The organism is Citrobacter sp. XY323, assembly GCF_025106035.1.
GTDB classification, from domain to species: Bacteria; Pseudomonadota; Gammaproteobacteria; order Enterobacterales; family Enterobacteriaceae; genus Citrobacter; species Citrobacter braakii.
This window is the reverse complement of sequence record NZ_JANYUK010000002.1, coordinates 399568-457238: the sequence shown is the minus strand read 5'-3', so window position 1 is coordinate 457238 and position 57671 is coordinate 399568. Positions and strand designations below refer to the sequence as shown.

56 protein-coding genes and 2 pseudogenes (2 of these 58 only partly in view) are annotated in these 57671 nt (G+C 52.3%); 24 read left to right on the top strand and 34 right to left on the bottom strand.

The window, feature by feature from the left end:
* Both N0B36_RS05800 and N0B36_RS05795 read right to left on the bottom strand, forming a co-directional pair.
* Positions 1–6, bottom strand: part of the annotated coding region (locus N0B36_RS05800) for a hypothetical protein (protein ID WP_259686179.1) (this coding region is incomplete at its 3' end). 254 nt of the annotated region lie to the left of the window's left edge; 6 of its 260 annotated nt are in view.
* Between the two features lie 10 nt (positions 7–16).
* A pseudogene (locus N0B36_RS05795) lies at positions 17–850 on the bottom strand (major capsid protein); the annotation flags it as partial.
* Positions 851–1403: 553 nt separating this feature from the next.
* Here N0B36_RS05795 and N0B36_RS05790 point away from each other — a divergent pair.
* Complete coding sequence (locus tag N0B36_RS05790) at positions 1404–1640, top strand: helix-turn-helix domain-containing protein (protein WP_200009690.1); 237 nt, start codon at positions 1404–1406, stop codon at positions 1638–1640.
* Here N0B36_RS05790 and N0B36_RS05785 read toward each other — a convergent pair.
* Positions 1598–2806, bottom strand: coding sequence for a site-specific integrase (locus tag N0B36_RS05785; protein ID WP_259686178.1), 1209 nt, complete (start codon positions 2804–2806; stop codon positions 1598–1600). The two genes, N0B36_RS05790 and N0B36_RS05785, sit on opposite strands and share 43 nt — an antisense overlap.
* 456 nt (positions 2807–3262) lie before the next feature.
* Between N0B36_RS05785 and yniD the strand changes: the two genes are divergently transcribed.
* Complete coding sequence (yniD, locus tag N0B36_RS05780; RefSeq protein ID WP_003030590.1) at positions 3263–3370, top strand: small membrane protein YniD; 108 nt, start codon at positions 3263–3265, stop codon at positions 3368–3370.
* 167 nt (positions 3371–3537) lie between these two features.
* Here the strand turns inward: yniD and N0B36_RS05775 are convergent, their stop codons facing one another.
* Entirely contained in the window at positions 3538–4296 is a 759-nt protein-coding gene (locus tag N0B36_RS05775; RefSeq protein WP_016152863.1) for a YdiY family protein, read from the bottom strand.
* A gap of 287 nt (positions 4297–4583) precedes the next feature.
* Between N0B36_RS05775 and pfkB the strand changes: the two genes are divergently transcribed.
* Positions 4584–5513: a 6-phosphofructokinase II gene (pfkB, locus tag N0B36_RS05770; RefSeq protein WP_016156336.1), complete on the top strand. Its 930-nt coding sequence runs from the start codon at positions 4584–4586 to the stop codon at positions 5511–5513.
* Between the two features lie 269 nt (positions 5514–5782).
* Positions 5783–6643, top strand: a complete 861-nt coding sequence (locus N0B36_RS05765; protein ID WP_016152861.1) for a fructosamine kinase family protein — start codon at positions 5783–5785, stop codon at positions 6641–6643.
* Between the two features lie 64 nt (positions 6644–6707).
* Here the strand turns inward: N0B36_RS05765 and N0B36_RS05760 are convergent, their stop codons facing one another.
* Positions 6708–7244 (bottom strand): YniB family protein, encoded by a 537-nt coding sequence (locus N0B36_RS05760; RefSeq protein ID WP_019076635.1) that lies wholly within the window; start codon positions 7242–7244, stop codon positions 6708–6710.
* A 168-nt stretch (positions 7245–7412) separates the two neighbouring features.
* Here N0B36_RS05760 and hxpB point away from each other — a divergent pair, with 168 nt between their 5' ends.
* From hxpB to tcyP, 4 genes and pseudogenes are all read left to right on the top strand, one after another.
* Positions 7413–8081 (top strand): hexitol phosphatase HxpB, encoded by a 669-nt coding sequence (gene hxpB / locus N0B36_RS05755; protein WP_016156335.1) that lies wholly within the window; start codon positions 7413–7415, stop codon positions 8079–8081.
* A gap of 33 nt (positions 8082–8114) precedes the next feature.
* Positions 8115–8234: pseudogene (locus tag N0B36_RS05750) on the top strand (SDR family oxidoreductase); the annotation flags it as partial.
* Between the two features lie 83 nt (positions 8235–8317).
* Positions 8318–8917 carry a metal-dependent hydrolase gene (locus N0B36_RS05745; protein WP_087121839.1) on the top strand — a complete coding sequence of 200 codons (600 nt, stop codon included), beginning with the start codon at positions 8318–8320 and terminating at the stop codon, positions 8915–8917.
* 135 nt (positions 8918–9052) lie between these two features.
* Entirely contained in the window at positions 9053–10444 is a 1392-nt protein-coding gene (gene tcyP, locus N0B36_RS05740; RefSeq protein ID WP_019078417.1) for a cystine/sulfocysteine:cation symporter, read from the top strand.
* A 65-nt stretch (positions 10445–10509) separates the two neighbouring features.
* Here the strand turns inward: tcyP and cedA are convergent, their stop codons facing one another.
* Positions 10510–10755, bottom strand: coding sequence for a cell division activator CedA (cedA, locus tag N0B36_RS05735; protein WP_369707928.1), 246 nt, complete (start codon positions 10753–10755; stop codon positions 10510–10512).
* A 209-nt stretch (positions 10756–10964) separates the two neighbouring features.
* Here cedA and katE point away from each other — a divergent pair, with 209 nt between their 5' ends.
* On the top strand, positions 10965–13223 hold the full coding sequence (gene katE / locus N0B36_RS05730; RefSeq protein ID WP_103766220.1) for a catalase HPII: 2259 nt from the start codon (positions 10965–10967) through the stop codon (positions 13221–13223).
* Between the two features lie 36 nt (positions 13224–13259).
* Here the strand turns inward: katE and chbG are convergent, their stop codons facing one another.
* The 7 genes from chbG to osmE all read right to left on the bottom strand — a co-directional run bounded on the left by chbG (position 13260) and on the right by osmE (position 19171).
* Entirely contained in the window at positions 13260–14018 is a 759-nt protein-coding gene (chbG, locus tag N0B36_RS05725; protein ID WP_019076632.1) for a chitin disaccharide deacetylase, read from the bottom strand.
* A 12-nt stretch (positions 14019–14030) separates the two neighbouring features.
* Positions 14031–15386 carry a 6-phospho-beta-glucosidase gene (locus N0B36_RS05720; RefSeq protein WP_016152854.1) on the bottom strand — a complete coding sequence of 452 codons (1356 nt, stop codon included), beginning with the start codon at positions 15384–15386 and terminating at the stop codon, positions 14031–14033.
* A 124-nt stretch (positions 15387–15510) separates the two neighbouring features.
* Complete coding sequence (gene chbR, locus N0B36_RS05715) at positions 15511–16353, bottom strand: transcriptional regulator ChbR (protein ID WP_085951046.1); 843 nt, start codon at positions 16351–16353, stop codon at positions 15511–15513.
* A gap of 10 nt (positions 16354–16363) precedes the next feature.
* Positions 16364–16711: a PTS N,N'-diacetylchitobiose transporter subunit IIA gene (gene chbA / locus N0B36_RS05710; RefSeq protein WP_003030618.1), complete on the bottom strand. Its 348-nt coding sequence runs from the start codon at positions 16709–16711 to the stop codon at positions 16364–16366.
* 54 nt (positions 16712–16765) lie between these two features.
* On the bottom strand, positions 16766–18124 hold the full coding sequence (gene chbC / locus N0B36_RS05705) for a PTS N,N'-diacetylchitobiose transporter subunit IIC (RefSeq protein ID WP_003030619.1): 1359 nt from the start codon (positions 18122–18124) through the stop codon (positions 16766–16768).
* An 87-nt stretch (positions 18125–18211) separates the two neighbouring features.
* Positions 18212–18532, bottom strand: a complete 321-nt coding sequence (gene chbB, locus N0B36_RS05700) for a PTS N,N'-diacetylchitobiose transporter subunit IIB (RefSeq protein WP_259686177.1) — start codon at positions 18530–18532, stop codon at positions 18212–18214.
* 297 nt (positions 18533–18829) lie between these two features.
* Positions 18830–19171: an osmotically-inducible lipoprotein OsmE gene (gene osmE / locus N0B36_RS05695; protein WP_003030621.1), complete on the bottom strand. Its 342-nt coding sequence runs from the start codon at positions 19169–19171 to the stop codon at positions 18830–18832.
* A 210-nt stretch (positions 19172–19381) separates the two neighbouring features.
* Here osmE and nadE point away from each other — a divergent pair, with 210 nt between their 5' ends.
* Entirely contained in the window at positions 19382–20212 is an 831-nt protein-coding gene (gene nadE / locus N0B36_RS05690; protein ID WP_047498859.1) for an ammonia-dependent NAD(+) synthetase, read from the top strand.
* 133 nt (positions 20213–20345) lie between these two features.
* A complete protein-coding gene (gene cho, locus N0B36_RS05685; protein ID WP_196093927.1) occupies positions 20346–21233 on the top strand; it encodes an excinuclease Cho in 888 nt (295 codons plus the stop codon).
* Here the strand turns inward: cho and ves are convergent.
* The 7 genes from ves to N0B36_RS05650 form a co-directional block, all read right to left on the bottom strand.
* On the bottom strand, positions 21193–21768 hold the full coding sequence (ves, locus tag N0B36_RS05680) for an environmental stress-induced protein Ves (RefSeq protein ID WP_016152850.1): 576 nt from the start codon (positions 21766–21768) through the stop codon (positions 21193–21195). The genes cho and ves overlap by 41 nt on opposite strands.
* 351 nt (positions 21769–22119) lie before the next feature.
* Positions 22120–22605: an ATP-independent periplasmic protein-refolding chaperone Spy gene (spy, locus tag N0B36_RS05675; RefSeq protein ID WP_259686176.1), complete on the bottom strand. Its 486-nt coding sequence runs from the start codon at positions 22603–22605 to the stop codon at positions 22120–22122.
* A 349-nt stretch (positions 22606–22954) separates the two neighbouring features.
* Positions 22955–23920: a succinylglutamate desuccinylase gene (astE, locus tag N0B36_RS05670; protein WP_259686175.1), complete on the bottom strand. Its 966-nt coding sequence runs from the start codon at positions 23918–23920 to the stop codon at positions 22955–22957.
* Positions 23913–25256, bottom strand: coding sequence for an N-succinylarginine dihydrolase (gene astB, locus N0B36_RS05665; protein WP_200107665.1), 1344 nt, complete (start codon positions 25254–25256; stop codon positions 23913–23915). The genes astE and astB overlap by 8 nt, the downstream gene beginning before the upstream one ends.
* Positions 25253–26731: a succinylglutamate-semialdehyde dehydrogenase gene (gene astD / locus N0B36_RS05660; protein WP_047498865.1), complete on the bottom strand. Its 1479-nt coding sequence runs from the start codon at positions 26729–26731 to the stop codon at positions 25253–25255. The genes astB and astD overlap by 4 nt, the downstream gene beginning before the upstream one ends.
* Entirely contained in the window at positions 26728–27762 is a 1035-nt protein-coding gene (gene astA, locus N0B36_RS05655; RefSeq protein WP_016152846.1) for an arginine N-succinyltransferase, read from the bottom strand. Before astA ends, astD begins: the two co-directional genes overlap by 4 nt.
* Positions 27759–28979: an aspartate aminotransferase family protein gene (locus N0B36_RS05650; RefSeq protein WP_259686174.1), complete on the bottom strand. Its 1221-nt coding sequence runs from the start codon at positions 28977–28979 to the stop codon at positions 27759–27761. The genes astA and N0B36_RS05650 overlap by 4 nt, the downstream gene beginning before the upstream one ends.
* Positions 28980–29423: 444 nt before the next feature.
* Here N0B36_RS05650 and xthA point away from each other — a divergent pair, with 444 nt between their 5' ends.
* The 7 genes from xthA to N0B36_RS05615 all read left to right on the top strand — a co-directional run bounded on the left by xthA (position 29424) and on the right by N0B36_RS05615 (position 36553).
* A complete protein-coding gene (xthA, locus tag N0B36_RS05645) occupies positions 29424–30230 on the top strand; it encodes an exodeoxyribonuclease III (protein ID WP_016156323.1) in 807 nt (268 codons plus the stop codon).
* 223 nt (positions 30231–30453) lie between these two features.
* Complete coding sequence (locus N0B36_RS05640) at positions 30454–31110, top strand: TVP38/TMEM64 family protein (protein WP_259686173.1); 657 nt, start codon at positions 30454–30456, stop codon at positions 31108–31110.
* Positions 31107–31817 (top strand): TVP38/TMEM64 family protein, encoded by a 711-nt coding sequence (locus tag N0B36_RS05635; protein WP_259686172.1) that lies wholly within the window; start codon positions 31107–31109, stop codon positions 31815–31817. The genes N0B36_RS05640 and N0B36_RS05635 overlap by 4 nt, the downstream gene beginning before the upstream one ends.
* Positions 31818–31849: 32 nt before the next feature.
* On the top strand, positions 31850–33019 hold the full coding sequence (locus N0B36_RS05630) for an ABC transporter substrate-binding protein (RefSeq protein ID WP_259686171.1): 1170 nt from the start codon (positions 31850–31852) through the stop codon (positions 33017–33019).
* Entirely contained in the window at positions 32992–34527 is a 1536-nt protein-coding gene (locus N0B36_RS05625) for a thiamine ABC transporter permease (protein WP_259686170.1), read from the top strand. The genes N0B36_RS05630 and N0B36_RS05625 overlap by 28 nt, the downstream gene beginning before the upstream one ends.
* Positions 34527–35159, top strand: a complete 633-nt coding sequence (locus tag N0B36_RS05620) for an ATP-binding cassette domain-containing protein (RefSeq protein WP_047417900.1) — start codon at positions 34527–34529, stop codon at positions 35157–35159. The genes N0B36_RS05625 and N0B36_RS05620 overlap by 1 nt, the downstream gene beginning before the upstream one ends.
* Positions 35160–35245: 86 nt before the next feature.
* Positions 35246–36553, top strand: coding sequence for a sulfurtransferase (locus N0B36_RS05615; RefSeq protein ID WP_049040435.1), 1308 nt, complete (start codon positions 35246–35248; stop codon positions 36551–36553).
* 100 nt (positions 36554–36653) lie between these two features.
* Here the strand turns inward: N0B36_RS05615 and N0B36_RS05610 are convergent, their stop codons facing one another.
* Both N0B36_RS05610 and N0B36_RS05605 read right to left on the bottom strand, forming a co-directional pair.
* Positions 36654–37277 (bottom strand): CDP-alcohol phosphatidyltransferase family protein, encoded by a 624-nt coding sequence (locus tag N0B36_RS05610; RefSeq protein WP_259686169.1) that lies wholly within the window; start codon positions 37275–37277, stop codon positions 36654–36656.
* On the bottom strand, positions 37270–37839 hold the full coding sequence (locus N0B36_RS05605; RefSeq protein ID WP_016156315.1) for a carboxymuconolactone decarboxylase family protein: 570 nt from the start codon (positions 37837–37839) through the stop codon (positions 37270–37272). The genes N0B36_RS05610 and N0B36_RS05605 overlap by 8 nt, the downstream gene beginning before the upstream one ends.
* A 79-nt stretch (positions 37840–37918) precedes the next feature.
* Between N0B36_RS05605 and N0B36_RS05600 the strand changes: the two genes are divergently transcribed.
* Positions 37919–38332 (top strand): pyrimidine (deoxy)nucleoside triphosphate diphosphatase, encoded by a 414-nt coding sequence (locus tag N0B36_RS05600; RefSeq protein WP_259686168.1) that lies wholly within the window; start codon positions 37919–37921, stop codon positions 38330–38332.
* On the opposite strand, the gene N0B36_RS05595 is transcribed toward N0B36_RS05600, so the two are convergent.
* Positions 38292–38567 carry a YnjH family protein gene (locus N0B36_RS05595; RefSeq protein ID WP_016152834.1) on the bottom strand — a complete coding sequence of 92 codons (276 nt, stop codon included), beginning with the start codon at positions 38565–38567 and terminating at the stop codon, positions 38292–38294. The genes N0B36_RS05600 and N0B36_RS05595 overlap by 41 nt on opposite strands.
* Positions 38568–38804: 237 nt before the next feature.
* On the opposite strand from N0B36_RS05595, the gene gdhA reads away from it, so the two are divergent.
* Complete coding sequence (gdhA, locus tag N0B36_RS05590; protein ID WP_047498892.1) at positions 38805–40148, top strand: NADP-specific glutamate dehydrogenase; 1344 nt, start codon at positions 38805–38807, stop codon at positions 40146–40148.
* A 63-nt stretch (positions 40149–40211) separates the two neighbouring features.
* On the opposite strand, the gene topB is transcribed toward gdhA, so the two are convergent.
* The 3 genes from topB to N0B36_RS05575 form a co-directional block, all read right to left on the bottom strand.
* A complete protein-coding gene (topB, locus tag N0B36_RS05585) occupies positions 40212–42158 on the bottom strand; it encodes a DNA topoisomerase III (RefSeq protein WP_259686180.1) in 1947 nt (648 codons plus the stop codon).
* A 4-nt stretch (positions 42159–42162) separates the two neighbouring features.
* A complete protein-coding gene (gene selD, locus N0B36_RS05580; RefSeq protein ID WP_103766207.1) occupies positions 42163–43206 on the bottom strand; it encodes a selenide, water dikinase SelD in 1044 nt (347 codons plus the stop codon).
* Positions 43207–43322: 116 nt separating this feature from the next.
* Positions 43323–43874, bottom strand: coding sequence for an NAD(P)H nitroreductase (locus tag N0B36_RS05575; protein ID WP_016152830.1), 552 nt, complete (start codon positions 43872–43874; stop codon positions 43323–43325).
* Between the two features lie 175 nt (positions 43875–44049).
* Here N0B36_RS05575 and sppA point away from each other — a divergent pair, with 175 nt between their 5' ends.
* The 3 genes from sppA to pncA are packed head-to-tail and all read left to right on the top strand — an operon-like array spanning position 44050 to position 47631.
* Entirely contained in the window at positions 44050–45906 is a 1857-nt protein-coding gene (gene sppA / locus N0B36_RS05570) for a signal peptide peptidase SppA (protein WP_016156312.1), read from the top strand.
* Between the two features lie 55 nt (positions 45907–45961).
* Positions 45962–46978 (top strand): asparaginase, encoded by a 1017-nt coding sequence (gene ansA, locus N0B36_RS05565; protein WP_016156311.1) that lies wholly within the window; start codon positions 45962–45964, stop codon positions 46976–46978.
* Positions 46979–46992: 14 nt separating this feature from the next.
* Positions 46993–47631 carry a bifunctional nicotinamidase/pyrazinamidase gene (gene pncA / locus N0B36_RS05560; protein ID WP_409065452.1) on the top strand — a complete coding sequence of 213 codons (639 nt, stop codon included), beginning with the start codon at positions 46993–46995 and terminating at the stop codon, positions 47629–47631.
* Positions 47632–47668: 37 nt separating this feature from the next.
* Here pncA and N0B36_RS05555 read toward each other — a convergent pair whose 3' ends face one another.
* The 8 genes from N0B36_RS05555 to N0B36_RS05520 all read right to left on the bottom strand — a co-directional run bounded on the left by N0B36_RS05555 (position 47669) and on the right by N0B36_RS05520 (position 56413).
* Positions 47669–49027, bottom strand: a complete 1359-nt coding sequence (locus N0B36_RS05555) for an MFS transporter (protein WP_047498903.1) — start codon at positions 49025–49027, stop codon at positions 47669–47671.
* 140 nt (positions 49028–49167) lie between these two features.
* Positions 49168–49926 (bottom strand): DeoR/GlpR family DNA-binding transcription regulator, encoded by a 759-nt coding sequence (locus N0B36_RS05550; protein ID WP_016152825.1) that lies wholly within the window; start codon positions 49924–49926, stop codon positions 49168–49170.
* A 136-nt stretch (positions 49927–50062) separates the two neighbouring features.
* A complete protein-coding gene (locus tag N0B36_RS05545) occupies positions 50063–51046 on the bottom strand; it encodes an aldo/keto reductase (RefSeq protein WP_016152824.1) in 984 nt (327 codons plus the stop codon).
* 9 nt (positions 51047–51055) lie between these two features.
* On the bottom strand, positions 51056–52003 hold the full coding sequence (locus N0B36_RS05540) for a carbohydrate kinase family protein (protein ID WP_047358601.1): 948 nt from the start codon (positions 52001–52003) through the stop codon (positions 51056–51058).
* A 4-nt stretch (positions 52004–52007) separates the two neighbouring features.
* Entirely contained in the window at positions 52008–52844 is an 837-nt protein-coding gene (locus tag N0B36_RS05535; protein ID WP_016152822.1) for a ketose-bisphosphate aldolase, read from the bottom strand.
* A gap of 24 nt (positions 52845–52868) precedes the next feature.
* Complete coding sequence (locus N0B36_RS05530; RefSeq protein ID WP_259686166.1) at positions 52869–53912, bottom strand: NAD(P)-dependent alcohol dehydrogenase; 1044 nt, start codon at positions 53910–53912, stop codon at positions 52869–52871.
* A gap of 17 nt (positions 53913–53929) precedes the next feature.
* The gene (locus tag N0B36_RS05525) at positions 53930–55309 is read right to left on the bottom strand and encodes an MFS transporter (protein WP_047498907.1); all 1380 of its coding nucleotides are present in this window, start codon (positions 55307–55309) and stop codon (positions 53930–53932) included.
* Between the two features lie 27 nt (positions 55310–55336).
* Positions 55337–56413 (bottom strand): zinc-binding dehydrogenase, encoded by a 1077-nt coding sequence (locus tag N0B36_RS05520; RefSeq protein WP_049041622.1) that lies wholly within the window; start codon positions 56411–56413, stop codon positions 55337–55339.
* Positions 56414–56707: 294 nt separating this feature from the next.
* Between N0B36_RS05520 and N0B36_RS05515 the strand changes: the two genes are divergently transcribed.
* On the top strand, positions 56708–57671 hold the 5' portion of the coding sequence (locus N0B36_RS05515) for a glycoside hydrolase family 18 protein (protein WP_259686165.1). 290 nt of this gene lie beyond the right edge of the window; 964 of the gene's 1254 nt are visible here — the first part of the coding sequence; its start codon is at positions 56708–56710; its stop codon lies beyond the right edge, outside the window.

The following is a 57671-nucleotide window of genomic DNA, read 5'->3' as shown; positions in this document are numbered from 1 at the left end:
TGCCATGTCTTACCCCTTAGCTGTGCGCGTAGATGACGGACTTCTTGCTGTTGATGTCGGTCTTAACCATCAGGCCAGCGGCACCCCAGGTGCGCCAGATGTAATCGCTGTTGTAGTACGGACGCGGATCGGCAACGGTACCGAACGCCTGGCCTACAATCGGAGCAATCACGCCAGCAGTCAGCGGAACAATCAGGATCTGGTTGCCGGTCAGCTGAGCATCTTCTTTAATCGCGGAAATGCCGGACAGTTTCAGAAGCTCCTGCAGAATGGTGTCAGACTGGTAGTTGTCGCTGAAGTAGCGCTCCAGGTTGGAGATGATGGCGCTCGACACATACCAGGTCTGCTCTGCGTACTGATTGTTGGTCAGCTTGAGAGTGTCGCGCAGCTTAATCCCCGCATTACGGATCTGCTCTGCCGTGGCGGATGCGCTGGTAAAGTCGATATTCAGACCAGATGCACCCAGATCAACCAGAGCCACACGCTCGTCGTTCTTCAGGCCTTTCCAGGTCTTATCATCAAACTTGATGTAGTTGCCTTCTGCGTCACGATAGCCGTTGTAGATGTAATCCACATACTGGCGACGGACTTCGTTGGTGGACTCGAACTGAGCATCAGAGATGATGTCGAACGCATCCGGGTTGTTCAGGCGAGGCTCACGCCAGTGGAACTTGAAGCCGGTATCGTGCACAGGAACCATAGTACCGTCGTACTGGTACTGCACTGCATCCAGCGCCGCGCCGATCTGGCCTGACATGGAGGTGTGAGCCCACATACGGCCGCCAGATTTAGCGTATTCATACACGGTCTGGTTGATGCGCACCGAACGAGACAGCGGCATCAGGTCGTCCATCGGTATCTCAATGAGAGATATGGAGAGAAGTATCTCACGGAGCGAGGAGTTGACACGTGGCTTGGAATCAGTATCGAAGAGGCTCATAGGCGAGCAAAGTTCCCTCCAGGAAAATGGCAGCGCCGGTATCCGCTGATCGAGATGATGATGACAAAGCAGATGGCTATCCAGTGTGTCGAGGATTATGGACTGCCTACTCCTCCAGCCTCTCTCTGCTGGATGTGCCCAAACCGAGATGACGACCTATGGCTATTCATGAAGAACCACGTTCCTGAAGACTTCGCAAAAGCATGTGCTCATGAGAAAGAGATTCAGAAACTGTGGCCGCACCTGTGGCTGACTAAGTACGGCGTACCGTTAGCTGAGGCACCGCTTAAACCTAGTGGAGGGAAGAATACTCAGATGGACCTGATTCAATTCTGCGACAGCGGTCAATGCTTTGTTTAACGCAACTGATAGCCAGTTATGAGCTGGCTATTGGGTGCGAAAGCACTGCCACGTTATCCCTTTTGCCCGGTTCCGCCGGGCTTCTTTTTGCCTGGAGAAAAGCATGCAAACAACAATCAGCATTCAACCGGTTCTGGTTAACCGTGAGCGCGTTCAGGAGATGCTTGGTGGTATCTCCAGAACCACGTTTTATCGTAAGCGCAAACAGTGGGAAGAATCCGGCACACCATTCCCGCAGGAAGTGGAAGAAATCCACCCACCTAAAGGCGGCGCTCTCTTCCGCTATGTAGAAGTTATTCAGTTCTGCAAAGATAAAGGACTATTGGCTGCACACGACTGAATCTTCTCAGCCCACAATTCTGCCGCTGCCTGCTGCTCGGGGATGTAATCATACTGGTCATAAACAGCCAGCATCCCCGTTAGCTTATGCCCGAGTATCTTCTCTGATACGTGAGGCGCAACACCAAGCTCAGCCATCTTTGTTTTGCACGTTCTGCGCAGATCGTGCAGAGACCAGTGCTCCCCACCCATTACCTCTTCCACCTGCCCCGCGATGGAAATCAACGTACTGGCTGACATAGGCCTGTCCACCTGCAGCTTAGCCGGTGGAAACACGATTGACTGATCGGGGTACACATCAAAAACCTTTTGCAGATAATCGGCCGCCAGCTGAGAAATCCCACGCACAAAGCGCTTACGCGTTTTCGAGTTCTCTTTCGGTATTACCCACTCCCTCGCCTTCAGGTCAAAATCACCCTTCCTTGCCAGCCTCAGTTCAACACCGCGGCATCCAGTAAGCGCCACAAGGCGGATCAGCATTTTGTTTTGCCATGACATCTTGGTTTTATCGATGGCATTCCAGAACGCGCCTATCTCTTCGTCATTCATGAATCTTTCCACGTCATCAGGACGGCTACCGATATCGTTAATCTCAAGCAACATTAGAGAATTTGAAGTAATACGTTTCCGACGCAGCGCATAGCGGATCACCTGCTTCATCTTCACCAGCACGTTACCGGCCTGAACCGGAGATCCACCTTTCGTTATACGCAGGAATATCTGCTCCCACTCAACGGGGCTCATCTCATCTGCTATCAGTCGGCCGTAATTGTCGGTAACGTGAAGCTTCAGCATCCGCTTCCAGTATTCGTACTTCACCATCTCTTTCACTGATGGTGTTTCAAGCCACTCATCAACGAGGGTGCTTATGCTTGGTGAGCTGGATACTATGTCCCTGACTTTCTTCCGCTGCATTGCCGGATCGCGTCCCTCTTCCAGCCAGCCCTTGCATTCCTCCATCGCGTCACGGGCTTCTTTAATCGACATCTTGCCGTAGGTGCCGAGTTTTAGCCTGGCCGGTTTCCCGTTGAATCGATAGCGATACTGAAAGGTGATAAGTCCTTTTGGGCTGATCCTGGCAGAAAGTCCACCACCATCTGCTATCTCCTCTGGTCCATCATATGGCTTGCCAGCTATACGCCTGAGCTTGGTATCGTTGAGAGGCATGCTTGTCCCTGTTCAGCTTTGTCGGAATTGGTACACGATTTGGTACACAGATTCTACGACACGAACGCGGACAAGATGAACTAAATTGAAACGGGTAAATTGAATAAAGTCAGGTGTGATGCGGAATTGGTGAAACAGGTAGGAACAGACAGGAATGAGGAGAAATTCTGGATGGTACTTACACGTAAGATCACATACAAAGATTCAATATTTAAAATCATCAAAAAGGTGTGGGCTGATTCCCGCTTCACTCTGCGAAATATGTCACTGGTCGCCTTAATGGCTACACTGGACCTACACCCGCTTTTTGATAACACCGTTTGACGGTGTACACGGCATTACGAGCCGATCAAAGCAACAATCAACGCGCACTCTATGATGTAAATCAATTCACTGACACCCTGATGTTTTTGTTACACTTGTATAAAGTCATCTAACCTGAGCAGGAAAAGGACAATGCCAACAAATCGCTTTGCGAAGAAACACTGGAAGATGGTTGTGATACTGCTCGTTATTTGTGCGGCAATGCTGATGCTACGTTGGGCTGCGATGATCTGGGGTTAAAATACTGGTACACGCAGTTCCGGTTCCGTTGTATTTATCAATTAAATCGAATTCGTCTGAAAATAGCGCGTTATTGATAAGTATTAAAAATAAAACACAGATTTAATATTAAATAAATTTAACGTTAATTGAGAAAAGCCGGGCCAATTATTTGACCCGGCTTGTCATTACATACGATAGCCGAGTGACACAGTAGTACGACGATCGGTATGCTCCGGCGCTGTTGCCGGTGGTTCAGAGTTCCAGGTAACGTTGTAAGCCACCTTTAACCCAAAGTGTTCGTTGATAGCAACGTTCAAGGCCGTTTCAGAATTGAGCGTTGTATCGTCAGCACCAAATACCGACACACCTTGCGTAAACTTAGTATTGTCCGTCATCTGCCACGCATAGGCCCCGGACGCATAGCCCAGCGGCTGTGTTTCGGTGGTGCCATCCGTGTGCTCGTCATAGCGCACACCAGGACCGAATTCAAAACGGAAGCTGTGCACTGGTCCGTTGAGGAACTGACGACCATAACCTGCGGTTAGCACGTCACGCTCGCGATAGCCGTTGTAACGGTCGGTCAGCCAGCTTGCCTGACCAAAGAGATAGTCATAGTCGGTCATGTTGTAACGACTACGGCCACCTACGGCATATTTCTCCGATGAACGCTCATCATTTGAGGAGGTATTGCTGGCATTTCCCCACAAAGACCACGCTGTAGTTTGACCGTACCAGGTCATGGTGGTGTCTGCAGTTAAAGAAGAACTTTTTGTGTTGCCTGACTGGGCGAGATATCCCGCGTTCAGGTTACCCTCAAAGGGTTTTTTCGCGCTGGAAGGGTCATCCATGACAGTAAAAACGGAATCATCGGCGGCAGCCTGCATTGACGCAAGCAGGCCACCCGTCAGCAGTAACGCTGCGGGCACTGTCTTCAAAAGCTTCATTTATTAAGAGTCCGTACAACAAAAAAAGAGACCATAACGGTCTCGGAAACTTTCATATGGATCAATGACAAAAGACCCTTGAAAGGTAACAAATTATAAAAAGACTCGAATAACATAGCAATAAATTCTTATTTCATTTTTTGAATAAGAGCGTTCCTAAACCGTTTTTTTATTTATATATCTTTAACGCGATTATTTTAAATAAAGATATGAAAAATCATGTTGTTAATTACTTCACTTTCGGGGGGTTAAGTGCCAGACTGAGGACAGCCTAACAGGAGGTAAAGATGGTACGTATCTATACGTTAACACTTGCGCCCTCTCTCGATAGCGCAACAATCACGCCGCAAATCTACCCGGAAGGTAAGCTTCGCTGTACCTCGCCGGTTTTTGAACCCGGCGGCGGCGGTATCAACGTCGCTCGCGCGATTGCCCATCTTGGCGGCACCGCTACGGCCATCTTCCCTGCGGGTGGCGCCACCGGAGAGCATCTTGTTGCTTTGCTCGCCGACGAAAATGTTCCCGTGTCCACCGTCGAAGCTAAAGACTGGACCCGACAAAATCTCCATGTCCACGTTGAGTCCAGCGGCGAACAGTATCGCTTCGTCATGCCAGGCGCTGCGCTCACCGATGATGAGTTTTACCAACTTCAGGATCAGGTGCTGGAAATTGAGTCTGGCGCACTGCTGGTTATTAGCGGCAGTTTGCCGCCTGGCGTACAGCTTGAGAAGCTGACCCGGCTCATTACCACAGCACAAAAACAAGGGATTCGCTGTATCGTCGATAGTTCTGGCGAAGCGCTGGCGGCAGCATTAACCATCGGCAATATCGAACTGGTCAAACCCAACCTCAAAGAACTGAGCGCGCTGGTGAATCGCGAACTCACGCAGCCCGATGATGTGCGCAACGCCGCGCAGGAAATCGTGCAAAGCGGAAAAGCGCATCGCGTAGTGGTCTCGCTTGGACCACAAGGAGCGCTGGGCGTTGATCGTGAAACCTGTGTCCAAGTGGTTCCGCCACCAGTGAAGAGTCAAAGTACCGTAGGCGCGGGCGACAGTATGGTCGGGGCCATGACGCTTAAACTGGCTGAGAGCGCACCTTTTGCAGATATTGTTCGTTACGGTGTCGCCGCAGGTAGCGCCGCCACCCTGAATCAGGGTACGCGTCTGTGCGCTTTAGACGATACGCAAAAAATATACGCGTATCTGGCTCAGTAATAACGGCTTCCCCTTGTTTAGCTACAAGGGGATTTCCCCGTAAAACTGTCGGCATAGGTGTTATACGTCTATGATGAAAAATCACGTGATTACAAAGCAGTGAATCATGTGCGACCAGGCGTCTTCACAACTATGCGAGGTGAAGAAGAACGACACACATTAAGTGCCTTTCCAGCGATGACGCGTCCGTGGTGTGCGTCAGTTCGTGTTTTTTAACCGCATTCTTGCGCTAACCTTATGATCTGGCAGACAACATGGGGAGAGACATCATGTGGCAGGCTATCAGTCGTCTTTTAAGCGAGCAATTAGGTGAAGGCGAAATCGAACTGCGTAACGAACTGCCCGGCGGAGAGATCCACGCCGCATGGCATTTACGCTATGCGGGGCGCGATTTTTTCGTTAAATGCGATGAAAGAGAGCTGTTAACCGGCTTTACGGCGGAAGCCGATCAGCTGGAGCTACTTTCTCGCAGTCAAACCGTGTCTGTACCGAAAGTCTGGGCGGTAGGCGCAGACAGAGATTACAGCTTTCTGGTGATGGATTTCCTCCCTCCCCGTCCGCTTGATGCGCACAACGCGTTTATCCTCGGCCAACAGTTGGCGCATTTGCATGAATGGAGCGATCAGCCGCAGTTTGGGCTCGACTTCGATAATGCGCTCTCTACCACGCCGCAGCCCAACACCTGGCAACGTCGCTGGTCAACCTTTTTTGCCGAGCAGCGTATTGGCTGGCAGCTGGAACTCGCCGCTGAAAAAGGCATTGCGTTTGGCAATATCGACGCCATTGTCGAGCATGTTCAGCAGCGTCTCTCTTCTCATCAGCCGCAGCCGTCTCTTCTGCATGGTGATTTGTGGTCCGGGAACTGCGCTCTCGGCCCGAACGGCCCGTACATCTTTGACCCTGCCTGCTACTGGGGGGACAGAGAGTGTGACCTGGCAATGCTGCCGTTACATACCGATCAGCCGCCGCAACTCTATGACGGTTATCAGTCTGTTTCTCCGCTACCATTGGATTTTCTCGACAGACAGCCTGTCTACCAGCTCTATACGCTGCTGAATAGGGCTATTCTGTTCGGGGGACAGCATCTGGTCGTGGCGCAGAAGGCGCTGGACAGGTTACTGGCGGCTTAGCAAAGTCGCACGTTGCTTATCTGGCCTGGCGTTTCACAACGCGTCAGGCCTGATAGTGCAGCAGTTACAAAAAACCCAGTAATGAAAAGAAGAAATAGCCAATCACGATAACGATCACCGGCAAAATATAGAGCGGGAAAATTTGTAAAAAGATCGTATGGTGCGGTACCACAATACGCGACTCAAGTTGCTCGCGTGATAACCCTTCACTGCCCTTTGCCTGTTCCAGAATCAACTGATCCTCAACTCCCTCGCGTAAATAACGCGCCTGACGGCTCATTCTGGCGCCTGAATCCTGCAACGCCAGACCGATAAAAATCAGAATGAAAATCAGCCAAAAAACGAGATTCAGTCCACTTTGAAAATCGGGCGTCGGCGAGTTATACCAAAACACGTTAAGAAAAGGTGTGTTCACACGCATCATGTCGATCATCACGTGTGCAAAATCGAGCATGACCGCGTTAATCCCTTCCTGCTTTTCGCTGTGCGCATACATAAACTTCAGTACTGAAACCAGGGTTGAAATCAGCGCGGGAATGAAAATCACCCATCCCACCAGCCTTTTCAAGATAGCAATGCGTCCAGCTTGTTGATACGTCATGAGTTCCCCTTGATTAAGACGTGTCATTTTGGCCTAAGTTTACCCGTTGATTATCGTTTTCGCCTGATCTTTAAAGGCGGTATACTGCTGAATTAGCCATAATGAACGCTCAGAGCCCGTCCAGGCTGGCTCTTAATCCCTTTTATCACCCGTAAAGGAGAGGTTGTGATGTCAACCCCGCGTCAAATTCTTGCTGCAATTTTTGATATGGATGGATTACTGGTCGATTCTGAACCGCTTTGGGATCAAGCCGAACTGGATGTGATAGCAAGTTTAGGCGTTGATATCTCCCGCCGCCATGAACTTCCCGATACACTTGGCTTACGCATCGACATGGTGGTTGATTTGTGGTTTGCACAACAACCGTGGAACGGTCCCTCACGTCAGGAAGTAACCGAGCGCATCATTACCCGGGCAATTGCGTTAGTTGAAGAAACAAAACCACTGCTGCCGGGCGTGCGTGAGGCCGTGGCATTGTGCAAATCTCAGGGGTTGAAAGTAGGACTGGCATCCGCCTCGCCGCTGCATATGCTGGAAAAAGTGCTAACCATGTTTGATCTGCGCAGCAGCTTCGACGCACTGGCTTCTGCGGAAAAACTGCCCTACAGCAAACCGCACCCGCAGGTTTATCTCGATTGCGCGGCGAAACTGGGCATTGACCCTATAAACTGCGTAGCACTGGAAGACTCGGTGAACGGCATGATTGCTTCGAAAGCCGCCCGTATGCGTTCCATCGTAGTACCTGCTCATGAAAATCAGGACGATCCTCGCTTCGTTCTGGCCGACGTCAAACTGGCCTCGCTCACCGAACTCACTGCCGCTCACCTGCGCGGCTAATCCTGCGACGGGCAATGATCGCATTGCCCGTCTGCCGGACGCTGGGGCACGCCTGATGACCTGAAAGGCCCGGTCGTGTTCCTCGCAAGTCCTGCCTCGGACTATATACATGGTTATACGCTGGTCGTGGATGGCGGTTGGCTGGCGCGGTAAAGGCGCACTTGTGACAAAGGGTTACAACGTCACCTCTTCCGCCTACTGTATAAAACCCCTATACTGTATGAATCGACAGTTTATTGGGTTTTATCATGACGGCGGAAGGTCACCTTCTTTTTTCTATTGCCTGTGCGGTATTTGCCAAGAATGCCGAGCTAACGCCCGTTCTTGCGCAGGGTGACTGGTGGCATATTGTTCCTTCAGCCATTTTGACGTGCTTACTGCCGGATATCGATCATCCCAAATCCCTGCTGGGGCAGCGTCTGAAGTGGGTATCAAAGCCCATTGCCCGGGCATTTGGTCATCGCGGGTTTACGCATAGCCTGCTGGCGGTTTTTGCCCTGCTGGCCACGTTTTACCTGAAAGTCCCTGATACCTGGATAATTCCAGCGGATGCCTTACAAGGTATGGTTCTCGGTTATCTCAGCCACATTCTGGCCGACATGTTGACCCCGGCGGGCGTCCCCCTGCTTTGGCCCTGCCGCTGGCGTTTTCGTCTGCCTATCCTCGTGCCGCAAAAAGGCAACCAACTGGAGCGGTTTCTGTGCATGGCGCTGTTCGCGTGGGCAATCTGGATGCCGCAGACCGTACAAGAGAACAGTGCGGTGCGCTGGTCATCACAGATGATAAATACGCTGCAAATGCAGTTTAATCGTTTTATAACGCACCAGGTTGACTAATAAATCAGCCAAAAAGTTATTTTTGGCATAAACAATTCCATTTGAATATAAGAGGCAAGTCACAGTTCTGCTAATCTTGCGCCAACAGAATCACCGTCACACGGTGATACGCATAATAAGATCAGGAGAACGGGGATGAACTATCCATTAATCGCGAACATTATCGTGTTCGTAGTGCTGCTGTTCGTGCTGGCGCAAGCCCGTCACAAGCAGTGGAGTCTGGCAAAAAAAGTACTGGTCGGTCTGGTCATGGGTGTGGTGTTTGGCCTCGCCCTGCACACCATTTATGGTTCCGACAGCCAGGTTCTTAAAGATTCCGTACAGTGGTTCAACATTGTCGGCAACGGTTACGTCCAACTGCTGCAGATGATTGTCATGCCGCTGGTGTTTGCGTCTATTCTCAGCGCCGTTGCGCGTCTGCACAACGCCTCTCAGTTAGGTAAAATCAGCTTCCTGACCATCGGTACGCTGCTGTTTACTACGCTGATTGCCGCGCTGGTAGGGGTTCTGGTGACCAACCTGTTCGGCCTGACCGCGGAAGGTCTGGTGCAAGGTGGGGCCGAAACCGCTCGTCTGAACGCGATTGAAACCAACTATGTTGGCAAAGTAGCTGACCTCAGCGTTCCACAGCTGGTGTTGTCGTTTATCCCGAAAAACCCGTTTGCCGATCTGACCGGAGCTAACCCGACGTCGATTATCAGCGTGGTTATCTTCGCGGCATTCCTCGGTGTTGCCGCACTGAAGCTGCTGAAAGATGATGCGCCGAAAGGCGAGCGCGTGCTGGTCGCTATCGATACCCTGCAAAGCTGGGTGATGAAGCTGGTTCGTTTGGTGATGCAGTTGACACCGTACGGTGTTCTGGCGCTGATGACCAAAGTGGTTGCGGGCTCCAACCTGCAGGACATCATCAAGCTGGGTAGCTTCGTCGTGGCCTCTTATCTCGGTCTGGGCATTATGTTCGTGGTACACGGGATCCTGTTGGGTGTTAACGGCGTTAGCCCGCTGAAATACTTCCGCAAGGTGTGGCCGGTGCTGACTTTCGCCTTCACCAGCCGTTCCAGCGCAGCCTCAATTCCGCTGAACGTTGAAGCGCAAACCCGTCGTCTGGGCGTGCCTGAATCCATCGCCTCTTTTGCCGCATCCTTTGGCGCCACCATTGGCCAGAACGGTTGTGCAGGGCTGTACCCGGCAATGCTGGCAGTAATGGTCGCCCCGACCGTCGGGATCAACCCGCTGGACCCGATGTGGATTGCCACGCTGGTCGGTATCGTCACCGTCAGTTCCGCAGGGGTTGCGGGTGTGGGTGGCGGTGCAACGTTTGCCGCGCTGATCGTCCTGCCAGCTATGGGTCTGCCGGTCACGCTGGTTGCGCTGCTGATTTCCGTTGAGCCGCTGATCGATATGGGTCGTACCGCGCTGAACGTGAGCGGTTCTATGACTGCCGGTACGCTGACCAGCCAATGGCTGAAACAGACCGATAAAACAATTCTGGACAGCGACGATAACGCCGAACTGGCGCATCGCTAAGTCTGTTAGACTGAAAAACAAAAAAACCGCCGGAGTGTCATGCTCCGGCGGTTTTTTTATATCCATTAATCGCTCAGTTCATTTTCCTGGCGAACCTGATTAGCCCAGCGTTGCGCTGATTCCGGGACCGTAAATGCAGGCGAACGCTGAAACGCCTCCCCTATTAAGACAAAAGCGACATATTTTCCGCGCAGTATCCATACGTCACGAAACGCATCCATTTTAACTGCATGCTCTGGTGGGGCTGGCTCCACGCGAGGAACATAGCTAATTACCGGACGATTTTGTTGGCGAAGAGGTTTCATAATCAGTTGCTTCACTAAAGACTAATTCTAAAAATCAGAAAACGGCTATCTTAGCCGATTTTGCCTCCTGACGTCCTGCCTTGCGTGCGCTGTTTGCCTGGTTCATCGCGCTTTACGCCCTCGGTCAGTTCCTGCACCACTGAGCAAGTGGTCTATAGTTAAAGCTTTTGACGGCAACAACGACCTTTAAGCGATGAAAACAGGAGACGAGTTTAATGTCACAGAATGATAAGCACCCACTCCATCACTCAGCGCCGGTTCATGATGCCAGCGAATCCCAGCCAGGACTTGACTCACTGGCGCCAGCAGACGGTTCACATCGGCCAACACCTGAACCCACGCCACCAGGCATGCAGCCCACCACGTCCGGCAGCTTAAAAGCGCCTGACACCAGAAGTGACAAACTCAACGCGCTGGAAAGTTTTCGTAAAGGCAGCGAAGATTTTGCTCTGACAACCAATCAGGGAGTGCGCATCGCGGACGATCAAAACTCTCTGCGCGCAGGAAACCGTGGGCCAACTCTGCTGGAAGACTTTATCCTGCGGGAAAAAATCACCCATTTTGATCACGAACGCATCCCGGAGCGGATCGTACATGCCCGAGGTTCGGCCGCTCATGGTTACTTTCAGCCCTATGCCAGTCTCAGCGCGACAACGAAAGCGGACTTTCTGAGTGATGAAAATAAAATCACCCCGGTTTTTGTCCGTTTCTCTACGGTTCAGGGCGGCGCAGGCTCAGCGGATACGGTCAGAGATATTCGAGGATTTGCGACCAAATTTTATACTGAGGAGGGCATTTTCGATCTGGTGGGAAACAACACGCCAGTCTTCTTCATTCAGGATGCCCATAAATTCCCGGATTTCGTTCATGCGGTAAAACCGGAGCCGCATTGGGCTATCCCACAGGGTCAAAGCGCCCACGATACCTTTTGGGATTATGTCTCGTTACAGCCAGAAACGTTGCACAACGTTATATGGGCGATGTCCGACCGGGGTATTCCACGCAGCTATCGCACGATGGAAGGCTTTGGCATTCACACGTTCCGGTTGATAAATGCGCAAGGGAAAGCCACCTTTGTCCGTTTTCACTGGAAACCGCTGGCGGGCAAAGCTTCGCTGGTATGGGATGAAGCGCAAAAACTTACCGGTCGTGACCCCGATTTTCATCGCCGCGATCTGTGGGAAGCTATCGAAGCAGGCGATTATCCGGAATACGAACTGGGGCTGCAACTCATTCCTGAAGAAGACGAATTCAAGTTCGATTTTGACCTGCTCGACCCGACCAAGCTGATCCCGGAAGAGCTGGTTCCGGTGCAACGCGTCGGTAAAATGGTGCTGAACCGTAATCCGGATAATTTCTTCGCCGAAAATGAACAAGTCGCTTTTCATCCCGGACACATCGTCCCTGGTATCGATTTTACCAACGATCCCTTGCTGCAAGGCCGCTTGTTTTCTTATACCGATACCCAAATCAGCCGCCTGGGCGGGCCCAACTTCCATGAAATACCGATTAATCGCCCGACCTGCCCGTACCATAATTTCCAGCGTGACGGCATGCATCGTATGGACATCGATACCAACCCTGCCAACTATGAACCTAATTCCATCAATGATAACTGGCCGCGTGAAACGCCGCCGGGGCCAAAACGCGGTGGATTTGAGTCATATCAGGAACGGATTGAAGGAAACAAAATCCGCGAACGTAGCCCCTCTTTTGGCGAATACTATGCGCACCCTCGCCTGTTCTGGCTAAGTCAGACGCCAATTGAACAGCAGCATATTATCGGCGGATTCAGCTTCGAACTCAGCAAAGTTACGCGCCCCTATATTCGGGAAAGAGTGGTCGAACAGTTAGCCCATATTGATACAGCCCTCGCCGAGGCGGTTGCCGATAATCTCGGTTTTGAGCTAACCGAGGAACAGGCCAAAATCGCCCCACCGGCTAACGTCAATGGTTTGAAAAGTGCGCCGTCACTCAGTTTATATGCGGGTGCGCAAGGTGAGATTAAGGGCCGCGTGGTCGCCATTCTACTTAATGACCAGGTGAAATCGGGCGACCTGCTTGCCATCATGCAAGCCTTACAGGCCAAAGGCGTTCACGCCAAACTGCTCTATTCCCGAATGGGTAATGTGGTTGCCGATGATGGTTCCGTCCTGACAATCGCCGGTACCTTTGCGGGTTCACCATCGCTGACCGTCGATGCGGTTATCGTTCCGTGTGGCAATATCGCAGATATCGCTATGAACGGTGATGCCCGATATTACTTACTCGAAGCGTATAAGCACTTAAAACCTATCGCACTGGCTGGCGATGCGCGTCAGTTTAAAGCAACGTTGGATATCAAAACTGAAGGAGAAGAAGGCGTGGTGGAGGCAGACAGTGCAGACGCACAGTTTATGGATACCCTGCTGACGCTAATGACTGCGCACCGCGTCTGGTCACGCGCCGGAAAAATCGACACGATCCCTGCCTAAAAAAATGCGGCGCATTATGCGCCGCAAACTCAGGAGTTAGACGTTCAGAAAACTGCCAAGACGATAACCGCGTTCCGCAATAGCATATTTCAGTGACGGAGACGTCAGCACGTCGAGCTCAGTTAAGCGGGGGTAACAGTAGGCACTTTGACGAATAATGTCATCGATAAAGGCCGGATGACACATCACTTCCAGCGAGGACTCTCCCCGGTCTGCTGACGCGTCAAGCGTTTGCAAAAACAGGGCTTCAGAAATCGCTTCGCCATAAAACTCGCTGCTGAATCCCTGGGAAGTCCGTAACGTCTGCGGAAAGTCAGACGCCTGGAATACCGTCTGACGATCGATCCGTAACGCAATCCCCCGTTGGGCAGCAAACCCGGCCACGATAGGGAAAATCTGCGGGAACATATGCACATGGTGATGGCTATCCAGATGCGTTGGCTCCCGCCCGAACAGGTCAATAAAACGCTGATACTGCGCGGCCAGTTCCTGAGAAATTTCATCCAACGGCAAGGTGTCTTCTTCAGCCATCTGCCAGATCCATTTTCCCAGTAACCCGTCACGAGTAAGGCCTGGCATTGCCGTCAACGGCCTGCCCAGCGTCAGAACAAAATGCATCCCAACGGCAAGTTCAGGAATATCGCGACTCAGCTGTACCGCATGGTCAATGGCTGCGCCATTAACCAGTGCGGTTGTCGAGGTGACCACGCCATTGCGACAGGCTTCAACAATGCCGTAGTTTTGTCCTTTACTCAGGCCAAAATCATCCGCATTTACAATCAGTACGCGTTCCATAGCCGACCTCAGTTAGTGTTGTTCGCTTTTGAGTTTCTCGATACACCCGGCGAAGTTTGGCAGCCATTTTTCATGCGCCAGAATCAGCTCACGCGCCAGAATCTCGGCATCGCTGTCAGAATGCACCAGCGGACTCAGGTTCAACGCCAGCAGCACATCATTCAGCTCACCGCTCAGTGCCGCATTGCTCGCCGCGACTTCAAAGCCTTTAATGGTATAGATAAGGCCGAGCACTTTCTCATCAAAATGGGTAATACGTGGGTGCGGCGTGGCGCCGTTGCGTCCCAGTGTACAGGTCATCTCAACCGCCCAGTCCGCCGGGATATTGTCAACATGCCCATGGTGCGGAACGTTGACATAGTGCTCGGTCTGTTTGTCGTTGTAGATGGCGTTGATCACTTCACAGGCCGCATCGGAGTAATAGGCTCCACCGCGCTGTTCCAGCTCTTTCGGTTTCACGTTCAAATCCGGATTTTTGTACAGATCAAACAGTTGTTTCTCCACTTTCTGTACCACCTGAGCGCGAGCGCCGCCCTTATAGTATTCACCCATTTCAATCGCCAGCATCTCTTTTGGCTTGAAGTAGTAAAGCAAATATGAGCACGGCAGCAGCTTCAGCGAGCGAATCAACCCTTCACTGAACGGCAGATCGAAGATGTTCTTCACGGTGGAGGCTTTCAGTTGACCTGAAGCCACGCCATCCAACAGTTCATCAAAGCGTGATTTACCATTCACCAGTACGTCTTTAATAAAGACCATATGGTTCAGACCGAACAGATCGATGGATAAGTCATCGCTCTCTTTCAGCGCCAGCACATCGCTAATGAACATTTTCATGCCGACAGGAATATTACATACACCGATGAATTTCTTAAAATTCGTATGGCGATAGACCGCTTCCGTCACCATCCCGGCCGGGTTAGTAAAGTTAATCACCCACGCATTCGGGCACAGTTCTTCCACATCTTTGACAATATCAAAGATAACCGGAATAGTACGCAGACCTTTGAACAGCCCACCAGCGCCGTTGGTTTCCTGCCCCAGATACCCGTGACTCAGCGGAATGCGTTCATCCTTTTCGCGGGCTTTCAGTTGCCCTACGCGCAGCTGGGTAGTAACGAAATCAGCATCTTTCAGCGCTTCACGGCGGTCCAGCGTTTTAAACAACTTCATCGGCACGCCAGCTTTATCGATCATGCGCTGGCAAAGGTCAAAAATAATGTCCAGCTTCTCTTTTCCATCGTCGACATCAACCAGCCACAATTCAGAAACCGGTAATTCATGATAGCGCTTAATAAAGCCTTCAAGTAACTCAGGGGTGTAGCTGCTCCCGCCACCGATAGTGACGACTTTTAATTTCTGGCTCATACTTTCTCCCTTCAGTGTCAAAACACTGACGTGTATTATGCTCAACCCGTTTGTCAGATATAGCGTGGCTGTCCCGACGCTATTTTGGGCAAGCTATAAAAAATGGGTTATTGGCAAATAATATCTACTGATTAAATTCAGTTAATTTCTTACGATAGCTATTAGGTGTAAATGACGTCAGCTTTTTAAACGTTTTAATAAACAGACTTGGACTACTGTAGCCAGATTCGTAAGCAATATCCGTTACAGAATAGTTAGTCATTTCCAGCTGTTTTTTAGCAAAGTTAATGCGGATTTCATTAATGATCTGCATCGGCGTTTTGCTGTAATAACGCTGGGTTGCGCGAGTCAGATACTCCTGGGATTTCGCGGACAGGTGTACCATGTTTTCCAGCGCATTCTCGCTAAACTGCCGTTTGTCATGCATGGTCTCCACGGTGGTTTTAAGCCACTGCGGAATATCATCCAACACCTGCTCTTCGCGATGATGGCGCAACCGGTTAATAATATAGAAGGTGACCACTTCTACAAATTCATCCAGCCCACTCTCGCGAAAGTTCAATGATGCAATAACCGTTTCAATGTAAGTGAGAAACGAATTATTCGCCCGATAGACCTGCGATGCAACGAAACAAAATGGCAGCAGCGGGTGGTAGTGCTGTTCAAAAAAGCGTTTACTGATACCGACGTTCAGGATCCTTGTCGCCCCAAAATCATAAAAACTCTGGTGGTGCGATCCCAATGGAATAAAAACAAAGTCCCCGCGTTCGAGCAATACGCGTTTACCGTTGATTTCCTGATAATAGCGCCCGGTTAAAACCAGGGTAAATTCGTAGTAGTCATGCTGATGCAGCCCGCTGATGCTCTCAGTTTTGTTATAGATGAACACATGGAAATTTTTGCCATTGAACAGCTGCTGTTCATAGACGGTTTTGATTTCCGGTGCGTTAATCTGTAGCTGCATTATGCACTCCTCGCTATTTCAGCTTTTCGTGAAGCTCAATCAGTTCAGTCACCAGCTCACGCGCCAGCATTGATGTCATCAGGTGGTCCTGAGCATGAACCAGCACCAGGCTAACTTTCATTTTACCTTCGCCCTGATCGCCTTCAATCAGTTTCGTTTGCACGAGGTGCGCTTCATTCAGCGCCAGACGGGACTGGTCCATCATAGCCTTAGCTGACTCGAAATCGCCTTGCTTGGCCATTTTGAGCGCGCCGTACGCCAGGCTACGCGCCTGACCGGAGTTGATGATGAGACCCATCACCACTTCTTCAAGTTCTTCTGCTTCTGACTGCGTGTCGACGATGTTTTCGATATCCAACATACTTTTTTCCTCTGGTTCAGTCCGGCATGACCGTGAAGCCATGCCGGATTAAATTTAGAATTTCAATGCGTTAGCGATATCTTCTTCGCTTTCTTCTTGATCAATAACGTTCTGCGCTTTGTTGGCTACCACCACGAACGGCAGGTAAACCAGCGTGGCGATACCAAGGTTGAACAGCGCGACCAGCAGAGCAGCGACGCTACCGTTGGTATTAAAGAACGCGCCCAAACCGGTTGGCATGGTCCACGGTGCGATGTTGGTAATCGGTGGAATAATGCCGGAGTAATAAGCTGCCAGCGTAATCGCCGCCAGAATCGGCTGCACCAGAATGAACGGGATAAACATCACCGGGTTCATGATGATCGGCAGACCGAACAGGATAGGTTCGTTAATCTGGAACAGGCCTGACGGCAGTGCCAGTTTAGCAACCTGACGATAATCCGGACGACGCGATGCCAGGAAGATAGCGATAATCAGACCCAGCGTAGCCCCGCTACCCCCGAGGAAAATATAGGAGTCGAGCATCGGTTTCGCCCAGACGTGGAAGGTCTTTCCGGCTTCCAGCGCGGCGTCTACGGAACCAAACTGTTGGTAGATGGAAATGTTTTCCAGCGCCCATGGCGTCATGATACCGCTGTCCAGCGCGGTCAGCGCCAGTGAACCGTGAATACCGAAGAACCACAGCAGCGGAACAAAAATCACGTAGGCCCAGCCCACCACGCTGCCCAGCGATGCCAGCGGAGTTGAAATGGAATCCATGATGATCTGGTGGAAGTTCGTACCCCAGGTGTTCAATGCCCAGGCGATGATCCCCATAATGGAGAGGATAAGGAAGCCAGGAATCAGCGCAGAGAAAGAGCGCGACACGGATGTCGGTACGCTATCAGGTAATTTAATTACCCAATTGCGACGGACCACAAAGGTGAACATTTCCGCGACCGCGAGGCCGATAATAATACCGGAAATAATATTGGCACCGCCGAGCCAGTTCGCGCCAACGGCATAGGCTTCACCCACGCTATATGGCGTTACGGTCATAAACGCGGCGACGGATAACAGCCCGGCAGCCAGAGAGTCGACTTTGCGTTCTTCTGCCAGCGCCATACCGATAAAGAACGGCGCCATCAATGACATGATACCCAGCGTACCGTTATAGACGTTTCCACCAATGCCTTTCAAACTATTCAGCGTTTCAATAGTTGAAGCATCAAGTCGAATGCCCATTGAATAAAAAAACGACCCCTCCCCAAAGCTCAGGAAAACGTTATTGATTAATACAAACATGGCCCCTGCGAGGGTTAACGGCATTAAACGAATAAAACCGTTTTTGATTGCATTAACGTGTGGCTGCTTTCCAATTTTTACAGCAAAAGGAAGGAGTACCTTTTCAAGTGAAGCAATAGCGTTACTCATAGAAAAATACCCTTAAATACCGCAATTAATAATTGCGGTGAATGTTAATGAAATAACTCTTTGACGGGAAAAATTAAAATAAAATAATTAATTTGCTGCGGCTTTTTTAATTGCTGCAACCGCAGCCTTAAGCACGCCTAAACCATCGACTTTGCCATACAGCAGCGAGTCAATCACTTCCACAGGCTTGTTGGGTAACAAACGCTGAATTTCGGGCAACATATAAGCAATTTGTGGACCTAATAATACAACATCGGCCACTGGACCTTTTTCTCCGGCCAGCGTTTCAGGAAACGCTTCAATAATAACCGGTACTTCGTATTTTTCGGCCTGAGAACGCATCTTCGAAACCAACAATGAAGTCGACATGCCCGCAGAACAAAACAGATAAATGTGTTTCTTTTCCATTAAAACGATCCTCATGTGCGATTATCTGTCACCAGACACTCCGCAAGCCCTAACCTGCATCCATGCTCTGGGTAACTTGCGTCAGCTAAATTACTTTTTTAGGTGGCTGAAATGAGTATACGGGATTGCACAGGCGGATGGTATTTCCTTGACCAACTAAATTGTCTCTCCTTGACCTGGCGTTATGACCACCCTCACACTTCAGGCAAATAATTCGCGTCAATAATTAAGATCGTGTGACATAAAAAAACCGGCGCAGTGGCCGGTTTTCCCGAGTGCTCAGGCAATAAACAGTTGTTACTTCTTCGCTGCCTGCGGGTCGGTGTCGTACTCTGCGCAGGTCTGGTAGCCAGAGTTAATCACGTGTCCGGTGTCATCTAAAGCAACAAAATAGGTCTCAGCTTTACCATCTCGTTGACCCAGGATGTAGGTCTGACACGTCCCACGCGCATGGATCATACTGACTTCGGAAGACGGTTTACCGGCAATCTGCGCTACCTGCGCCCGGCTCATCCCTTTCTTCACATCTTTCACCACGGGCTGAACAAATTGGTCTTTCGTACGATCGTAAGCCGTACACCCTGCCAGCATAGTCAAAACAGCCGCTGCGCTCAGAATTCCTGTTAGATTCTTGTTCATATTCCGTCCTCTTGTATTTCAGCGTGTTATATAAGCCTGGAGCACAACAACGCATTTTTCAAGCAATCAGAGGATACTTAGGTGGTTTCGGAAAATTCTATTAAAACAAAATGATGCTATATCAGGCTCGCATCCCTTGTCGTTTGGGCCTCAACGCGTTAGCTTTAACACATCATTTTTTTGATCATTTTATTTTTCGGAGGGGGTTAAATGACTCTGCAGCAAGAGATAATCCAGGCGCTTGGCGCAAAACCGCACATCGATGCAGAAGAAGAAATTCGCCGCAGCGTGGATTTCCTGAAATCGTATCTGCAGACCTACCCCTTTCTGAAATCGTTGGTGTTGGGAATTAGCGGCGGACAGGACTCAACGCTCGCGGGAAAACTGTGCCAGATGGCGATCACCGAGCTGCGAAAAGAAACGGGTAATGACGCACTGCAGTTTATTGCCGTACGCCTACCGTATGGCGTTCAGGCCGATGAGCAGGACTGCCAGGATGCCATCGCCTTTATTCAACCGGACCGCGTACTGACCGTCAATATTAAGGGCGCGGTGCTGGCCAGCGAGCAGGCCCTGCGTGAAGCGGGTATTGAACTGAGCGATTTTGTGCGTGGCAATGAAAAAGCCCGTGAACGTATGAAGGCACAATACAGTATCGCCGGCATGACCAGCGGCGTTGTCGTGGGTACCGATCATGCTGCAGAAGCCATCACCGGATTTTTCACTAAGTACGGCGATGGCGGTACCGACATTAACCCACTATTTCGTCTGAACAAGCGCCAGGGCAAACAACTGCTCGCCGCGCTGGGGTGCCCGGAGCACTTATATAAGAAAGCACCAACTGCCGACCTCGAGGACGATCGCCCTTCTCTGCCGGATGAAGCCGCACTGGGAGTCACTTACGACAACATCGACGACTATCTGGAAGGAAAAACGCTGGATGCCGACGTCGCGAAAAAAATTGAAGGCTGGTACGTGAAAACTGAGCATAAACGTCGCACACCGATCACCGTGTTTGATGATTTCTGGAAAAAAGCGTAATCCTTTTCCCTTCAAAATGCCGGGTAGCGCCAGGATTGGCCCTATCTGGCATTAGCCTGCTGAATCTCATGCCGCTTTTTTAATCACCCTCAAACTGCTACACTGGATGAATAACCAGCATCTGGAGTCAACAGTGGTACAGCGTCAATCAGCCCCTCGTCTGACATTTGAGGCAGCGGCAATCTATGAATATCCCGAGCACCTGCGCCCGTTTTTGAGTGCGCTTCCCACCGCGCCAGGCGTCTATCTGTTTCACAGTGATAGCGACACCATGCCGCTTTATATTGGTAAAAGTGTCAATATTCGCAGCCGTGTGCTGGCGCATCTGCGTACCGCAGACGAAGCGAGTATGCTGCGACAGGCCAGGCGCATTAGCTGGATTTGTACGGCCGGAGAAATTGGTGCCCTGCTGCTGGAAGCGCGGCTTATCAAAGAACAGCAGCCCCTGTTTAACAAACGGCTGCGACGCAATCGCCAGCTGTGTGCCTTGCAGCTTACCGACCGAACGGTTCAGGTGGTTTACGCACGAGATATTGATTTCTCCCACGCCCCCAATCTGTTTGGCCTGTTTGCCAACCGCCGCGCAGCGCTACAGACGCTGCAAAGCCTCGCCGATGAACAACAGCTGTGCTACGGCCTGTTGGGGCTGGAACCCCTGAGCCACGGGCGCGCCTGTTTTCGCTCCGCGCTTAAACGCTGCGCCGGAGCCTGCTGTGGGAAAGAAAGCCCTGAAGCGCATCATGTGCGTCTGGTAGAAGCCCTGGAAAGAGTGCGCGTAATCTGCTGGCCGTGGAGCAATGCCATTGCGCTGCAGGAAACCCGCGCTGAAATGACGCAGTACCATATCATCAATAACTGGCTGTGGCTGGGAGCCGTTTCAACGCTGGATGAGGCAGCTACACTCGCGCGAATGCCAGCCGGCTTTGATCAAGATGGCTACAAAATTCTCTGCCGGCCTATCCTGTCTGGTCAATATGACATTATTGAACTGAGTCCGGAGAATGCCCCGGCATCCAGTTAATCTCGCTGAACAGCAGTTTCCCCTCGCGCTCCAGCAGTCGTAACGTGTGTTTACCGTCGTGCCAGCTTGCACCCTGATCGACGGTCAACAACTTATCACCCAGTTGCCAGGCTCCGCTGATAACAAACACCACGCCGCCGCGCGAACCAAAGGTCGTAAAGGTGCGATCGGCAACTCTGACTTTTGCCTGGCAGACATCCCGTCGGGTCATGATATTAAAATCCATCGACATCTGCCCTTCCGTCAGCTTCGCTTTTACCACCTTGTCACCGGCAAAGGTAAAAGGCTGATGCTGTTTCAGGGTATGCGTGAAGGTGTTCGGCTCTTCCAGCGTCACTTCTCCGCCTTCCAGCAGGGTAATCACGCGTTCTACGCCGGGAAAAAGAGAAAACTCCCCATTCGCTGCGATGGAGGCGATACTCGCCCGCCAGTGAAAATCTCGTGTTGCTGGCGGAAAACAGCAAATCTCACGCGTTTCTCCCGCACCATTTCGCCACAGATTGACCGGCATTTTGCGGATATCAAAGTATTCCATCATCCCTCCAGAAAGGCGCAGCACGGCAGCCCACCGTAAACAGGCAGCCATAAATCATCATTGTTATATTCACCCTGCAGATTATTGTTATCGGCAGCAGAGTTGATTTGCCTTAGCGATGAACCCGGTGTTTTGCAAAAAAGAACAACGCGCCATCCAGGTGGAGTTTTCGCGGGCTTCAGGAGAATAACGTGTCACAAGCGCGGTGCAAGAGGCAGCAAAGAAAAAACCGCCGATCCTGCCCACCTCGTTAAACGTGTTGTGGACAAGAGCGGCGGTCTTGAGTTTGGTTTCACACTGTGCGGTAATCAGCACACACAGCGTGAATGATATAGTGTAGACGCTGAACGATTACTCAGCAGCTTGCGGCATTTTACCCTTCTGCGCGGCACGTTCTGTCAGACGCTTCTCAAAATTGGCATTAAACTGCTTTTTCTGTTCCGGGGTCAGAATGTTGTAAATCTTGTTCTGGGTTTCCATATGCGCCAGCATGTTGGCTTTGCGCTGTTCTTCCATCTTCGCAATCTGCGCTTCCGCTTTCGCTTTATCAAAGCTATCGCTGGCGATGATGTCGTGCATTGCGCGGCGCTCTTCCAGCAGCGGACGTTTCATCTGATCACGCTGACCTTTCATGATCTCGCGAATCTGCTGTTTCTGCGCATCGGTCAGGTTCAGGTCTTTAAACATCATGTCGTGATGCGGGGCAAACTTACCGTTGTGGTGCATCATTGGTTTGGCATCAGCTGGCGCAGCTGTTGTCGTGTCAGCGGCGTGGGCCAGGTTAGCAGCGCCCAGCGCCAGGGTAGAGGCAACAAACAGAGCAGTCAGTTTACGCATAATTTCTATCCTTTCTTTCAGTTATTTTGACGACACTCATGCGACTCTTATGCAATGTGATGTCGTGTTGACGAGATTAACTTTACCGGCTTAAGCGTCAATTAATCAGAGCAACGGTAAAACAATGAAAGTGTAAAAAACAAACTTTCATCAATTATGGAGAAAAAAAGAATAAATTGCGCAGAGTTGCAATAAAAAATTACAACAGGATGATTTTGAAGGGATTATGAAGAACTATACCTCATCCCTGATTATTAAGAAAGCAATTCACCAGGAATAATCCGTAATAAATAAAAACAGCACGCAAAAATAAGCCCTTAGGGATAAACCAAAAGGGCATATATATTTGTCACAATTTTTCGAGCATCAATCCGGCACGTAAACCACAGGCCACGTTTGGATTTGGAAAAAGAACGTATTCAACATCATGGGTGACGGTAAAACGTTCATCACCGTCCTGCGCCAGCAAGGTGCCCTCTGTAAAAGGGGTAAAGTTGAGCGTCTGGTTATCCATGTGAAGAATGAAATCGTCGCTACGCCGCGTGATTTGCGACACCACGCGGTAACGCAGCGGAGATGTTTCTCCCGGTGACATTCGCTCGCCCTGCAGCAGCTTCGCCAGCGCATCTGCCGTCTGCGCAAACTGAGTCAGATCATTTTGTCCAAACGGCAGCGCTTTACCCAGTTCCAGCGTGCAGGCCAGCGCGCCAAAATGTTCAGCGCTAAAATGGGTGAACGTGCCGCCAGGTGTCTGATGGAAAACCAGCGCCTCCAGCCCTGCCTCTCCCAGCCATCCCAAAAAATCTTCGTCCCAGGCAACGTTGCGTTGTGGCAACACGCCAAAGCGCAGATGCTGCGAGCCGCGAATCGCGGTGTGCAGATCCAGATGCCAGCGGACTGGCTCTTTCGCCCGCGAATAAAAACCCTCCAGACACAGCTCAAGCTGATGGGCTCGGTACGTTTCTTCACTCGCGGCAAAAATCTGCCAACGGCCGCCAAACATACGGTTCAGGTCGCTATGACAATAACGTTGTCCCGCCGCCAGCGCCTGCGGGTTCCCCAGAATCACCAGCAGCCGCCATGTCAGCGTTAGTTCACCGCTAAACAGCCTGGAGAGAATTGAATCAAGTATCTCTACCGGGGCCGTTTCATTGCCGTGGATCCCCGCAGACAGCACCAGCGAATATTCCGCCGGAGTGACCGGCGTCAGCTCCAGAATTCCGTGACCAATCCACTGCCAGGAAAAGCCGCGAGCTGTGCCCTCGGTTGTCTCGGGGGTTATCCCTGCCAGCGTCTGGGCCAGAAAATTATCCATGGCTGGTCCTCTCCTGCTGGAAGGGATACACAGAGCCGAGGTTGAGCAATTGCGTCAACGTATCCAGCGCTTCACGCCCCTCACGCAACAGCTGCGGGTCGGCAAGGTCGGCGGCGGTAAGACGATCGCGATAGTAACGGTCGACCCAATTATTCAGCGTGTTAAACAGCGTATCGTTCATGATAACCGCCGGATTTACGGCCTGCAGCTCCTGTGGAGTAAGCACCACTCTCAGGCGCAGACATGCCGGACCGCCGCCATTGGACATACTTTCACGCAGATCGAATACCTGCAGGTCATCGATCGGATTGTCTTCCTCGAGCAGACGGTTCAAATACCGCCACACGCCCGCATGCTCCCGACACTCCTGCGGCAGGACCAACATCATCGAACCGTCATCACGGCTCAGTAACTGGCTGTTAAACAGATAGGTGGTCACCGCATCCTGCACCGACACTTCCGCAGCCGGGACTTCCAGCGGGGTAAAACCTGCCACCTGACTGCGTAACTGCTCGAACAACGCCTGCTGTCTGACAAACGCCAGTTGATGACAAAACAGTACCTGGCGATTCGACACCGCAATCACATCGTTATGAAACACGCCAAGATCGATAACGTCCGGGTTTTGCTGGGCAAAAATGCGCTGATGCGGGTTAACCTGATTCAGTCGGGCGACCGCCTCGCTGGCCTCACGGGATTGCCTCGCCGGATAGCGCTTCGGATGGGACACATTCCCTTCTTCACGACCGTAAACAAACAGCTGTACGCCAGGGTCGCCGTAATCCCCGCCGAGGCGGTTATGGTTTGCCGCACCTTCATCACCGAATAGCGCAACCTGGGGTAACGCGCCGTGGACCGTAAAACTATTCTCATCACGGAAAATCGCCCGTAGCAACGCTTCGGTGGTCGGCGCTTCCAGCGAACGGTGAAACTTATTATTCAGATTCGCCACCGTCAGATGCACTTTCCCGTCCAGCGCATCGGCTGAAGGGCAGACCGTTGCCGCATTCGCCACCCACATAGACGATGCGGAGCTGGCGCTGGAGAGCCAGTGAGGCGCCTGACGCGCCACGTTCTCCAGTATCTGTTCGTCGCGGCCGGTAAAGCCCAACTGACGCAGCACCGGAATATACGGCCGCTCATGAGGCGGGATCACCGCCTGGGGAAATCCCGCATCCGCCAGCGCTTTCATCTTTAGCAGACCCTGCTTCGCCGCCAGACGCGGGTTCGATACCTGAAAACGATGTTTGGTTGAGGCCTCATTACCAAATGACAGCCCCGCATAGTGGTGGGTCAGCCCCACCAGACCATCAAAATTTACCTCACGGGATTTCATAGCTTATCCTCGCGAGAAAAATCCAGGCCGGGGCTAAGCGTCGTTGGCAGCGTTAAGGCCGGTGATTCCAGACTTGCCATCGGCCAGGCGCAATAATCTGCGGCATACCACGCGCTGGCGCGATGGTTCCCGGAAGCGCCAACGCCGCCAAACGGCGCTGTACTCGCCGCGCCGGTTAACGGCTTATTCCAGTTGACGATCCCGGCCCGCGCCTCGAGCAGCAGTTGATCAAACTGGCTGCGATCGGGGGAAACCAACCCACACGACAATCCAAAGCGGGTGTTGTTCGCCATACGAATTGCGTCATCAAAGCTGTCATAACGCCAGACGCCAAGCAGCGGTCCAAAGACCTCTTCATCGGGTACGTTCGCCGCCCCGGTCAGTTCGATGATCCCTGGGGTGAGCAGTGACGTTCCGGCTTGCACCAGACGTGGCGCTAACAGCGTCCGGCCCCCTAACGACTCCAGACGCTGCCAGGCATCATAGACATGCCGCGCGGCCTGTTCGGAAATCAGCCCGCCAATAAATGGCTGCGGTTCTGCGTCCCAGTTGCCGGGCATTAAACGCTGGCTGACGTCCACCAGGCGCGTCAGGAACGCATCCCCCTGCGCGCCTTTTTTAACTAACAGGCGACGGGCGCAGGTACAACGCTGTCCGGCGGTGACAAACGCGGACTGAATAGTCAGATGCACTGCGGCATCAATATCTTCCGGGTTCTCAATGATCAGCGGGTTGTTGCCCCCCATCTCCAGAGCGAGGATTTTTTCCGGCTGGCCGGATAGCTGTCGATGCAGTTGATAACCCGTATTGGCACTGCCGGTAAACAGCAGGCCATCGAGATCGTCCTGCCCGCTCAGCGCCTGCCCCGTATCGCGACCGCCCTGCACCAGGTTCAGCACACCCGGCGGCAATCCCGCCTGCTCCCACAGCTTTGTCACGGCTTCACCGGTCCACGGCGTCAGCTCGCTGGGTTTGAAAATCAATGTGTTGCCTGCCAGCAGTGCCGGAACAATATGACCATTGGGTAAATGGCCGGGGAAGTTATACGGGCCAAAAACCGCCAGCACGCCGTGCGGGCGATGGCGCAACGTCGCTGCGCCATCCGGTAATTCGCTGTGATGCTCTCCGGTACGCGCATGCCAGGCTTTCACGGAGATGGCAATTTTATTGATCATCGCCGTCAGTTCTGTAGCAGCTTCCCAACGGGGTTTGCCGGTTTCCCGGGCGATAATCTGTGTGAGTTCGGCTTTATTGCTTTCCAGCAATGAGGCAAATTTTTCAACAATGGCCTGGCGTGCACCAAAGGGCTGTTTAGCCCAACCGGCAAAGGCTGCGCGCGCGGCCCGGCACGCCTGCGCTACCTGGGCTGCATCGGCATCATTGCCCTGCCACAGCACATCACCGCTTACGGGATTGGTTTTCACCCGACGCTCGCCCAGCCCCGTCACCCAGTCGCCGTTTATCCATAATGTCATGCTGTTTTCTCCTCTGCACAAAGACGCACAAAACGTACATGGTCGCCCGCGTGACATTTCAGGGCGTCCAGTTGCGCCGCCGTCAGCACCAGACGCTGAGTATCCGGGTCGGCACGAACCAACATGACGCGGAAGTTTTGATAATTTTCATTGGCAACCAGACAAGCAGGATAGTCGCCTGGCGCAGGCTGCCCTTCAGCCACCTCCACCAGCCTGCTTTTACGGATAGCCCGTACCCGGTCAATATCGCACTCCAGGGTCGGTCCGCCGTCGAAAATATCGACGTAGTTGCGGTAGCGAAATCCTTCTTTCTCCAGCACCGCCCGCGCAGGAGCCGTTTGCGGATGCACCTGACCAATCACGCTTTGCGCTTCGTCAGACAGGAAATGGGTATAAATCGGATGCTTAGGCATCAGTTCAGCAATAAAGGCTTTTTGCCCGGTTCCGCAGAGAAAATCCGCCCGGCTGAACTCCATTGAGAAAAAACGTTTGCCGAGGCTTTGCCAAAACGGAGAGTAGCCGTGTTCATCGATCACGCCGCGCATCTCGGCCACGACCTTCTCATTGAACCGGTCACGAAAGGCCGCCATAAACATAAAGCGCGACTTCGACAACAAATAGCCGTTGCCTTCTTTACGCCAGTCCGGATCGAGAAACAGAGAACAAAGTTCGCTACTGCCCGTGTGATCGTTACTCAGAAACAGCGTCGGCAGCGCGTTATACACGTTCAGCTCTTTCGAAGCATGCACCAGTGTACCGACCCGGTAGTTGTACCAGGGATCGTTAAGCCCTACCGCCACCTCAATGGCGCAAATCCCCGCCACGGTTCCGCTGGCGCTGTCTTCAAGCACAAACACATATCCCTGCTCACTTTTGGGCAACTCACCGCGCCAGGTTTGTAGCGAACGTTCGATACGCGCCATCAGCGTAGCTTCATTCGCCGGTAGCGAGGTCAACCCGCCGCCGGTCTTACTGGCAAGCTGCATCAGCGCGGTGATATCAGCGCGTTCAATGGGACGAATCACCATCATGATGAACCTCCTGCTTTAATGCGTTCGCAGGCCAGCGCAAAGCGATCCAGTCCGGTGGCGATTTCTTCTTCGCTGACGTTTAACGCTGGCGCAAACCGCACCACATTAGCGCCAGCAATCAGCACCATCACTCCGGCAACCGCCGCTTCTTGCGAGATGAGTTTTGCTTTCCCGGCAAATTCCGCGTTCAGCACACAGCCAATCAGCAGTCCGAGTCCACGAATTTCACTAAACAGTCCAAAACGTTCGTTAATGGCGTTAATACGCTCCACAAACCAGTCGTGGCGCTGTTTCACTCCGTTAAGCATTTCCGGCGTGTTAACAATTTCCAGCAGTTTTCCCGCCACCGCAGTGGCCAGCGGGTTTCCGCCGTAGGTTGTACCGTGCGTACCGACCGTCATCACACTGGCGCAACGCTCTGTCGCCAGCAGTGCGCCGATAGGGAAACCACCGCCCAGCGCTTTTGCTGTCGTCAGCAGGTCCGGCGTAACGCCGTAGTGCATGTAGGCATACAGTTCGCCGGTACGGCCAACCCCGGTCTGAACTTCATCAAAAATCAACAGCGCATTATGGCGATCGCATAATTCACGCAGCCCCTGCAAAAAGGCGTTTGTTGCCGGCACTACGCCGCCTTCCCCCTGCACCGGCTCCACAATAACCGCACAGGTGTTGTCATCAATCAGTTGACCGGCAGAGTCGAGATCGTTATACACGGCATGGCGGATATCCGGCGGCAGCGGCGCGAAGTCCTGTGAATAGGCGGGCTGTCCTCCGGCGCTGACGGTAAACAGCGTGCGACCATGGAAAGCATTTTTAAACGCCACAATGCCGCTCTTCTGGCTACCAAAACGATCGTGGGCATATTTACGTGCCAGTTTTAATGCCGCTTCGTTAGCTTCTGCGCCAGAGTTACAGAAGAAAATACGCTCGGCAAAAGTGGCATCAATCAGCTTTTTCGCCAGGCGCAGCACCGGCTCGTTGGTGTAGCCATTTCCCGTATGCCAGAATTTGCTCGCCTGGTCGTTTAATGCCTCGCGCAATGCCGGATGTGCATGACCCAGCGCGTTAACCGCAATGCCTCCCGCGAAATCGATATACTCTTTACCCTGCTGATCCCACAGACGTGAACCTTCGCCACGCACCGGAATAAAAGGGGCCGGAGCGTATACGGGCATCATCCATTCATCAAAATTTTCACGCGTAATTGACAGAGACATAGCGACCTCAACGGTAAATAAAAAGTTATTTATATGTTAATAAATATAGTGTTTGCGGTGTAAATGTAGATTGCAGGCTTCGTGCCAGCCAGCGAAAAAAGTGCATAAACGGAGGGCGGTGACGGAATATCAACGAGTTACAACCTGACGATATTCACTGTATGTGCATATAAAGTGAATATGTTTGCGTACCAGATGACTAAACAGAGGAAAAAACGCAATTTTATTCAGTCGCCAAATATAATTCTGGAATTGTGATCGTATACGAAATTTATCGGAAATTATTGCTCTATTCCGACGCGCTACGCGCCAAAACGGTGCAGTTTTTGCTCCATCGTTAACACCATTAGCAATCATTGTTGGAATCAGGTGACAAGAAGCAGTCAGCCTGCAGAAATTCTGCTACCATCCTTGCACTATTCATCTTGCAAAGTGGCAGCGACTATGAAATTTGTCTCTTTTAATATCAACGGCCTGCGTGCCCGTCCCCATCAACTGGCAGCCATTGTCGAAAAACACCAACCGGATGTTATTGGCTTACAGGAGACAAAAGTCCACGACGATATGTTCCCTCTCGAAGAGGTAGCAAAGCTGGGTTATAACGTCTTTTATCACGGTCAGAAAGGCCATTACGGCGTAGCACTATTAACGAAAGAAACACCGATTGCGGTGCGTCGTGGCTTCCCGGGTGATGGCGAAGAAGCGCAGCGCCGTATCATCATGGCGGAAATTCCGTCGCCTCTGGGCAGCATCACGGTGATTAACGGCTATTTCCCGCAGGGCGAAAGCCGTGACCATGAAACCAAGTTCCCGGCCAAAGCCGCGTTTTATCAGAACCTACAAAACTACCTGGAGACTGAACTGAAGCGCGACAATCCGGTATTGATCATGGGCGATATGAATATCAGCCCAACCGACCTCGATATCGGTATTGGCGAAGAGAACCGTAAACGCTGGCTGCGTACCGGCAAATGTTCCTTCCTGCCAGAAGAGCGCGAGTGGATGGAGCGTCTGCTGGGCTGGGGCCTGGTAGATACCTACCGTCACGCCTGGCCTGAAAAGAACGACCAGTTCTCGTGGTTTGATTACCGCTCAAAAGGCTTTGACGATAACCGTGGCCTGCGTATTGATCTGCTGCTGGCGAGCAAACCGCTGGCGGAGCGCTGCGAAGAAACCGGCATCGACTATGAAATCCGCAGCATGGAAAAGCCGTCCGACCATGCGCCTGTATGGGCTAAATTCCGCGTCTGATCGTCTGCGTATTTTCACTCTCCGGGCCTGGCCTGGAGAGTCTGTTTATTCTGTGCAAAATCAATAAAGCCACGGTAATACATTGTTGCAGCCGGAAATTTATTATATCTTCGCGCGCACTTTTCGCTGACGAAAACGCCACATTGCACTCGGTTTTACAGGAGAACCCCCATGAAAAAGAAGTTCGCATAACGCAGAATACCGGCTGCTAATTGTTGCGGTATTGTTCTGCGTTCTGGCGGGAGTTTTCCATCATTACGGTCTGACCGATCTGATCACCAATTTCCATCATTTACAAGATGTCATCCGCCAAAGCGGCCTGTTCGGCTATACCCTTTATATCCTGCTGTTTATAGTTGCCGCGCTGTGTCTGATCCCAGGCAGCATTCTGGTGATCGTCGGCGGTGTGCTGTTTGGCCCGGTGACAGGGACGCTTATCTCGTTAGTGGCGGCAACCATGGCTTCGGCGCTGTCATTTATGCTGGCTCGCTGGCTTGGCCGGGAATTGCTGCTGAAATACGTTGGCCACACGGCAACGTTTCAGGCTATCGAAAAAGGTATTGCCCATAGCGGAGTAGACTTTCTGATCCTGACCCGGCTCGTGCCACTGTTCCCCTATAACATTCAAAACTATGCCTATGGGCTGACGGCCATTCCGTTCTGGTCATTTACCGTGATATCTGCGCTGACCACCTTGCCCGGCATCTTTATCTATACGCTGATGTCGCACGAACTGGCCAGCGAAGGGATTAGCTGGGCATTTATCGGTAAGCTCAGCGTTGCGGGGCTGGCGCTATTCGTCCTCGTTCAGGCAGCCAAAGCCTGGGCGCGGCATAAACATGTCGATCCGGCGCCCGGTCACGAGTACACGGGTAAATGATCAAGATGAATAAAGCGCGGCGGACACGCTATTACCGTATAAGCTTGCTTGCCCTGCTGCTGCTCGTCCTGATGGCGTGGGCGTGGATACCTGGCGTGAGTGATTTTCTTCACGCCAGCCTGGCGGCATTTACCACGCTCGATCAGCATGCTCTTGAGAACTTCATTCGTTCTTACGGAACCCAGGCGGCGGTCGTGTCGTTCTTCCTGATGATCTTACAGGCCATCGTCGCGCCGCTTCCCGCCTTTGTGATCACCTTTGCCAACGCCTCGCTGTTTGGCGCATTTTGGGGCGGCGTTCTGTCCTGGAGCAGCGCGATGGCAGGCGCGGCGCTGTGCTTTTTTATTGCCCGCGTTTTAGGTCGCAGCGCGGTGGAAAAACTGACCGGAAAAAAGGTGCTGAACAACATGGACTCTTTTTTCGAGCGCTATGGCAAGCACACAATTCTTGTCTGTCGCCTGTTACCTTTTGTGCCGTTCGACCCGGTAAGCTACGCAGCAGGCCTGACCTCGATTCGTTTTCGCCATTTCTTCATCGCCACCGGCATCGGTCAGTTACCGGCCACTATCGTCTATTCATGGGCTGGTAGCCTGTTAACCGGCGGCACATTTTGGTTTGTTACCGGCCTGTTCATCCTGTTCGCTCTGAGCGTGGTGATTGCCGTGGCCAGAAGCCTTTATCTTGAGCATCAACGGAAAAAGACCTGAGTCTTTCCCCCATTTTTAGCAAGGGAGATATTATGCGTTACTGCTTATTGTGCCTGAATTTGCTGCTCTCTCCGCTGGCGGCTTTCGCCGAGGACGCCAGTTGGCAGCAAATCAAAAATGACGCCCGCGGTCAGACGGTGTGGTTCAACGCCTGGGGTGGTGACAACGCAGTTAACCAGTATCTCGACTGGGTTAGCGGCGAGATGAAAACACACCATGCCATTAACCTGAAAATCGTACGCCTGGCGGATGCCGCCGACGCCGTAAAACGTATCCAGACGGAAGCGGCATCCGGGCGAAAAACCGGTGGCTCGGTCGATTTACTGTGGGTGAACGGCGAAAATTTCCGCACGCTGAAAGAAGCCGGGCTGCTACAGACCCAGTGGGCGCAAATGCTGCCTAACTGGCGCTATGTTGATACCCAGAAACCGGTGAAAGAAGACTTTTCCATTCCAACGGAGGGGGCTGAATCACCGTGGGGCGGCGCACAGCTTACCTTTATTGCCAGGCACGATCTCACCGCGCAGCCGCCGCAATCCCCGCAGGCACTGCTTGAGTTTGCCCAGGCGCACCCTGGCACGGTGACCTATCCGCGTCCGCCAGACTTTACCGGAACGGCTTTTCTTGAGCAGTTGTTAATTTCGCTCACCAACAAGCCACAGGCGCTGAAAATAGCGCCAGATGCGTCCACATTCGCCGACGTTACCGCTCCATTGTGGCATTACCTTGATGCTTTGCATCCTGCCCTGTGGCGCGAAGGTAAAGATTTTCCGCCCACGCCCGCGCGAATGGATGCGCTGCTCAACGGTGGCACCCTGCGTTTATCAATGACCTTTAATCCTGCCCACGCGCAGCAAAAAGTGGCCAGCGGTGAATTACCCAGAAGCAGCTATAGTTTTGGTTTCTCACAGGGCATGCTCGGCAACGTGCATTTTGTCACCATTCCAGCGAATGCGCGTGCCAGCGCCGGAGCGAAAGTCGTGGCAAATTTCCTGCTTTCACCCGAAGCGCAGTTGCGTAAAGCCGACCCGTCAGTCTGGGGAGATCCTTCGGTGCTTGATCCACAAAAATTGCCTGTCGACCAGCGTAATGCGCTGCTGGCGCGGATCCCACAAGGGCTCCCTGCCATGCTGCCAGAACCGCATGCTGCATGGGTAAACGCTCTGGAACAAGAATGGCTACGCCGCTACGGTACACATTAATTCTGCTACTCTGGGCCATCATGGCGGGCGTTTATCTGCCGCTGGCGCCAGCGGCTTTTTCTCTGATAACGCCGGCGCTGAGCACCAGACACTGGCTGGCGCTATTTAGCGATCCTCAACTCCCGCAGGCGTTACTGGCAACGCTGGTTTCCGTAAGCCTCGCGGCTGGCGGCGCGCTGATCATCGCCCTGCTGGCGATCCTCGCCTTATGGCCCGGCGCAGGCTGGGCGCGTCTGTGCACGCGTCTTCCGTGGCTGCTGGCGATTCCACATGTTGCCTTCACCACCAGCGTGCTGCTGGTTTTTGCCGAAGGCGGCATGCTCTGGCAATGGCTCCCATTCCTCAGCCCCCAGCCTGATCGCTACGGCATTGGGCTTGGCGTGACACTGGCGGTAAAAGAGAGTGCCTTTTTGTTATGGATCCTCTCAGCTCTGCTGAGTGAAAAACAGCTTTCGCAGCAGGTTATCGTCCTGGATTCTCTGGGTTACAGCCGACTGCAATGCCTGAACTGGCTGGTTCTGCCCTCTCTCGCCCCCGCGTTAGGCAAAGCCATGCTGGCGATTGTCGCCTGGTCGCTCTCGGTAGTGGATGTAGCAATCGTCCTTGGTCCCGGAAACCCACCAACGCTTGCCGTGTTGAGCTGGCAATGGCTCAGTCAGGGCGATGCCGAGCAACAGGCTAAAGGAGCACTCGCCAGCCTGCTGCTGGTACTGCTGCTACTCATCATCGCGCTGGCGGGGTATCTGCTCTGGCGCGCCTGGCAACGCACTATTCCCGCAGTAAACGGGGAACGCCTGCGTTTTTCATCCTGTACAATCGGCCGTTCGCTGGTACAACTTTTGCCCTTTGGCGGTGTGGTGTGCGCGCTGGTTCTGGCGCTGATCGCCAGCTATTCGTCGCTAAATAGCGAGGCGCTCAGCACTAGCCTGCAACTGGGGCTTTTCTCCAGCGTGCTGGCGCTGCTGATACTTTTTGCCTGGCTGGAATGGGGTCCACAAACCGGACACCGTTGGGTCTGGCTACCGCTCATTTTGCCTGCGCTGCCGCTGGTAACTGGACAGTATCTGTTGGCGTTATATGCCGGACAGGATGGGCTGATGATAACCATTGTCTGGGGACACCTGCTGTGGGTGATGCCATGGATGCTGTTTGTGCTCAAACCGGCGTGGCGACGCATTGACCCACGATTGATTTTGATTGCGCAAACGCTGGGTTGGACCCGGGGGCGCATATTCTGGCAAGTAAAATGTCCGCTGCTGGCGCGCCCGGCGCTGGTTGCCTTCACGGTAGGGTTCTCAGTCAGTATCGCCCAGTATATGCCGACGCTGTGGTTAGGCGCCGGGCGCTATCCCACGCTGACCACCGAAGCGGTGGCATTAAGCAGCGGCGGTAGCACCGCCATTCTGGCAACCCAGGCGCTATGGCAGCTTCTGTTACCGCTTATAATTTTCGCACTGGCGGCGTTTCTCGCTGCGTGGATTGGCCGCTTTCGACAAGGACTCCGCTAATGCTCATTGTACAAGGCGTTTCGTTGTACCAGGGTACGACGGCGCTACTGAAGGACGTTAATTTCCAGGTTAATAAAAGTGACATTGTCACCATTATGGGGCCTTCCGGCAGCGGTAAGTCTTCGTTATTTTCGTGGATGATCGGGGCGTTGTCTCCTCAGTTTCAGGCGTCAGGCGAACTGTGGCTCAACGAACAGCGCGTAGACACACTGCCTACTGCGCAGCGCCAGATTGGCATTCTGTTTCAGGATGCGCTGCTGTTTGACCATTTCAGCGTTGGGCAGAATTTACTGCTGGCCTTACCCGCCAGCGTGCAAGGTCCCGCCAGACGCCATGAGGTGGAAAGCGCCCTCGCACGCGCGGGCCTGGCAGGATTTTATTCACGCGATCCGGCTTCGCTCTCCGGCGGGCAACGCTCGCGTGTCGCCCTGCTTCGCGCGCTGCTGGCGCAACCCCAGGCGCTGTTACTCGATGAACCCTTTAGCAGGCTGGATGCGTCGCTGCGCGATACCTTTCGCCAGTGGGTCTTCACCGAAGTACGTAAACTGGGTATTCCGGTGGTCCAGGTTACCCACGATGCGCAGGACGTCCCGCCAGCAGGTCGCGTATTACAGATGGAAAACTGGGCGTGAATGTGGCGATATGCTGCGTTAACGCAAGGTTTTTACTTAACTGGCGGCACAGAATGTCGTCCTCTTTTTCAACGTCGGGCTATTCGATGAAACGTGTTTCTCAAATGACCGCGCTGGCACTGGCTTTAGGGCTCGCTTGCGCTTCTTCCTGGGCTGCTGAAACAGCACAGACGCTCACCCTCAACCAGTTACAGCAAAAGCAAGGCGCGGCGATCGATACCCGTCAGAGCGCTTTTTATAACGGCTGGCCGCAATCGCTTAATGGTCCTTCAGGACACGAGCCTTCCGCACTGAACCTGTCTGCCGCCTGGCTCGACAAGATGAATGATGAACAACTCAGCGCCTGGGTTAAGGCACATCACCTGAAAACTGACGCGCCGGTGGCATTGTATGGCAGCGATACTGACATGCAGGCCGTCAAATCCCGCCTGCAGAAAGTCGGCTTTAACGCTATCTCAACCCTCAGCGATGCGCTTACGGACCCTGCCCGCCTGCAACGTCTGCCGCACTTCGAACAGTTGGTTTACCCGCAGTGGCTGCACGACCTTCAGCAGGGTAAAGAGGTAACCGCCAAACCGGCCGGTGACTGGAAAGTGATTGAAGCCGCCTGGGGCGCGCCGAAGTTGTATCTGCTCAGCCATATCCCTGGCGCGGGCTATATTGATACCAACGAAGTCGAAAGCGAACCGCTGTGGAATAAAGTGTCCGACGCGCAGCTCAAAGCGATGCTGGCGAAACACGGCATCCGCCACGACACCACGGTGATTTTATACGGCCGCGATGTCTACGCCGCCGCGCGCGTGGCACAAATTATGCTGTATGCAGGTGTGAAAGATGTTCGTCTGCTCGACGGCGGCTGGCAGACCTGGTCTGACTCAGGTTTACCGGTCGAACGCGGTACGGCACCAACGGTGAAGCCTGAACCTGATTTCGGCGTGACGATCCCTGCCCAACCGCAACTGATGCTGGATATGGAACAGGCTCGCGGTCTGCTGCATCGCCAGGATGCGTCTTTGGTGAGCATTCGTTCATGGCCGGAATTTATCGGTACGACCAGCGGCTATAGCTACATTAAGCCAAAAGGTGAGATCGCAGGGGCGCGTTGGGGCCATGCAGGCAGCGACTCCACCCACATGGAAGATTTCCATAACCCGGATGGCACCATGCGCAGCGCCGATGACATCGCCGCCATGTGGAAGCAATGGAATATCCTGCCACAGCAGCAGGTCTCATTCTATTGTGGTACCGGCTGGCGTGCTTCGGAAACGTTTATGTATGCCCGCGCAATGGGCTGGAAAAACGTCTCCGTCTACGACGGCGGCTGGTATGAGTGGAGCAGCTCTCCGAAAAACCCGATCGCCAGCGGTGAACGGGGTCCGGACGCCAGCAAGTAAGATTGCCATTGTTGCCGGATGCAGCGAGAACGCTTTACCCAGCCTACATAAACCATCGTTGTAGGCCGAATAAGCGAAGCGCATTCGGCAACGCACTACGTTACGCCGGACGCTGGACCGCTTTCAGCGTCAGATATCCGCTCCAGATCCGGGTGAACGTCGTCATCCAGCACAGCGCGCCAAAGACCCACGCCATTACGGCAAAATATTCCGGGAACAGACATCCCAACACAAACAGCAAAATCGTCTCGGTTCCTTCGGTCAGTCCGCCCAGATAATAAAACGATTTATGCGCATAACCGGGGTTATCAATCTGATGCTTTGCCGCCAGCGCGGCGAAGGCCAGAAAGCTGCTGCCGGTGCCAATAAACGCGAACAACAGCCAACCGCCTGCCAGCGCATTTTGCGCCGGCGCAGCAAGAATAAAACCAAACGGCACTAAGGCGTAAAACAGAAAATCGAGCGAGATATCGAGAAATCCTCCCGCGTCCGTTAGCCCTCTGCGCCGTGCCAGCGCCCCATCCAGCCCGTCAAACAGCCGATTGAGTACAATGGCCACCAGCGCCGCCATATACCAGCCTAACGCCAGAAATGGCAACGCCAGCACGCCAATAGCAAAACCGACCAGCGTAAGTCCGTCCGGGGTAATCGCCGGTTGATCAATGATGCCCACGCAGCGATGCAAAAGCGGTTTTAATCGCGGATGAAGATGACGGTCAAGCATGCGGGCGTCCTTTAAAACTGTCGCACAGTCCCTGGGAGGGAATATCGAGAGCGGCATTAAAACGCGCCGAGAGATTTTGAAACGCAATCAGCGCGGTCATTTCAGTAATGGCGTCATCGGTAAAATACTGCTTCATCTGCGCTTTCAGCGCATCGTCAACCTGTGGTGGCGTTGCGGTGACCGCATCAGCATAGGCCAGCCCTACACGTTCTTCTGCGCTAAATAGCGTTGATTCTTGCCAGTTGGCAACCTGTAAGACTTTATCCAGCGCGCCGCAGCGTTCAGCCAGCCGTAAACTGTTGGCGTCAACGCAGAAAGCGCAGTGGCACACCTGAGAAACGCGGGTCATCAACAGCGCGCGCATCACCGGCGACAGGCGCGCCTTTTTACGCTCCAGAAACCCGACAAACAGCGCCACCAGCCAGAACAGGAACGGCATCCGCCCCCACCAGCGCGTGGGATGCAGCACATCACCATAATGTTTTTTCTGCGTAGCAACGAGCGGTTGCAAACTGGAAGGGATACGCGTTAACGGTTTTACCCACGACTGAGGATCGTTCAACGGTGGCTCCTGAATACTTTAGATAAAACAAAGATAACGATAGTATGTCATTTTCTACCGTTAGATCTTGATGAATATAATGAAAACCCTCGACGTGGTCGCCGCTATCATTGAACGTGATGGCAAAATTTTACTGGCTCAACGCCCGCAGCATGCGGATCAGTCAGGTATGTGGGAGTTTGCTGGCGGTAAGGTTGAGCCGGGGGAAAGTCAGCAAGAGGCGCTGGTCCGTGAACTGCGTGAAGAGTTGGGCATCGAGGCGGTCGTTGGGCGCTACATTGCCAGCCATCAACGCGAGGTTTCAGGCCGACTCATTCACTTACATGCCTTGCATGTACCGTCATATCAGGGGGAGCTGAGAGCGTATGAGCATCAGGATATCGTCTGGTGTTCACCCGAAGAGACACTGCGTTATCCGCTGGCGCCTGCCGATATCCCGCTATTAGAAGCGTTTATCCTTTTACGCGACGCCAGACCAGCGGATTCGTGCTGATCGTTTTATCATCGCGCTGGCACTGAAGCAAAACGCCATCCGCTTTAATCACCGCCCCTTCTGAGTAGTTTTGATCCTGATAAATACAGCACTGACTACAGGGTTGCGCCCGCTGACCGCTGGAACTGAACACTTCCGGCGGGACATTCACCTGCACGTCCGGGCGATAGAGCTGATTTGCCAGCGTCGCGCTGGACACCAGTGCCAACGCTCCTGCCATGATTATACGGCGCATATTCTTTCCTTTTTGACTGACAGTTATGCTCAGTATAACGGTATAAACCGGCAGAAACTTTAGCCCTTGCCATCATCGCTTTTGGTTATGACCCACGCCGCAATATTAATTTACTTAGCGCGGTTAATTTTTTCTTGCGTCCCGTCACACTGCTGATGTTATAGTCAAAAACTGCAAAACACTTAACACAAAAATCAAAAATATAACCATATCAATACATAAGAGGTATTTATATCTATGGATCAGACATGTTCTCTGGAGTCATTCCTTAACCATGTGCAAAAGCGCGACCCGAATCAGACCGAGTTCGCGCAAGCCGTTCGTGAGGTAATGACGACACTGTGGCCCTTCCTCGAGCAAAACCCGCGTTATCGTCAGATGTCGTTGCTGGAACGTCTGGTTGAACCGGAGCGCGTGATCCAGTTCCGCGTCGTCTGGCTGGACGATCGCAATCAGGTGCAGGTCAACCGCGCGTGGCGCGTGCAGTTTAGCTCCGCCATTGGCCCATACAAAGGCGGGATGCGTTTCCACCCTTCCGTGAACCTGTCGATCCTGAAATTCCTTGGCTTCGAGCAAACATTTAAAAACGCCCTCACCACGCTGCCAATGGGCGGGGGTAAAGGCGGGAGCGATTTCGATCCGAAAGGTAAAAGCGAAGGCGAAATCATGCGTTTCTGCCAGGCGCTGATGACCGAACTGTTCCGCCATTTAGGGCCCGATACCGATGTTCCGGCGGGCGATATCGGCGTGGGCGGTCGTGAAGTCGGCTTTATGGCCGGGATGATGAAAAAACTGTCCAACAACAGCGCCTGCGTCTTTACCGGTAAAGGTCTCTCTTTCGGCGGCAGCCTGATTCGCCCGGAAGCTACCGGCTACGGTCTGGTGTACTTCACCGAAGCGATGCTCAAACGCCATGGCCTGGGCTTTGAAGGCATGCGCGTGGCCGTCTCTGGTTCCGGTAACGTGGCGCAATTCGCCATTGAGAAAGCCATGGAGTTTGGCGCGCGAGTAGTCACCGCCTCCGATTCCAGCGGTACCGTGGTCGACGAAAGCGGATTTACCAAAGAAAAACTGGCGCGTCTGTGCGCGATCAAAGACAGCCGCGACGGCCGCGTGGCGGATTACGCCCGCGAATTTGGCCTGACCTATCTGGAAGGCCAACAGCCGTGGTCGGTTCCGGTTGATATCGCCCTGCCGTGCGCCACCCAGAACGAACTTGATGTCGATGCGGCACGCGTGCTGATCGCCAACGGCGTGAAGGCTGTCGCCGAAGGGGCAAACATGCCTACCACCATCGAGGCCACCGATCTGTTCCTGGAAGCCGGTGTATTGTTCGCGCCGGGTAAAGCGGCCAACGCGGGAGGCGTAGCGACATCCGGTCTGGAAATGGCGCAGAACGCCGCACGTCTGGGCTGGAAAGCGGAGAAAGTGGATGCGCGCCTGCACCACATCATGCTGGATATTCACCATGCCTGCGTCGAGTACGGCGGCGAAAGTAAGCAAACCAACTACGTACGTGGCGCCAACATCGCGGGATTCGTGAAAGTTGCCGACGCGATGTTGGGCCAGGGTGTGATTTAATTCAGATCTGTTGTTCCCGTAGGCTAGATACGGCACACGTGCCTTATCCAGCCTAAGAGCGCATTACAGGCCCGCCTCTTCAGATGGCGGGCTTTTTTTCGCCGTGCGTTTCCGCGGCGCGCTCTTTTTCTTGTCACCACCACTACTACCCGGTGCGGCAATACCACGGAAGCGTCGTACCGGCGTGCTGCGCGCCTGATCGATTAGCTGATACAGCGTCCCCACCAGCGGCTGCATGAAATCCTGATATCGACACTGCTTTTCGCTGATTTGGGTCAGGATAGACTCCCAGTGCGCGGTCATATCCGGGCGCGTCGCCATTTCAGGCAGCGAATGAAACAGCGCTTTTCCGGCATCGGTAGAATGGATATAGCGCCCCTTCTTCACCAGGAAACCACGCTTAAACAGCAGCTCGATAATCCCGGCGCGCGTCGCTTCCGTTCCCAGTCCGTCCGTTGCGCGCAGGATCTTTTTCAGATCTTTATCCTGCACAAAGCGCGCGATTCCGGTCATCGCTGACAGCAGCGTGGCATCGGTAAAGTGCCGCGGAGGCTGGGTCTGTCGTTCAACCACTTCGCCTTTTTCGCACAGCAGCTCGTCGTCTTTTGCCACCACCGGCAGCGGCGTCCCGTCGTTATCTTCGTCGCGCTCTTTGTTGCCTAGCAGCGTACGCCATCCAGCTTCAGCCAGAAAACGGGCTTTGGCGACAAACTTACCTTTCGCGATGTCCAGCTCAATAACGCACTTCCTGAATACCGCATCCGCGCAAAACTGCATCAGATATTGACGGGCAATCAGGTTGTATATCTTCGCTTCATTATCGTTCAGGTTGATGGACGAACTGCGCGCGGTTGGAATGATGGCGTGGTGGGCATCCACTTTTTTATCATCCCAACAGCGGTTTCGCGTATCGGGATTGACCGCCGGTTGCGGAAGCAGATCCGGCGCATGGACGCTAATCGCGTTCAGCACCGCGTGACGTCCGGCAAAGTGTTCTTCCGGCAGATAACGGCTATCCGAACGCGGATAGGTGATCAGTTTATGGGTTTCATACAGCTTCTGGCAGATATCCAGAACGTTTTGCGCACTTAAGCCAAAGCGTTTCGCCGCTTCAATCTGCAACGCCGATAGCGAAAACGGCAGCGACGCGGATTCTGATTCCCGTTTATCGTTATAGCTGGTGACGATCGCCGGCTGACCGTTAATGCGGTTTACCACGTGTTCAGCCAGCGTGCGGTTTAGCAAGCGCCCTTCTTCATCCTGATACGGCTCACACGCTTCGCTCGGCTGCCAGATAGCGGTAAACCGCTCATCGGCGGGCGTCACGATATGCGCCTTTACCTCGAAGAAGTCTTTGGCAACGAAGTTTTCAATCTCTTCATCGCGACGCACAACCAGTCCGAGCACCGGCGTCTGCACGCGCCCGACCGAAAGTACGCCCTGATAGCCCGCGTTACGCCCCAGAATGGTATAAGCGCGCGTCATGTTGATACCGTACAGCCAGTCCGCCCGCGCTCGCGCCAGTGCCGACACGCAAAGGGGGATGAACTCACTGTTGGCGCGCAGACGCTCAATCGCCCGCTCGACGGCCTGCGGGTTGAGGTCGTTAATCAGGCAGCGTTGCACCTGCTGGCGCTTTTCAGGGGCCAGTTGCAGGTAATCCAGCACTTCATCCACCAGCAGCTGTCCTTCACGATCGGGGTCACCTGCGTGAATGACTTCACTGGCCTCATGCAAAAATCGCTTAATAACGTTGAGCTGTTTGGTCACCGAGGGACGCGGCTGCAGTTGCCACTTTTCCGGGACAATCGGCAGATCAACCAGACTCCAGCGAGCATAACGACTGTCGTAGGCATCTGGCTGCGCCTGCTCAAGCAGGTGACCAATACACCAGGTCACCACTTGCCCGTTTCCGCATTCGATAAAACCGTCACCTTTGCGATGTGGCTTCGGCAGCACATCGGCGATAGCGCGCGCCAGACTCGGTTTTTCGGCAATAAACAACCGCATCGAGTTAACGGATCTCAACCATGGCGCGACCGCCACGAGCTTCCACTAACTCACCAATCGCGGTGAGGTCGATGCCAAACTGCGCCGCTGACGCTTTAACTTCGGCTTCAGCTTCCGGCGTTACCGCTAACAGCAGACCACCGGAAGTTTGCGGATCGCAGAGCAGATCGCGAACCGACTGCGGCATTTCACCCATCAGGTGTCCGTAGCTGGCAAAGTTACGCTGGGTACCGCCCGGCACCGCGCCCTGCGCGATGTATTCTTCAACACCTGGCAGCTTAGGAATAGCCTGGTAGACGATCTGCGCCTGAACGCCGGCCCCCTGACACATCTCGCTCAGATGCCCCAGCAGCCCAAAACCGGTAACGTCGGTCATGGCTTTCACGCCGTCGATATCGGCAAATGCCGCCCCGGCAATGTTCATCCGGCACATTACTTCCGTCGCCAGCCCTTTGTGCTCGTCCTTCAGCAGCGATTTTTTCTCTGCGGTGGTCAGGACACCAATACCCAGAGGCTTGGTCAAAAACAGCTTGCATCCCGCCTCGGCGGTGCTGTTTTTCTTCACGCGTTCGGTTGGAACAACGCCGGTTACCGCAAGACCAAAGATAGGCTCAGGGGCATCGATAGAGTGCCCCCCCGCCAGCGCGATACCCGCCTGACGGCAGGCAAAGCGTCCGCCTTCGGTTACTTCGCGGGCGATTTCCGGCGCCAGCTTATCAAGCGGCCAGCCCAGGATAGCAATTGCCATAATCGGTTTGCCGCCCATGGCGAAAATATCGCTGATGGCGTTGGTGGCGGCGATGCGGCCAAAATCAAACGGATTATCGACAATCGGCATAAAGAAATCGGTGGTGCTGATTACGCTGGTGCCGTTCCCCAGATCGTATACAGCCGCGTCGTCGCGGGTTTCATTACCCACCAGTAAGTTTGGATCAACAAACTTCGCCTGCTCGCTGTGCAGGATGGTTTCCAGCACTTTCGGGGAAATTTTACAACCGCAACCGGCTCCGTGGCTGTATTGCGTTAAACGAATAGCTTGCTCGCTCATGGACATCTCCTGTCATTGCAATCCGGATATGGTAGCGCTCATTCCATGATGTGGTAAGAGTGACTGTCTGAATTCGGGTGCCTTTGCTCATAATCCAGACAGTTTTGCCGTTGATATCAGAAATAACGGACGAATGCGCTCGGATCGGCAAGGGTAATCGTCGTGGAAGCTTTCAACTGTGGTGTGCCCAGATAGAGAAAACCGACGATTTTATCCTGTGGGCGACAGTCAAACGCTTCGCGGACGACCTCACTTTCGGTTAATGCGCCACTGCGCCAGATACCGCCAAAGCCTTGGGCAATGGCTGCCATCTGCATGGCCATCACCGCACAACCGGCAGACATTTCCTGTTCCCATAGCGGAACCTTGTCGTTTGCTTCACATTTCGCCACCACGGTAATAATCAGCGGCGCGCGAAACGGCGCGCTGCGCGCTTTTTCCTGGGCCTTCTCATCGCTGCCAGATGCAATAGCCCCTTTTTCAAGCACGGCGGCAAAGCGTTCACGCCCTTCGCCCTCAATGACAAAGAATTGCCACGGTTGCAGCGTTTTGTGGTCCGGCGCGCGCATTCCCGCACGCAGAATATTTTGCAGTTGCTCTCCTGCCGGGGCCGGTTCGACGAGACGAGAGGCGCTACGACGGGTCATAAGTAATTCGAGTGCATCCATTTGCTTAACTCCAACAATGAAATTTGTTCACAAAATTAACACGTGAGCGGATTTTGTTACAGCACAGGCGGTGATTCCTGCTGACAAGTGCCTGTCGGGTCATTACGATAGCCTCATCTTATCGCCTTTCTCCGGGATTTCGGGGTGGCGTGTTGTTAATTGGTAGGGAGAATACATGCGAACCCTGTGGCGATTTATTGCCGGATTTTTTAAATGGACATGGCGATTACTCAATTTCGTCCGTGAATTTGTGCTTAACCTGTTCTTCATCTTTTTGGTGCTGGTTGGCGTGGGCATCTGGATGCAGGTCAGCAGCAGCAACACCAGCGAACACGCTGAGCGAGGCGCGTTGCTGCTGGATATCTCCGGGGTGATTGTCGATAAGCCTTCGAGCACCAGTCGTTTAAGCGTTATTGGCCGTCAGCTGTTTGGCGCCAGTTCCGATCGTCTGCAGGAAAACTCCCTGTTCGATATCGTGAATACTATTCGCCAGGCAAAAGATGATCGCAACATCACCGGCATCGTGATGGATCTGAAAAATTTTGCCGGGGCAGACCAGCCTTCCATGCAGTATATCGGCAAAGCACTGCGGGAATTCCGCGACAGCGGTAAACCGGTCTTTGCCGTGGGCGATAACTTCAGCCAGGGGCAGTATTACCTCGCCAGTTTTGCTAACAAAATTTACCTCTCTCCGCAGGGTTCCGTTGATCTGCACGGCTTTGCCACCAACGGTCTGTACTACAAGTCCCTGCTCGATAAGCTGAAAGTTTCCACGCACGTGTTCCGCGTCGGGACCTATAAGTCTGCCGTAGAACCGTTTATCCGCGATGATATGTCTCCTGCCGCGCGTGAAGCCGACAGTCGCTGGATCGGCGAGTTGTGGCAGAACTATCTCGACACGGTCGCCGCCAACCGCCAGATCCCAGCTCAGCAGGTGTTCCCTGGCGCACAGGCGATGCTGGACGGTTTGACGAAGGTCGATGGAGATACGGCGAAATATGCGCTCGACAACAAACTGGTGGATGCACTCGCCTCCAGCGCCGAAGTCGAAAAAATGCTGACCAAACAGTTTGGCTGGAGCAAAGCGGATAAAAACTATCGCGCCGTCAGCTATTACGATTATTCGCTGAAAACGCCGGCGGATACCGGAGACAGCATTGGCGTTATCTTCGCAAACGGCGCGATTATGGACGGTGAAGAAACCCCAGGAAATGTGGGGGGCGACACCACTGCCGCACAAATCCGCGAAGCGCGTCTCGATCCGAAAGTGAAAGCTATTGTTCTGCGCGTGAACAGTCCTGGCGGCAGCGTCAGCGCCTCGGAAGTCATTCGTGCTGAGCTGGCTGCGGCAAAAGCGGCGGGTAAACCGGTTGTCGTGTCTATGGGCGGCATGGCGGCCTCCGGTGGCTACTGGATCTCCACCCCAGCCAGTTACATTGTGGCAAACCCCAGCACGTTAACCGGTTCAATCGGGATCTTTGGTGTGATCAACACCGTAGAAAACAGCCTGGATTCCATTGGTGTACATACCGATGGCGTGGCCACTTCCCCGCTGGCGGATATCTCCATCACCAAAGCGTTACCGCCTGAAGTGCAGCAAATGATGCAATTGAGCATCGAAAATGGCTATAAGCGCTTTATCACGCTGGTCGCGGATGCACGTAAGACAACCCCTGAGCAGATTGACAAAATCGCGCAGGGCCACGTCTGGACCGGTCAGGATGCGAAAGCCAACGGACTGGTAGACAGCCTCGGTGATTTTGACGACGCCATCGCGAAAGCGGCTGAGCTTGCCAAGCTGAAACAGTGGCACATTGCGTATTATCAGGATGAACCGACATTCGTCGATATGGTAATGGACAGCATGTCAGGCTCCGTTCGCGCCATGCTGCCCGAAGCTATTCAGGCCATGCTCCCGGCGCCGCTTGCTTCTGCGGCCAGTGCAGTTAAAGCGGAAAGCGATAAGCTGGCCGCGTTTAACGATCCGCAAAACCGATATGCGTTTTGCCTGACCTGCGCCAACGTTCGCTAACAATTGCCCCCTCTTCGGGATGAAGAGGGGTTTTCATTGAGACAGAAGAAAAGTCATGCAAAAGAAATCGATTTACGTTGCCTATACCGGCGGTACCATTGGTATGCAGCGCTCAGAACAGGGTTATATTCCTGTTTCTGGTCATCTCCAGCGTCAACTGGCATTGATGCCTGAATTCCACCGCCCGGAGATGCCAGACTTCACCATCCACGAATACGTCCCGTTGATGGATTCCTCCGACATGACGCCGGAAGACTGGCAGCATATTGCGGAAGACATTAAAGCGCACTACGACGATTACGATGGTTTTGTCATTCTGCACGGCACCGACACCATGGCGTTTACGGCTTCAGCGCTCTCTTTTATGTTGGAGAACCTGGGTAAACCGGTAATCGTGACAGGGTCACAAATTCCGCTGGCAGAGCTACGTTCAGACGGGCAAATCAACCTGCTCAATGCGCTGTACGTTGCGGCAAATTACCCGATCAATGAAGTAACCCTGTTTTTCAACAATCGACTGTTTCGCGGCAACCGTACCACTAAAGCGCACGCCGATGGCTTTGACGCCTTTGCCTCACCCAACCTTGCGCCGCTACTGGAAGCCGGGATCCACATCCGTCGACTGGGAACACCGCCAGCACCGCACGGCGCAGGTGAACTGATTGTTCATCCTATTACTCCACAACCGATTGGCGTAGTCACCATTTACCCAGGTATCTCCGCTGATGTGGTGCGTAACTTCCTGCGCCAGCCGGTAAAAGCGTTAATTTTGCGCTCCTACGGCGTGGGCAATGCACCGCAAAATAAAGAGTTTCTGCAAGAACTTGAAGATGCGAGCTCACGTGGCATTGTTGTGGTGAACCTGACCCAGTGTATGTCCGGCAAGGTAAACATGGGTGGCTATGCGACGGGTAATGCCCTCGCCCACGCTGGCGTGATTGGCGGCGCGGATATGACCGTCGAAGCCACGCTCACCAAATTGCACTATTTACTCAGTCAGGGACTGGATGTGCAGAGCATTCGTGAAGCTATGACGCAAAATCTGCGCGGCGAGCTCACCCCGGACGAATAAAGGAGTCTATGCCCATGGCCCGAGCCTTACTGTTGGTCGATTTACAAAATGACTTTTGTGCCGGCGGCGCTCTCGCTGTTCCGCAAGGCGACAGCACAATCGAGATTGCCAACCGTCTGATTGACTGGTGCGCCCTACGCGGCGACACGGTTGTTGCCAGTCTGGACTGGCATCCGGCTAATCACGGTAGTTTTGCCAGCCAGCATCAGGTCGCCCCCTACAGTCAGGGACAACTGGATGGTCTGGCGCAAACGTTCTGGCCCGATCATTGCGTGCAAAACAGCGAAGGGGCGGCCCTGCATCCGCTGCTGAACCAGCGTGCAATAGCGAAAACCTTCACCAAGGGCGAGAACCCGCTGGTCGACAGTTACAGTGCGTTTTTTGATAACGGTCGTCGTCAGGCAACCGCGCTGAACGCCTGGCTGCTCGAACACCGTATTGCTGAGCTTATTATCATGGGTCTGGCTAGCGACTATTGCGTTAAATTCACCGTTCTGGATGCGCTCGATCTTGGTTATACCGTCAGCGTTATTACCGACGGCTGCCGTGGCGTCAATATTCAACCCCAGGACAGTGCAGAGGCGTTTATGGAAATGGCCGCAGCGGGCGCAACGCTGTATACGCTTAATGACTGGCTGGAAACCCATCGCTAATTGATGTCGACAGGATCCCCCCTGTCGGCACGTTATCTCAAGCCAGTGTCGAAATCTCTTCCAGCGAAACTTTGCGTGTTTCGATGCCAAAGCAAAAAAGAATCAGCGCGCACAGCACCAGCATTATGCCTAGCACGATAAAGACCGTAATCGAGCCGTAGCGGGTCAACAAGATAGCGACGCCATAGGGCGTAAATACTGCGACAATTCTTCCCACGGCATTCACAAAGCCCGATCCCCGCAATCTAAGGTGTGTGGGCCACAGTTCGGGGACATATACCGCAGAGGCAAAGCACACGTACATATACAAAAAAAAGATCATCACCAGCCCGTAGCTCAAAATAGCCCACTCTTCGGTTTGAATCGAATAGAAATATCCGAGCAGCGCGATAATAACCAACAAGAATGAACCAAACAATCGACGTGGAAAACGATCAATAATCAGTGTGGCAATAAATATCCCAACGGGTGCGCCAATCATAATTATCGCGGTCATAAAAATAGATTTCGTCACATCGATTCCCGAATTAACAAAAATCGTCGGGATCCATACCGTAATGGTATAGAGCGAAATATTCATCGCGATAAGCACGGTGATTGCCACCAGCGTACAACGCAACATCGGCCCTTTGAACAAGAGCCAAAATGAATCACTTTCCGTGCTTATATCCGCAGTCAGGCAATCGCTATGGCAGGGAGGTAAAGTGATGTTTTTTTCTTTCTGAATTTGCAGTTCCACCTGTAGAAGATGTTTTTCAGCTTCGTTTCTCTTTCCTTTGCCAGCCAGCCAACGAGGAGATTCAATATAATACTTTCCCGACAGATACCATGCTAAGAGCATCGCCATGCCACCGAGTAAAAACATCATCCGCCAGCTTAGAAAGGCGATAATCACAACGCCAATCGCCGCTGAAAGCATCGGCGACCAGTTGCCGACAAACGACAGGCGAGCAGACCACTTCCCACGCACCCCGGGCGGAATAAATTCAGTAAATGAGGCATAGCCCACCATAATCAGCGCTCCCATTCCGCTCCCCATTAGGAAGCGGAAAAAGATAAGCCAATACATGTTAGGCACAAACGTTGCCGCACAGGCAGAGACCCCGACGATCAGCAAATTGAAGCGGAACGCTTTGCGTCGACCAAGATAATCACCAATAAAGCCACCGGTTAGTGAGCCAATAAAATAGCCAAACATCAGAGCCGAGGTAAACGCGGCGTTGAGGTAATTATTTGACCAACCGGTACTGACTAATTTTGCCAACACCACATTCCCGGAATAGCTGAGAAAACCGGTGACTAATAAACTAAAACTGATAATGCCGAAAATACGAAAATGAAATCGAGATAAAGGTAAGCGATCTAATCTTGCACCGATAGGGTCACATTGTTCCATCTGGATGCCTCAAATTAAGCTAAATAGAAAGTATGGCGATCGCGGCAGAAAAAATCTCACCGCGCCATCCATCATCATTAGATTCTTCTGGCATTTTCCAGGTGCAAACTAAAATAATATCGATACGACCTACGTTAAAATTAATATACGAGTTGAATATTATTTTCTTTGCAAAATGCAATCCACTCTGCACCCGGTGCCTTATTGGTTATTAGGTAATTAATATGGCTAAAGTCCACGAGCTGGACGAACGCTTTACGATCGAACTTCGAATGATCAACCAACAGAGCCACCTCGGTCGCCTGGCGGATCATCGTCTTTTTGATTTCCGCTTCCGCTTCGTTAGAGTCAAGCGCTCCGCTCTGCATATCCAGACCTTTGCAGCTCATTACCAGGATATCAACATGATAGCGGCTGATAATCTCCTTGGTGATCCTTCCCTGAAGCGACAGCGTATTCTTATTTAATTCACCGCCAGTAGAAACAACGTTAATTTCTGACTGTGCAAGTTCATGAAAAGCTTCAGCCGAGTTGGTCAGTAGCGTCAGATCGTTTCTTTCCTTCAACAGTTTCAATAATTCCATCGCGGTACTGCTGGCGTCGGCAGCCATGGTGGTCTTATTTTTAATGAACGGTAATGCATTACGGGCAATGATCTGCTTTTCTTCAAAAAAAGATTTTGCACGCTTATAAAAATGGATATTGTCGGACAACGCGGTTGTATTGAGTACAGCACCGCCATATGTTCGGGTCAAAAACCCTTCATCTTCCAGTTTTTCCAGATCGCGGCGAATCGTTTCTTCAGTCACCTGAAAGATCGAACTTAAATTAGATACCGCTACTTTCTTATCATTCACCACCATTTGCTTAATGGCCTGAATCCTGTCTTTTGCCGCCACGATGACACCTCTGTTTGCTGCAAAGTAATAATAAGACCCAAGTATCTCACAGGCCATGTTTATTTTCAAAATAACATGTCTGAATCACAGATTTTAGTGCTATTTTACGCAGAAACAGAGGTGAACCCCATTTGGCTTATTTTGTATCCAACGCCTCAGCCATTCGCCTCATCAATAAAGAATCATCATCGGTCAGGGGAATCGTTAACGCCTGAACATTATCACGGACCTGTTCAGGTGCGGTTGCGCCGCTCAGCAAGGTGATTAAATCGCTTTGCTTTAAAATCCACGCCAGTGCCAGCGCGGGGATTGTGCAGCGGTATTTTTCGCACAACGGCCGCCATTGCTCAAGCATGTCAATCACCCGTAGCATATTGTCTCGTTGGAACCAGACTTTGTTGGCCCGCGCCCCGCCAGGGACATAATCGCGATCAATAGTTCCGGTCAGTAGACCCTGCTCAAGCGGTGAATATACCTGCACCACGATGCCATGCTGCTGACATAACGGCAGCAGTTCAGCTTCCAGTGCCCGGTCAAGGATGCTGTACTTGGCCTGGATGATATCCAGCTCACCGTGTTTGAGATACTCCCTGATATGTTCCGCATCGACGTTAGCCGCACCGATAGAACGAATTTTCCCCTCTTTCTTGAGTGCGTTTAGTGTATCGACGGTTTCCGCAATCGGCGTAAAACAGGGTTCGACCGACTGCCAGTGGGTCATGTAGATATCAATGCTCTCAATACCCAGTCTTTGCAAACTGGCATCCACCTCTTCGCGAATCGACTCGGGTGTGAGATTTTTATACAACTGCCGGTCGCCCACTTTGTTAAACAAACTTCCTGTTCGCTCCCAGACGATGCCGCATTTGGTTTCAACAACGATATCGTTACGCGGCAGTTTTTTCAGCGCCTGCCCGACAATCACTTCACTATTGCCGAAGTTGTAACCTGGCGCGGTATCAATCAAATTAATACCGCAGCGATGCGCCTCAACAATGGTATCAATACAGACCTGCAGATCGAGATCGCCGTTCCACGCCGGACCGCCGCCAATCGCCCATGTGCCTAATCCCATGCGGGAAAGCGTAATATCCGTACTGCCTAAAGGAATCATTTTCATCTGCCGCTATTATCCTTCATATTCATCGAGAAGTTGTTCAACCAGCTTTCTGTTCTTCACACCCGTCGTGGCCCCTACGCTCAAAACCGATATGGCTGCCGTTGCATTAGCAAACAGCGCGCACTCACGCAGTGTTTTGCCTTCAAGCAGCGCGGAAATAAATCCCGAGGCAAAATTGTCTCCCGCGCCGATAGTGTCGATGGCGGTAATTCCCGAAACGGCTGGAACCTCGATTTTCATATCGACACGTTTGATAAAGCAGCCTCTCTTGCCGGTCTTAATCACGACTGTTTTCACGCCGCAGTTCAGGAAACTGTCGGCAATGTCATCCAGCGTCTCTTTCCCGGTGAGCAGTTTGGCCTCCTCAAAATTAGGAAACAGATAATCCACGTAGCTCAATGCCTGTCGAATATCTTTCAGTGTTTCATTAAGCCGCGGTTTGATCATATCCGCACAGATAATTAACCGATGCGCTTTCGCCTGAGCGAAAATTGCCGTCAGTGCATCGCTATCCAGTAACGGGCTATTAAAAATACTCGCCAGCGACAGCAGCTTTGCTTGAGAGAAGCGGTCAAAATCAACATCGCTGATATTCAGCTTCCACAGGCTGCCGTTACGGTTAGTCACGAAAGTACGCTCGCCATCGGCGGTGACTAATCCCACGTTAATAGATGTATCAATTGCGGCATCCTGCTTCAGGCTCTGAATATCTATATTCTCCCGACGACAGTGGTCGAGAATAAAATGACCTGCTGCATCAGCACCTACCCGGCTCATTAACGCTGTACGATGACCGAGACGAGAAATAATAGTCGCTTCATTAATTGCGTCGCCGCCGGTTGTCATCGCTATTCTTTCTAACGGATAAGAATCAACATCAAAAATATTTTTACTCACCGGCTGTAAGGGAATATCAACAATAGCTGCCCCTATACAAATAACCTCGATATTATCCATGTTGTCATTCCGCTTTACCGTCAGAACCAAACAATTTAATTTTCTCCAGCGCGCGCTCTTTTACCGCTTTGCGAACTTCACGTTCAACGTGCAGGAAGGGCTGATTCTGGTTCTCCTGCACTGCCACCATGGCAGCCTGGCACAGTTCGGTATGAATGTTGATTTTAGAGATACCTAATGAAATGGCTTTTTTGATATCCGCATCGCTGATACCCGACGCACCATGCAACACCAGTGGCACGGATACGGCTTCCCGCACGCGTTTAACCACGTCGAAATTCAGTTTCGGCTCTGAGGTATAGACGCCGTGCTGGTTACCAATCGCCACCGCCAGAGAATCGCAGCCGGTACGCTCGACAAATTCCGCCGCCTGGTTCGGATCGGTATAGTGATAACCCGCGAGCGCTTCTTCGTACACCGTTTCATTGCCCACATGGCCCAGCTCAGCTTCGACCGGCACACCCAGCGGATGGAAAAAATCCACGGCCTCTTTTGTCAGACGAATATTCTCTTCGAAATCAAAGGCAGAGGCATCACGCATCAGCGAATTCATACCATGAGTCCAGGCGTTATGGATAATCTCCATGCTACGTCCGTGATCCCAGTGGGTAATAACTGGAACCGAGGCCTTTTTAGCCATTGAAACCATCATGTGCGAAAAATCTTCGAACGAGGTATTACCCACAAAACCAGTACCGAAAGAGATAATCACCGGCGATTTCGATTCTTCCGCCGCATCAATCACCCCCATTAGCATTTCCGCATTCCACACGTTAAAGTGAGCAATCGCATAATGTTTATTTTGGGCATCATTTTCCCAATATTTAATATCTGCCAGCATAGTTATGTCTCCCTTTCCGATAAATTAATGATTTACTTTAATTACGCCTTTAATAATTTCGCTTTTGTTATTAACGGATTCATCAAACGCGCGCTGAACATCTGCATAATCGTAAATATGCGTCACCATCGATTTCACATCGAACCGTCCGGAGGATATGGCTTCAATAGTAACCGGATAGCGGTTGGCGTAACGGAAAACGGTCTGAATAGACACTTCACGGTTAATTTTGAGGAAATTAATTGCGGAATCACCAGGTACTGTACCAACGATCATGATTTTCCCGCCGCGCATCACCAGATACGGCGCCTGCTTAACGGTTATGGCTGAACCGGCAGTTTCGAAAACAATGTCCGCGCCCATATCGCCAGAGAACTGCTGGCAGCGGACAATGGTGTCCTCTTTTGCACCGTTTATAACGGTTGTCGCCCCGAGTTGTTCAGCCATCGCCAGACGTTTTTCCAGCACATCAACCACCGCGATCTCGGTTGCGCCCAAACATTTACACGCCTGCAAAGTCATTAAACCAATACACCCCGCCCCAAGAATGACGATTTTCTTACCCGGTTTAACGTCTGCCAGCATTGCAGCATGCATACCCACCGCCGCTGGCTCCACCAGCGCACCTTCCAGGGTGTCCATGTTATCGGGCAATTTGTAAGTGAAACTCTCCAGATGACACAGATAGTGGGTTAGCGCGCCGCGGTAGTTGGGCTGCGTAGCCATAAAATCGACGTCCGGGCAGATATTGTATTTCCCTTCCAGGCAGTAGCGGCAGTGACCGCACGGTACACCGGGTTCAATATTCACCCGATCACCCGGTTTAAATTTGGTTACACGGTTCCCTACCGCCACCACCGTACCGGCGCATTCATGCCCCAAACCAATTTCCTGATTAGGATCTTTCGGCGGAATAAAAGGACCTGATTCAAAACCGTGAACATCTGAACCGCAAATCCCAACGTATTCAACTTTGATCAGCACTTCATGCTCATTGGGCACCGGAATATCGGCGGCGATAATTTTCATCGTGCCCGGCGTTTTTAATATCGCTTTCGAGTTTTTCATTTTATTTCCCGTCAATATTATTTGCTGGTAACTGCATCAATCCCGAGACTTTCGACAGAGACGCCTTTGGTTTCAATTCCGATGGTAGCAATGGCAATGGCGACAATAATGGAGACCGCACCTAGCAGTACAAACACCCCTGTCACGCCGTAACCATTAAGTAATACTGCGACTGCATAAGGTGCGGCGATACCACTGACACGCCCGACAGCGTTGGCCAGTCCCGAACCGCGAAGTTTCGCTTCGGTCGGCCATATTTCCGGAACGTATACAGCGGAGGCATAACAAACATACATATAAACAAAAGTAATCAGGAAAAAACCTATTAATGTAATTAGCAGCATACTGGTTTGCAGCGAATAGATATAACCCAGCACAGCAATTAACACTAATAACCCCACCCCCATTGTTTTTCTCGGAATTTTATCCATTACCAGCATGGCGATAAAAATCCCAAATGGCGCACCGAACATGCTCATGGTATTTAAGACAATGGAGTCTTTCAGATTAATACCCTGGGTCATAAATATTGTCGGTAGCCAGTTAATTAAGGTGTACTGAACGACGTTCATGGCAATCAGAACAAAAGAACCCAAAATAACCCGCTTCAGCAATACACCTGTTAATAAAGCGGAGTACGGTACAGAACGAGGTTGTTTACCATCATCCTTTATCACGACTGGCGGAAGAGGCTTACCGGTCTGTCGAATAACACCTTCTTCAATTGCCCGCATCACCTTTTCGGCTTCCTGGTAGCGCCCGCGAGACTCCAGCCAGCGAGGCGACTCAGGGAAACTGCGCCAGGCAATAACAGTTGCTATGAGCGACAGCACCGCAGGAATCAACAGCTGTACGCGCCAGTTCCATTCCGCGCTGATAAGTGGCGTCAGCCCCATCGCGATCAGTGAACAGAGCGGATAAGACCAGTTGCCGATAAACGAGACCCGACTCGACCAGGTGCCACGATTTCTGCCAGGCATATATTCGGTAAACCCGGCAAATAAGGTGACCAGCAGCGCGCCTAATCCAACTCCCATCACAAAACGACAGGCGATCAGGAAGGTCATATTGGGTGAAAACGCACCAACGATCATAGAAATAATATGAATCGCTTCATACAGAATAAATGCATTTTTACGCCCGATCTTATCGCCAATAATTCCCCCACCAAGCGCACCGAGAAACATTCCAGCCGTCGTAATGGCAGAGAATGTGGCGGTGGTGGAATTATCAGTCCAGCCAAGTTCTTTTAATTGCGCGAGAATTAATCCGCCGACGGCATTACTCCAGCAAACCAGTAATCCGAAGGCAACCATGGCAAACATAGACGTATGCCAGCGACAGTCAGGCAGCCTGTCCAACCTCGCGCCGCAGTGCGGTTTTGCTATCTGTTCCATCCGGGAACCTTCCTTTAATAAATGGGGTTATTCATCAAAGTCGTAGGTCATGATGACCTTAATCGCGGTCTTATCGACCATCGCGTCAAAACCTTCTCGCCATTGCGATAAGCCGATACGGTGAGTGATCATCGGTTTGACTTTTATCGCACCGCTAGCGAGCAGGCGAATAGCATTGCGCCAGGAAGTGGAATCGTAGGCCATATGACCAATGATGCTTTTATTCCACGCAGTGATGTCGTTAATAGAAAAATCGAGAGGTTTGAAGCCCATCCCCACGCGGACGACTTCACCGTTAGGACGCAGCATTTCGATAGATTGTTTCAGGGCAATATTGGCACCAGAACATTCGATGACCAGTCCCAGATTGTCTTTCCCGCAGATCTCCTGACAACGTGCGACCACATCTTCGGTTGAACCGTTGACGACAGCCGTGGCCCCCATTTCTTTGGCTATCGGGAAACGTACCGCGACATCGTCTTCCAGCCCGACCATCACGATATTAACGGCCCCCATAATGCGCGCCATTTGTACCGAAAAAAGTCCCAGCGGGCCGGTACCAAAAACCACCACATCCTGACCCGGAAGAAATTTGGATTGCTGGGCGATAGATTTGTAGGCATTGCAGATGGGATCGAGTACAGCCGCCTCTTCATAATCAACGCCTGTTGGGATTTCCCACAGCGCATGACGGTGAATTTTGAGGATCTCCCCAGGGACCAGACAGTATTTCGAAAACCCACCTCCCCAGGTATTGTTATCCAGACCTAAATTCACCTTTTCTGTACAACAAAGAAAATCACCTTGTTCGCAAGACGGACAAACGCCGCAGACGTGCCCGCTGTTGTCAGAAACCACTCGCTGACCGACTTTCCAGTCCTTAACCTTATCGCCAACCTGCACAATTTGGCCGGCAAATTCGTGACCACGAATCGAATTGAACTGGTCGGACCCACTGTCGACATTGTAGTGTTTCATGTCCGCGCCGCAGATAGCTGCCGCCTTGATTTCAATCACTACGTCTTCCGGGCCGCATATCGGTTCCGGGACATCAATCATCTTGTAGCCGCCAAAGCTCTTGCCAAATCTTGCCAGTGCTTTCATTGAATTTTCCTTTGTGTTTAGTTTTGCATCACCTGGCATCATACTTATCCATATAATTTTTGAGGTCAACACAAAATCTTTAAAACACAGATTATGATCTGCATTTCACAACTTAGATCACAAATAAGTGCCAAGATGAATTGAAAGCCAAAGACACAGCAGCCGCTTGGTTAAAATGACGTGAACACCTTCGCATTTTTCCTGTTATGAAACTGTTAACCTGCATGTGCTGTTTTTTTCGCCACGCCATTTCCGTGGCGTGTTTGCTTGTTTAAATGTCAAAGAGGAACACCGATGAAACTATTGCCTTTGTTGGCAGCATTACCCCTGCTTTGCGCCAGCGTTGTTTCCGCCAGTTCACTGATGTCAGTTGGCTACTTCAATGGTGGCGGCGACGTCACTGCCGGTCCTGGTGGTGACATCAATAAACTGGATGTTCGTCAGATAACCCATCTCAACTATTCGTTTGGCCTTGTCTACAACAACGAAAAAGACGAGACCAATGACGCCTTAAAAGACGCCGGCAAGCTGCATCAGATTTGGCTTTCACCGAAAGTGCAGGATGATTTACTGAAAATTCCACAGCTGCGTAAACAGAATCCGAACCTGAAAGTATTGCTTTCCGTCGGTGGTTGGGGGGCTCGTGGATTCTCCGGCGCGGCAGCAACGAAAGAATCGCGCGCGGTGTTTATTCAGTCTGCTCAGGAGATAATTGCGAAATATGGCCTTGATGGCATCGACCTCGACTGGGAATACCCGGTCAACGGCGCCTGGGGACTGGTCGAAAGTCAACCAGCCGACCGAGCTAACTTTACCGCACTGTTAAAAGAGCTCCGCGCCGCATTGGGGCATAAAAAACTACTGACTATCGCCGTGGGTGCAAATGCGGAAAGCCCGAAAAGCTGGGTGGATGTGAAAGCCATTGCGCCATCGCTCGACTACATAAACCTGATGACCTATGACATGGCTTACGGTACGCAGTATTTCAACTCGAACCTGTACGATTCGACACAATGGCCGACAGTCGCCGCGGCGGATAAGTACAGCGCTGATTTTGTGGTCAACAACTATCTTGCTGCCGGTCTAAAAGCGAGTCAGATGAACCTGGGCATTGGTTTTTATGGTCGCGTACCGAAACGCGCTGTTGAGCCAGGCATTGACTGGAGCAAACCTGACGCACAGAAAAATCCTGTTACCCAACCCTATTTCGGGCCCGCGCAAGTTGAATTGTTCAAATCACTGGGCGTCGATCTGAGCA

Bases quoted from the DNA above. Each gene is read 5' to 3' on its own strand.
- N0B36_RS05790 (WP_200009690.1), top strand. From the start codon at position 1,404: ATGCAAACAACAATCAGCATTCAACCGGTTCTGGTTAACCGTGAGCGC.
- N0B36_RS05785 (WP_259686178.1), bottom strand. From the start codon at position 2,806: ATGCCTCTCAACGATACCAAGCTCAGGCGTATAGCTGGCAAGCCATAT.
- yniD (WP_003030590.1), top strand. From the start codon at position 3,263: ATGCCAACAAATCGCTTTGCGAAGAAACACTGGAAGATGGTTGTGATA.
- N0B36_RS05775 (WP_016152863.1), bottom strand. From the start codon at position 4,296: ATGAAGCTTTTGAAGACAGTGCCCGCAGCGTTACTGCTGACGGGTGGC.
- pfkB (WP_016156336.1), top strand. From the start codon at position 4,584: ATGGTACGTATCTATACGTTAACACTTGCGCCCTCTCTCGATAGCGCA.
- N0B36_RS05765 (WP_016152861.1), top strand. From the start codon at position 5,783: ATGTGGCAGGCTATCAGTCGTCTTTTAAGCGAGCAATTAGGTGAAGGC.
- N0B36_RS05760 (WP_019076635.1), bottom strand. From the start codon at position 7,244: ATGACGTATCAACAAGCTGGACGCATTGCTATCTTGAAAAGGCTGGTG.
- hxpB (WP_016156335.1), top strand. From the start codon at position 7,413: ATGTCAACCCCGCGTCAAATTCTTGCTGCAATTTTTGATATGGATGGA.
- tcyP (WP_019078417.1), top strand. From the start codon at position 9,053: ATGAACTATCCATTAATCGCGAACATTATCGTGTTCGTAGTGCTGCTG.
- katE (WP_103766220.1), top strand. From the start codon at position 10,965: ATGTCACAGAATGATAAGCACCCACTCCATCACTCAGCGCCGGTTCAT.
- chbG (WP_019076632.1), bottom strand. From the start codon at position 14,018: ATGGAACGCGTACTGATTGTAAATGCGGATGATTTTGGCCTGAGTAAA.
- N0B36_RS05720 (WP_016152854.1), bottom strand. From the start codon at position 15,386: ATGAGCCAGAAATTAAAAGTCGTCACTATCGGTGGCGGGAGCAGCTAC.
- chbA (WP_003030618.1), bottom strand. From the start codon at position 16,711: ATGTTGGATATCGAAAACATCGTCGACACGCAGTCAGAAGCAGAAGAA.
- chbC (WP_003030619.1), bottom strand. From the start codon at position 18,124: ATGAGTAACGCTATTGCTTCACTTGAAAAGGTACTCCTTCCTTTTGCT.
- chbB (WP_259686177.1), bottom strand. From the start codon at position 18,532: ATGGAAAAGAAACACATTTATCTGTTTTGTTCTGCGGGCATGTCGACT.
- osmE (WP_003030621.1), bottom strand. From the start codon at position 19,171: ATGAACAAGAATCTAACAGGAATTCTGAGCGCAGCGGCTGTTTTGACT.
- nadE (WP_047498859.1), top strand. From the start codon at position 19,382: ATGACTCTGCAGCAAGAGATAATCCAGGCGCTTGGCGCAAAACCGCAC.
- ves (WP_016152850.1), bottom strand. From the start codon at position 21,768: ATGGAATACTTTGATATCCGCAAAATGCCGGTCAATCTGTGGCGAAAT.
- spy (WP_259686176.1), bottom strand. From the start codon at position 22,605: ATGCGTAAACTGACTGCTCTGTTTGTTGCCTCTACCCTGGCGCTGGGC.
- astE (WP_259686175.1), bottom strand. From the start codon at position 23,920: ATGGATAATTTTCTGGCCCAGACGCTGGCAGGGATAACCCCCGAGACA.
- astB (WP_200107665.1), bottom strand. From the start codon at position 25,256: ATGAAATCCCGTGAGGTAAATTTTGATGGTCTGGTGGGGCTGACCCAC.
- astD (WP_047498865.1), bottom strand. From the start codon at position 26,731: ATGACATTATGGATAAACGGCGACTGGGTGACGGGGCTGGGCGAGCGT.
- astA (WP_016152846.1), bottom strand. From the start codon at position 27,762: ATGATGGTGATTCGTCCCATTGAACGCGCTGATATCACCGCGCTGATG.
- N0B36_RS05650 (WP_259686174.1), bottom strand. From the start codon at position 28,979: ATGTCTCTGTCAATTACGCGTGAAAATTTTGATGAATGGATGATGCCC.
- xthA (WP_016156323.1), top strand. From the start codon at position 29,424: ATGAAATTTGTCTCTTTTAATATCAACGGCCTGCGTGCCCGTCCCCAT.
- N0B36_RS05635 (WP_259686172.1), top strand. From the start codon at position 31,107: ATGATCAAGATGAATAAAGCGCGGCGGACACGCTATTACCGTATAAGC.
- N0B36_RS05630 (WP_259686171.1), top strand. From the start codon at position 31,850: ATGCGTTACTGCTTATTGTGCCTGAATTTGCTGCTCTCTCCGCTGGCG.
- N0B36_RS05625 (WP_259686170.1), top strand. From the start codon at position 32,992: ATGGCTACGCCGCTACGGTACACATTAATTCTGCTACTCTGGGCCATC.
- N0B36_RS05620 (WP_047417900.1), top strand. From the start codon at position 34,527: ATGCTCATTGTACAAGGCGTTTCGTTGTACCAGGGTACGACGGCGCTA.
- N0B36_RS05615 (WP_049040435.1), top strand. From the start codon at position 35,246: ATGAAACGTGTTTCTCAAATGACCGCGCTGGCACTGGCTTTAGGGCTC.
- N0B36_RS05610 (WP_259686169.1), bottom strand. From the start codon at position 37,277: ATGCTTGACCGTCATCTTCATCCGCGATTAAAACCGCTTTTGCATCGC.
- N0B36_RS05600 (WP_259686168.1), top strand. From the start codon at position 37,919: ATGAAAACCCTCGACGTGGTCGCCGCTATCATTGAACGTGATGGCAAA.
- N0B36_RS05595 (WP_016152834.1), bottom strand. From the start codon at position 38,567: ATGCGCCGTATAATCATGGCAGGAGCGTTGGCACTGGTGTCCAGCGCG.
- gdhA (WP_047498892.1), top strand. From the start codon at position 38,805: ATGGATCAGACATGTTCTCTGGAGTCATTCCTTAACCATGTGCAAAAG.
- topB (WP_259686180.1), bottom strand. From the start codon at position 42,158: ATGCGGTTGTTTATTGCCGAAAAACCGAGTCTGGCGCGCGCTATCGCC.
- selD (WP_103766207.1), bottom strand. From the start codon at position 43,206: ATGAGCGAGCAAGCTATTCGTTTAACGCAATACAGCCACGGAGCCGGT.
- N0B36_RS05575 (WP_016152830.1), bottom strand. From the start codon at position 43,874: ATGGATGCACTCGAATTACTTATGACCCGTCGTAGCGCCTCTCGTCTC.
- sppA (WP_016156312.1), top strand. From the start codon at position 44,050: ATGCGAACCCTGTGGCGATTTATTGCCGGATTTTTTAAATGGACATGG.
- ansA (WP_016156311.1), top strand. From the start codon at position 45,962: ATGCAAAAGAAATCGATTTACGTTGCCTATACCGGCGGTACCATTGGT.
- pncA (WP_409065452.1), top strand. From the start codon at position 46,993: ATGGCCCGAGCCTTACTGTTGGTCGATTTACAAAATGACTTTTGTGCC.
- N0B36_RS05555 (WP_047498903.1), bottom strand. From the start codon at position 49,027: ATGGAACAATGTGACCCTATCGGTGCAAGATTAGATCGCTTACCTTTA.
- N0B36_RS05545 (WP_016152824.1), bottom strand. From the start codon at position 51,046: ATGAAAATGATTCCTTTAGGCAGTACGGATATTACGCTTTCCCGCATG.
- N0B36_RS05540 (WP_047358601.1), bottom strand. From the start codon at position 52,003: ATGGATAATATCGAGGTTATTTGTATAGGGGCAGCTATTGTTGATATT.
- N0B36_RS05535 (WP_016152822.1), bottom strand. From the start codon at position 52,844: ATGCTGGCAGATATTAAATATTGGGAAAATGATGCCCAAAATAAACAT.
- N0B36_RS05530 (WP_259686166.1), bottom strand. From the start codon at position 53,912: ATGAAAAACTCGAAAGCGATATTAAAAACGCCGGGCACGATGAAAATT.
- N0B36_RS05525 (WP_047498907.1), bottom strand. From the start codon at position 55,309: ATGGAACAGATAGCAAAACCGCACTGCGGCGCGAGGTTGGACAGGCTG.
- N0B36_RS05520 (WP_049041622.1), bottom strand. From the start codon at position 56,413: ATGAAAGCACTGGCAAGATTTGGCAAGAGCTTTGGCGGCTACAAGATG.